Below are 44,152 nucleotides of genomic sequence, written 5' to 3' on the forward strand. Positions count from 1 at the left end.
CGAACCCCCTCCCCCTACCCCCCTCCCGCAAGGGGAGGGGGGACAAGAAAGGGCGCAGCAAGCCGGATTTACGCCTGCCTGATTCTCCTGCTCACCCTCCTCGCCCCGCAGGCAGCGCTGGCGCATGCGTCGCTGGTGCAGGCCGAGCCGGCGGAGAATGCGGTGCTGGGAACGGCGCCGGACCGCTTCCGCCTGGGCTTCAACGAGCCGGTGTCGCCCCTGGTGCTGCGGCTGGTCCGCCCGGACGGGACGGCCGTGACGCTGACCGACGTCCGGCTCGAGGATGCGACGCTCGTGATCGCGGCGCCGCCCGGCCTCGGAAATGGCACCCATGTGCTGAGCTGGCGGGTGGTGTCGGAGGATGGGCACCCGGTCGGCGGCTCCGTCGTGTTCTCGATCGGCGCGCCCGGCGCGGCGCCGCCCCAGGCGGCCGACACCGCGGACCGGCCGGTGCAGGCCGCGATCTGGCTGGTGCGGATCGCCCTCTATGCCGCGCTGTTCCTCGGCGTCGGCGCGGTGGCGTTCCAGGCCCTGGTCGCGCCCCTGCCGCGCGGCGCCGCCCGCACCGCCGCCATGCTGATGCTGCTGGGGCTGGCGGCGGCGCCGCTGTCGGTCGGGCTGCAGGGGCTGGACGCGCTGGAGATGCCGCTGGCGGGGCTGGCCCGCCGCATCGCCTGGGCCGCCGGCTGCAGCACCAGCTACGGCGCCACCGCCGCCCTGGCGGCCCTGGCCATGGCGCTCGGCCTCGCGGCGCTGGCGCTGCGGCGTGGCCCGTTCTCGGCGGCGACCGCGCTGCTGGCCCTGGCCGCGACCGGGACGGCGCTGGCCGCCAGCGGCCATGCCGGCGCCGCCGCACCGCAGGCCCTGACCCGGCCGGCCGTGTTCCTGCACGCCGTCGGCATCGCGGTCTGGGCCGGGGCGCTGCTGCCGCTGGGGCTGCATCTGCGCGCCGGCGGGCCGGACGCCGCGGCGGCGCTGCGCCGCTTCTCCGCCCTGATCCCCTTCGCCGTCCTGCCGCTGGCGGCGGCGGGCATCCTGCTGGCCGTGGTCCAGCTCGGCCATGTCTCCGCCCTGTGGACCACCGCCTATGGCTGCGTCTTCCTGGTCAAGCTGGCGCTGCTGGCGGTGCTGTTCGGCCTGGCGGCGCTGAACCGCTGGCGCCTGACCGCCCCGGCCGAGGCCGGCGACGGGCGGGCTGCCCGGCACCTGGCCCGCTCGGTTGCGGTCGAGACGGCGCTGGTGCTGGCGATCTTCGCCGCGGCCGCGACCTGGCGCTTCACCCCGCCGCCGCGCGCCCTGGCGGAGGCCGAGGCCCGGCCGGCCGCGATCCACATCCACACCGCCCCGGCGATGGCCGACCTGACCGTCACCCCCGGCCGGGCGGGGCCCGTGACGGCCTCGATCGTGGTGATGACCGGCGATTTCGGGCCGCTGGACGCCAAGGAGGTGACGCTGGTGCTGTCCAACCCGAGCGCCGGAATCGAGCCGATCCGGCGCAAGGCGGCCAGGGCCGGCGACGGCAGCTGGCGGGTCGACGGGCTGATCATCCCGGTGCCGGGCCGCTGGACCGCGCGGATCGACGTGCTGATCTCGGATTTCGAGATCGCCAAGCTTGAGGACGCGATCGACATCCGGCCCTAGAGGCCATTCGGAAATGCTACTGGCGTGGCCGCCTAGCGGCGGTTTCTCCGCTTCCGGTGCTCACGCACCAATGTGCGCTGCGCTCCGGTTCTCGAAACCACCGCTATTCGACTCACGCCAGCGCATTTCCAAACGGCCTCTTAAGCCGGTCCGATCAGCCGCATCAGCCAGATGCCGAGAGCCAGCCAGGGGCCGAAGGCGATGGCCGTGTGCCGCGACAGCTGCCCGCGGGTGGAGACGAGCACGGCCGCCAGCGCCGCGCCGGCGCCGACCAGGACCACCCAGGGCAGCGCCTGCCAGCCGAGCCAGGCGCCGCCGGCCGCCAGCAGCTTGGCGTCGCCGAGGCCGAGCCCGTCGCGGCCGCGCAGCCGGCGATAGGCAAGGGCGAGGCCGGCGAAGAGGAGATAGCCGACGGCCGCCCCGACCGCCCGGTCCGGCAGCGGCGGCCCGCCCGGCTCGAACAGCGCCGCCAGGAGGCCGGCCAGGGCCAGCGGCAGGGTCAGCATGTCCGGCAGGAGCCCGGTGCGGCGGTCGATGGCGCCGAGCAGCAGCAGCCCCCAGCCGAGCAGGCAGGTGCCGGGCATCGATGCGGCATCGCCGGCCAGCGCCGCGAGCGCGATGCCGATCGCCGCCAGCTCGATCATCGTATGCGTGGGGTCGATCCTTCCCCCGCACATGCGGCAGCGGCCGCGCAGGGCGACCCAGCTGAGCACCGGCACCAGGTCGCGCAGCGCCAGCGGCTGCCGGCAATGGTCGCAGCGCGACCGGCCGACCAGCAGGCCGCGGACGTCGTCCGGCAGGCGGTGCGCCGCGGCGGCGAGGAAGCTGCCGATAATCGGCGAGACGGCGACGAGCCCGATCTGGGTCGCGGTCACGTCACAGCGGGCGCGGCCGCCCGCCCGTCGTCCGCGGCCGCAGCGCCTCCATGCGCGAGCGCAGCTCCTCCGCGATGGCCTGGGCGTCGGCGGCGTTGCGGATCACCCGCGGGGTGATGAAGACGACCAGCTCGGTCCGGTCGCGGCTGTTGCTGGTGGAGGAGAACAGGTTGCCGAGCAGCGGGATGTCCTGCAGCACCGGCACGCCGCCGCGGCCGTTCTGCTGGTTCTCCTGGATCAGCCCGCCCAGCACCACGGTCTGGCCGTTGGCGACCGAGACGATCGAGCCGATGCGGCGGGTCGAGATCGTCGGCGCCAGCGCGTCGGCCGTGGTGGAGGCGGCGTCCGCGACGATGCTCGAGACCTCCTGCTGCACGTCCATGCTGACGTCGCTGTTGGAGTTGATCCGCGGCGTCACCTTCAGGATCACGCCGGTGTCCTTGTATTCGATGTTGCTGATCACCGGAGAATTGGCGTCGTCGGTCGACTGGCTCTGCTGCGTCCGCACCGGCACCTGGTTGCCGACCTGCAGCCGCGCGGTCTGGTTGTTCAGCACCGACAGGGTCGGGGCCGAGACCACCTTGACGTTGGTGATCGACGACAGCGCGTTGAGCACGACCCGCGAGCCGGCGCCGGAGATCACCACGTTCAGGCCGCTGCCCACGGTCGGCTGCGGCGCGACCGTCGCCCCGCTCGCCGGGGTGCCGGTGGTGAAGCCGCCGGAGAAGTTGCCGGATTCGAGATAATACTGGACGCCGTATTGCAGCCGGTCGTTCAGCGTCACCTCGGCGATCGTCGCCTCGATCACCACCTGCAGCGGGCTGGCGTCGATCGCCCGCAGCGCCGATTCGATCAGCCGGAACGCCGCCGGCCGGGCGCGGATCAGGAGCGCGTTCTTGTCCCGGTCCGGCACCACTCGCACCTCGCCCAGCTTGTCGAGCCTGAACACCGCCGCCTTGCCGGCCTGGGCGCCGGCGAGGCCGAGGATCGAGGCGTCGCCTTCCTTCTGCTGGGCGTTGAAGTCGATCGGCGCGAATTGCGACGCGCTGCCCGTGCCCTGCTGCCCCGGCGTGGTCTGGCCGGTGTTGCCCTGGGCGCCGGTGCCGGCGGCGTTGGCCTGGTCGGTGCCGCTGCTGCTGCTGGTGGTCAGGCCGAGCCCGCGGGCGACGTCCGAGCCGAGCTCGTCGTCGAAGGGCGAGGCGCCGGCCTCGTCGACCTTGCCGAAGGCCTGGCCCAGCACCCGCGCCATGTTCGCCGCGGTGCCGTTCTGCACCATGTAGACATAGACCCGCTCCTCGTCGGAATCGCCCTGGTCGAGTCGCCGGATCCAGCGCCCGGCCTCGTTCAGCTTGTCGACGCGGGAGGACACCACCAGCACGGCGTTGAGCCGCTCCACCGGCATGAAGGTGATCAGGCCCTTCAGCGGGCCGCGATCCGGCGCGCCGCCGAACACGGCGCTGAGCTCCTTGATCACCGCCTCGGGCTGGGCCTGCTGCAGCGGGAAGACCCCCGACGACATGCCGCGCAGCCAATCGACGTCGAAGGACTGGACGGTGGCCCCCAGCGCCGCCCGGTCGGCGCTGGTGCCGGAGATCAGCACCAGGTTGCGGGTCGGATCGACCCGCACCAGCTCCGGATTGGTGGCCGGGGCGATCAGCGGGCCGATGGTCTCGGCCGAGACGTTGCGCAGCGGGATGATGGTGATGCCGTAGCCGGCCGGCAGCGGCTTCGGGTCGCTGCCGAGCTGCAGCACGGTGCGGCCGGACACCGCCTCGCCCAGCGGCACGATGCGGTAGCCGGCCCGGCCGTCCTGCACCAGCGCGGCGCCGGTGGCGCGCAGCACCGTCTCCAGCATCGCGATCAGGTCGTCGGGCTTGATCGGCCCCTGGGTCGACAGCGTCACCGTGCCGGTGACCCGCGGGTCGATGGTGTAGGGCTGGTGCAGCAGGTCGCCCAGCACCGCCTGCACCACCTGGGCCAGGTCGGCGTTGTTGAAGTTGACCTGATAGCCGCCGGGCTGCGCCTGGATCGGCGCGCCCATCGGCGCCGGCTCGCCCGGCACCGCGTCGATGCCGGGATAGACCTGGGCCTGGCGCACCGGCTGGGTGCGGCCGGTCGAGGAGACGACATTCGAGCGCGAGCGGGCGTCGGCCGGCGCCGCCAGGGACCGGTTGGCCAGGTCGTCGAACATCGAGGGCTGCTGGTCCGGCTGCTGCTGGCCGCAGGACACCAGCGCGAGCAGCAGCGGAACCCCAAGGATTCTGAAGGAAAACGCCCTGAAAGCCACTGAAGCCATCCCCCGCTGCAACGCCGAGCCATAACCGACCGGCCCCGGCTCCACAAGAGCCAAGAGCAATCGGCCTCGATTCGAGCCGAAATTGTTGCATTCGTGTTAAGTTTTATTGAAATCGGGATACCAACCCCTTGATAAGACAAAAACATTTCGTTTGACCGCAGTCCCAGCACGGCCGAGATTGCCGCTCGCCCGCCACCCGGCGATGATGGGATGCGCGGCGGGCCGCGTTGGGGGGACCGGCACCGGAAGGGCAATGTGAAACCGCTCCTGGATATTCTCGTCGAGCTCGGGAAGCTGGGCCCTGAGGACCGGGCGCGGGTGTCGCGCCTGCAGGAGAATTCGGGCGACGCCGTGCCGGCGCTGCTGTCGAAGCTGGGGCTGGTATCCGGCCGCGACCAGGCGCTGGCCCTGTCGCTGCAGCACGGCGTGCCGCTGGTCGGCCGCGACGCGTTCCCGCCGGCGCCGCTGTTCGACGGCCGGCTGTCGCCCCGCTTCCTGCGCGAGAGCCGGGTGCTGCCGCTGGCCGAGGCCGAGGGCGGGGTGGTCCTGGCCATGGCCGACCCCGGCGACGCCTATGCCCGCCAGGCGGTGGAGCTGGCGACGCGCCGGCCGGTCCGCCCCTGCGTCGCCGCCACCGAGGACCTGGACGACGCCTTCGCCCGCTACTTCGACAGCGGCCGCAGCGCGGTCGAGCGGATCGTCGACGACATCGGCGGCGACACCGAGGAGGCGGCGGGCGACCCGGACGTGCAGCATCTGCGCGACCTGGCGCAGGAGGCGCCGGTCATCCGCCTGGTCAACCAGATCTTCAGCGACGCGATCCGGATGCACGCCTCGGACATCCATGTCGAGTGCTACCGCGACGAGGTGAAGGTCCGCTACCGCATCCACGGCCTGCTGCGCGAGATGAAGGCGCCGCCGGTCAGGCTGGCCCCGGCCCTGATCAGCCGGATCAAGATCCTGTCCAAGCTGGACATCGCCGAACGCCGGCTGCCGCAGGACGGGCGCGCCCGCTTCACCGTCGGCGGCCGCAGCATGGACATGCGCGTCGCCACCGTGCCGACCCTGCATGGCGAGAACGTCGTCATCCGCCTCCTGGACACCGCGGGCATGGACATCGAGCTGTCCGCGATCGGCTTCGCGCCGGAGGTCGAGGCGCTGCTGATGAAGCAGCTGGCCCGGCCGCACGGCATCCTGCTGGTCACCGGCCCGACCGGCAGCGGCAAGACCACGACCCTCTACGGCGCGCTGCGCATCCTCAACCAGCCGAGCCGCAAGATCCTGACCGTCGAGGACCCGGTCGAATACCAGATCAAGGGCGTCAACCAGATCAACGTCCGCCCCCAGATCGGCCTCGACTTCGCCCGGGTGCTGCGGTCCTGCATGCGGCACGACCCGGACGTGATCATGGTCGGCGAGATCCGCGACGGCGAGACCGCGAACATCGCCGTGCACGCGGCCCTGACCGGCCATCTGGTGCTGTCGACGCTGCACACCAACAGCGCCACCGGGTCGATCAACCGGCTGCTCGACATGCATGTCGACGGCTATCTGCTGACCTCGACCATCGCCGGGGTGATCGGCCAGCGCCTGGTGCGGCGGCTGTGTCCGGAATGCCGCCGCCCGGTCGAGACCCCGGCGGGGCTGGTGGAGCGCGCCGCCGCCGTCCGGCCGCTGGCCGCGGGGACGCCGCAGCTGTACGAGGCGGTCGGCTGCCCGGCCTGCGACGACCTGGGCTACACCAGCCGGATCGGCATCTTCGAGTATTTCGTGCCGGACGACGAGATCCGCGACCTGCTGCGCGACCGCATCTCCACCGCCGCCCTGACCCAGGCGGCGCGGCGGGCTGGCATGGTCACGATGTACGAGGACGGGCTGCACAAATGCCTGGCCGGGCTGACCACGCTGGACGAGGTCCACCGCGTCACCGAGGAGTGGTGAGGCGATGCCGGTCTTCGCATACAAGGCGATCGACGGCAGCGGCGCGGTGGTCGAGGGCCGGGCCGAGGCGGCGGACGAGGCCAGCCTGACGGCGAAGCTCGAGGCCACCGGCATCCTGCCGCTGAGCATGGCGCCGGTGCGGGCCCAGGCCGGCCGCAGCGGCGGCGCCGCGGTCGGCACACTGGGCCGCCGGCGAGGGCCGAAGCCCGGCGAGATCACGCAGATGACGCGCGAGCTGGCGATCCTGGTGGCCGCCGGCCAGCCGCTGGAGCAGGCGCTGGTGACGCTGTCGCAAGGCACCGGCGCAGTGGCGGGCATGGCCGCCCAGGTGCTGGCGCGGGTGCGGGCCGGGGCCAGCCTGAGCACGGCGCTGGAGGAGCAGGGGCCGGTGTTCCCGCGGCTCTACGTCAACATGGTCCGCGCCGGCGAGAGCTCCGGCACGCTGGACGTGGTGCTGGAGCGGCTGGCCGAGCTGCGCGAGCGCGGCGAGAAGACCCGCGAGATGGTGGTCTCGGCCATGCTGTACCCGGCCATCCTGATCGTCGTCTCGCTGGCCTCGGTGTTCCTGCTGCTGACCTTCGTGGTGCCGCAGTTCGAGACCATCTTCAAGGATGCCGGGGCGGCGCTGCCGACGCCCACCGCCATCGTCATCGCCATCGGCCGCTTCTGCCAGGACTATGGCTGGATGGTCGGGCTCGGCACCGTCGCCGCAGTGATCGCCGTCCGCCGCGTCCTGACCTTGCCCGGGCCGCGCCTGGCCTGGGACCGCGCAATGCTGCGCCTGCCGCTGATCGGCCCGCTGGTGCGCACCCTGGCGACCGCCCGCTTCTGCCGCACCCTGTCGACCCTGGTCGGCAACGGCGTCGACCTGCCGTCGGCCATCGCCCTGTCGCGCGACGTGGTCTCGAACACCGCGGTCGGCGCCGCGATGGAGACTGTCATCACCGGCGTGCGACAAGGGCGGGGGCTGGCCGACCCGCTGGCCGAGATCGGCCTGTTCCCGCCGCTGGCCGTGCAGATGCTGCGGGTCGGCGAGGAGACGGGGCGGATCGACATGACCTCGGCGCATATCGCCGAGGCCTATGAGCGCAAGCTGGAGGCCGCGATCAAGCGGCTGGTCACGCTGGTCGAGCCGGCCCTGATCATCGTCCTCGGCCTGGCGGTGGGCGGCATCGTCATGTCGATCCTGCTGGCCGTCATCAGCATCAACGACCTCGCTTTCTGAGAGACCATGCCCGAGATTCCGAACCACACGCCCGCCGCCATCCGCCGCAGCCGCCAGGCCGGCTTCACCCTGATCGAGCTCCTGGTCGTGCTCGTCATCCTCGGCCTCCTGGCCGGGCTGGTGGGGCCGCGGGTGCTGGCCTATCTCGGCGGTGCCCGGGCGGATTCGGCGCGGCTGCAGATCGAGAACTTCAAATCCGCCCTCGACCTCTACGCCATCGATGTCGGCGGCTATCCGACCACCGCCCAGGGGCTGAAGGCGCTGATGGCCAACCCCGGCGGGGTGCGCGGCTGGAACGGCCCCTATCTGCGCAGCAGCGCGCTGCCGGAGGACCCGTGGGGCAGCGCCTACAACTACCGGGCGCCGGGGCAGCACGGGGCCTTCGACCTGTACTCCCTGGGCGCCGACAAGCGGGAGGGCGGCAGCGGCGATGACGCCGACATCACCAGCTGGTGATCGGGCCGGGATCCGGACCGACCGCGGCTTCACCCTGCTGGAGCTGCTGGTGGTCCTGGTCATCCTCGGTGTCGTGGCGGCGCTGGTGCCGCCGATGCTGGCGCGCGGGTCGGCCCAGGCCCAGCTGAAGCGCACCGTGGCGACGCTGGCGTCGGAGCTGCGCCAGGCCCGCAGCGACGCCATCCTGCGCGACGGGCCGCAGGGCGTGGTGATCGACCCCGTCGGCCGCAGCTTCGGCCCGGTGGCGGCGCCGCTGCGCCACCGCATCGCCGACGGCATCGCGGTCGACGTCAGCAGCGCCGGGATCGCCGCCGACCGCGACGGCCGCCCCGGCATCCGCTTCCTGCCGGACGGCCGGTCGACCGGCGGCACCATCCGCCTGGCCGGCCAGGGCCGCGCCTACCGGGTCGAGGTCAACTGGCTGACCGGCCGGGTGCGCATCGCGGAGGCCGGCGATGAAACATGAGCGCGGCTTCACCCTGATCGAGGTGGTGGTCGCCCTGACCGTGCTGGGGCTGATCCTGACCGTGATCTTCCGGATCTTCGGCACCGGGCTGACCGGCCTGGCCCGCGCCGACGGGCTGCAGCGCGCCGCCATCGTCGCCGAAGGGCTGGCGGCGCAGCTGGATACGATGCCGACGCCGCTGCGGATGGGCGGCACCCTGTCCGGCGAGACCGATGACGGCTATCGCTGGCGGATCGTCGCCGACGGCTGGGACGAGGCGCCGCGCCAGACCGTGACGCTGGGCAGCCGCCAGGCGCGGCTGGCCCGGCTGCGCATCGCCGTCGAGGCCGCCGGGACGGGCCCGCGCTTCGAGATGACCACCCTGGCGCTGGTGGCCGTGCAATGAGCGCCCACGACCAGCGCGGCTTCACCCTGCTCGAGACCATCATCGCCATGGTGGTGCTGGCGCTGATCATGGTGCTGCTGACCGGCGGGCTGCGCTTCGTCACCGCCGGCTGGGACCGCGGCGCCCGGGCGGCCGAGGCGTCGGAGACGATCGCCCTGGTGCAGTCGACGCTGCGGCGCGAGGCGGCGGCGGCCCGGCGCCTGACCTGGCAGGCCCCGCCCGGCACCAAGCCCACCGTGGCGTTCCGCGGCGAGGCCGACCGGGTCGGGCTGGTCGTGGCCGATCCGGGTTTCCCGAGCGAGCCCGGCCTGGCCATCGCCCTCTTCTACGTCGATGTGCAGCCCGGCCAGTCGACCCTGCGCTATTCCCGCGCCCGCTTCGACCCGCGGCTCGACGGCTTCGCCGAGGCCAAGCCGACCGACGACCTGGTCCTGAGCCGCGGACCGGTCGCATACCGCTTCGACTATTTCGGCACCGTGCCCGGCGAGCCGCGGCCGCGCTGGGTCTCGCCCTGGCCGGACCGGGAGGCGCCGCCGCGGCTGGTCCGCCTGCGCAGCCGCGACGCCGAGGGGCTGGCGGTGTGGCCCGACATCGTGGTGCCGCTGCCGGTCGATCTCGAGCCCGCCTGCGTCCGCACCCTCACGGCGACCAACGGCCCCGCCCCCGACGCGGAGGCCGGGCAGCAGCAGGGCGAGCAACAGCAGGCCGGACAGCAGCAACAGCAACCCCCGCCCCAGCCGCCGGAGGGCACGCAGGCCGCGGCCGACTCCTCCGGCGGCCCTCCCGCCGCCCCGCCCGCCGCGGGCGCGGACGATTTCTGCAGCCTGTCGGTGCAGCGCGATGCCAAGCCCGGCTGACCCCGCCGCGCCCCGCGGCCCGCGCCACGGCGAGCGCGGCATCGCCCTCGTCATCGTGCTGTGGACGCTGGTGATGCTGGCGATGCTGACCATCGGCTTCAGCCTGAGCAGCCGGACCGAGGCCCGGGTCGCCGCCAACGGCGCCGAGGAGATCCGGCTGCGGGCGCTGCTGCGCGGCGGGGTCGAGCTGGCGGTGCTGGGGCTGGGCACGGCCGACGACAACCGCGGCTGGCGCGCCGACGGCACCCCCTACCCCGCCGAGATCGGCGACGACCGGATCGTGGTGCGCATCCGCGACGAGGCCGGCCGGGTCGACCTGAACCGGGCCGATGAGGAGACGTTGACGCGGCTGATCGCGGTGGTGCTGGGCACGCCGGACGCGGCGCCGCGGCTGACCCAGGCGATCCTGCGCCGGCGCGGCGGCGCCCAGGCCGCCCCCGGCCAGCCGGCCGGCGCGGACGCGAACGGCCGGAACGGCAACCGGCCCCCGCCGGCCGCCCGCGCCGCCCCGGCCACGGATCCGGACGATCCGTCCGAGCCGGCGCGCCCGTTCCAGTCGGCCGAGGAGCTGCGCACCGTCCCCGGCGTCAGCCGGACCCTGGCCGACACGCTGATGCCGCTGGTCACCGTGCTGTCGCCCGCCGGCACGATCAATCCGTTCTCCGCCGACCCGCTGGTGCTGCAGGCCTTGCCCGGCGTCACCCGCGCCCAGGCCGAGGCGGTGGTGCGGGCCCGGCAGCAGCGGCCGGCGCCGACGCCGGAGCGGCTGGCCGCGCTGCTGCCGCAGGATGTCGGCCAGCGGCTGCGCGCCGCGCCCGGGCCGGTCTACAGCATCAGCGTCGAGGCCGCGACGGCCCGCGGCGCGCGCGGACGGGTCGAGGCGGTGATCTGGGTCGCCGCCGACGCCGATAGCTTCTATCGTATCCTGGACTGGCGGGAGGCCGGCTTCGGCCGGCGCGTGGGGGAGGACCCGGCATGATCGCCGGCATGGTCCGCCGAGCGGCGGTGTTTCTGCGCTGGTGGGGGCGCGAGCTGGCCGGGCTGGTGCCCGACCGCTGGCTGTTCCGCCCGGCCCTGCGGCGGCGCCGGCTGATCCTGCTGTGGCGCGAGGACGGCGCCCGGCTGATCGAGGCCCGCGGCCGCCGGGCGCTGCGCGAGGTGCCGCTGGGCCATGTCCCGGCCGGCGGCCCGCAGCGGCGCGGCGCCGAGGTGGTGCTGCGCTTCCCGGCCGAGGCCGGGCTGCGCCGCCGCATCGTGCTGCCGCGCGAGGCCGAGGCGGCGCTGGGCCGGGTGCTGCGCTTCGAGATCGACCGGCTGACCCCCTGGCCCCCCGGCACCGTCGCCTTCGGCGCCCGGCGCCTGCCGCCGACCGGCGATGCCGCCACCATCGCGGTCGAGCTGACGGCGATGCCGCGGGAGCAGGTGGACGCGGCGGTGCAGGCGGCCCGCGCCGCCGGCTGGACCCCGGACGTGGTCGACCTGGCCGGCGAGGACCCGCTGGCGCCGCCGGGCCCGGACCTGCGCCTCGACATCGATGCCGAGCGCCGCCGGGCGCTGCGGCGCCTGGCCTGGATCGGCGGGCTCGGCCTCGGCGCCCCGGCGGCGATCGCGGCGGCCTGGCTGATCTGGACCGTCGCGGCGCATTGGGCCGTGGTGTCGGACCTGCGCGACCAGGTGGCGACGGCCCGCGCCGCGACCGCGCCGGCCAGCGCCCTGCAGGCGGAGATCCGGGCGCTGGAGGAGGCGGGCTCCTACCTCGGCACCCAGCGCCGCGCCACGCCCTATGTCTCGACCCTGATCGAGACCGTCAGCCGGACCCTGCCCGACGGTGCCTGGCTGACCGAGCTGTCGCTGGACCAGGGCACCCTGCGGCTGGGCGGCTTCGCCGACGATGCCGCCGGGCTGATCCCGGTGCTGTCGGCGCTGCCGCAGGTCCAGTCCGCCGCCTTCGCCGCGCCCAGCGTGCGCGACCCGCAGCGCGGCCAGGACCGCTTCGCCATCGGCGCCGTGCTGGTCCCGGGGGCGCAGCCATGACCATCGACCTCAGCCCTGCGGCCCGCCGCCTGATCGCCGTCGGCCTGCTGCTGCTGGTGCTGGTCGGCATCGGCGCCGGCTTCGCCGCCGGGGCGGTCGCCATCCGCGACGCCGACGACACCGCCGCCGGGCTGCGGCAGGAGCTGGCGCTGCTGGCCCGGCTGTCGCTGACCCGCGACCGGCTGGAGGAGCGCAAGGCCGCCCTGGTCGCGGCGGCGGGCGGCGAGACCCCGGCGCTGCAGGGCGCCAGCCCGGCGATCGCCGGCGCGTCGCTGCAGCAGCTGGTCTCCGGCGTCGTCGCCGCCCAGGGCGGCCGGGTCGACAGCATGACGGTGCTGCCGGCGGTGGAGGACCCCGGCGGCTACAGCCGGGTCGGGCTGCGCGCCAGCTTCGGGGCCCGGATCGAGGCGCTGCGCGCCATTCTGCAGGCCTTCGAGGCCGGGGCGCCGCCGCTGTTCATCCCCGCCTTCACCATCCGCACCGAATCGACCGAGGGCGAGGAGGACCCGGAGCTGACGGTCTCGGTCGACGTCTATGGCGTGATGCGCCGGCCGGAGGGCAGCTGACATGGCGTGGCATCCCCTGACCCGGCTCCTGGTCGTGCTCGGTCCCCTCGCCATCGGCGTGTCGTATCTGCTGGAGCCGGACGACCCGGCCGCGGTGCCGGCCGTCGTGCGCTCCGGCAACGCCCAGGCGGCGCTGCCGCCGGAGGCGCCGGCCGCCGGGCCGCCGCCGGCCCTGCTGGCGCCGGAGCTGTCGGAGCTGACCGCGACGGTGGAGCGGCCGCTGTTCAACCCGAGCCGTCGCGGCCCGCAGCCCCCGCCGCCGGAAGCGGAGGCGCCGCCGCCCCCGCCGCCCGCCGCCGAGCCGCCGCCCGCGGTCACGGTGCAGGGCGTGATCCTGGCCGGCGACCAGGGCGTGGCGCTGCTGCGCCGCGACGACACCGGCGAGATCCTGACCGCCCGGCCGGGCGACGACCTGTCCGGCTGGCATGTCGACCGGATCGACCCCGGCTCGGTGACGCTGACCGGCCCCGACGGCGCGGTCGAGCTGCCGCTGTTCCCGCCCCCGCCGCCCTGATGCGCCGGCCGGCCTGTCTCACGCCGCTGCTGGCGGCGCTGCTGCTGCTGTGCCTGGTGCCGGGGCTGTGCGCCCAGGGGCTGGCCCCCCAGGAGCTGGGAGACGGCTGGATCATGCCGCCCGGCGACCCTGTCGGCAGCGTGATCCCGAGCCGCCCCGACGCCCCGGCCGCGGCAGAGCCGGCCCCCGCCGTCCAGCCCTCCGTCCAAGGCCGCGCCGGCCCGGGGCAGATCCGCCGCCTGATCGTCAGCCGGCTGCGGCTGGCCGATGCGCGGCTGCGGCCGCAGGTGCTGCGCCAGGCCCGCTGCCTGGCCTATGCCGTGTATTTCGAGGCCCAGGGCGAGACCCGGCTGGGCCAGCTGGCGGTGGCGCAGGTGGTGCTGAACCGGCTGCGCAGCCCGGCCTATCCCAAGACCATCTGCCGCGTGATCGCCGACCGCGGCCAGTTCCCCTGGACCACCGGCGACCTGACCATCCGCGACGCGGCCCGGTTCCGCATCGCCTGGTCGGTGGCGCTGCACATGATGGCCGGCATCTTCACCGACCCGACCCGCGGCGCTACCCATTTCTATGCGCCCGCCCGGGTCGGCGCCCCGGCCTGGGCCACGCCCGAGGCCTATATCGTCACCATCGGCGGCCACCGCTTCTTCCGGCCCTGATTGGCAGGATCTGCCCGGTCGCTGTCATCCGCGCCAATGGTCCGGCCCGCCCGGTTTGGGCAGAGTGCCGCCCGCGTCACACGGAGACCGACCATGAGCAACGCCGTCACCGCCGTTCCCGCCGCCCCCGCCGCCGAGGCGCTGGCCCATTTCCGCGTCCGGCTGGCCTTCGAGACCGACTGCGCCGACGTGCACGAGGCCCTGGCCTCCGGCGCCCCCGGCTTCGTGCTGGCCGAGGCGCGCGGGCCGAAGGCCTACGCCGCCGGCCACGTCCCCGGCGCGATCAACCTGCCGCACCGGACGATCACCGCCGAGCGCATGGCCGAATGGCCGCAGGACACGCTGTTCGTGGTCTATTGCGCCGGGCCGCACTGCAACGGCGCCGACCGCGCCGCGATCCGGCTGGCCGAGCTGGGCCGGCCGGTGAAGATCATGATCGGCGGCATCACCGGCTGGCTGGACGAGGGGTTTGAGTTGGAGCGGTCGTGATCGAGGGAACTCTCGACACATTTTTACACGGTCATGCCCGGGCTCGACCCGGGCATCCAGGACTCTCGATGCCGCACCGGGCGGCCCCTGGATCGCCGGGTCAAGCCCGGCGATGACAGGTGGGGCGACGGTCCCTCTTCAACCGTCCCGGCTCTCGGCGCCCGGCCCTTGGAACGGCCGGCCCCACCCTGTATGGTCGGGCCGACACCGCCGCGCCCGAGGCCCGATGAAGACGCAGCCCGAATTCCCGAACCTCTTCATCCTCGACCACCCGCTGATCCAGCACAAGCTGTCGCACATGCGGGACAAGGGGCGGTCGACCAACGGGTTCCGGCGCCTGCTGCGCGAGATCTCGCTGCTGATGGGCTACGAGATCACCCGCGACCTGCCGCTGACCACCGAGCGGATCGAGACGCCGCTCGAGGCCATGGACGCGCCGGTGCTGCTGGGCAAGAAGGTGGCGCTGGTGTCGATCCTGCGCGCCGGCCTGGGCATGACCGAGGGTCTGATCGAGCTGATCCCCTCCGCCCGCCAGGGGCACATCGGCCTGTACCGCGACCACGACACCAAGATGCCGGTCGAATACCTGGTGAAGCTGCCGGAGGCGCAGGGCCGCATCTTCATCGCGGTCGACCCGATGCTGGCCACCGGCAACTCCGCCGTCCACGCCGTCGACGTGCTGAACCGCCACGGCGTGCCGGACGAGATGATCCGCTTCATGGCGCTGGTGGCGGTGCCGGAGGGCGTGCGAACGCTGCACGCCAAGCACCCCGACGTGCGCATCTACACCGCGGCGCTGGACCGCTGCCTGGACCACAACGCCTATATCCTCCCAGGCCTCGGCGACGCCGGGGACCGCATGTTCGGCACGAAGTGAATGAAATGACCGACCAGCCCAAGCAGCTTCTGCACCTCGTCCTCGGCGGCGACCTCAAGGACACCCAGAGCGTCGAATTCGCCGACCTGTCCAAGGTCGACATCGTCGGCGTGTTCCCGAACTACGCCGAGGCCTATGCCGCCTGGCGGGCCAAGGCGGCGGCGACGGTGGACGACGCCCAGAAGCGTTATTTCGTGGTGCATCTGCACCGGCTGCTGGACCCGTCGACCGACACCAGCCGCAAGGGCTGAGGCCGTCCGATACTGCTACTGGCGCGGCCGTCTGATGGCGGACTCGAAGCTTCCGGTGCTCACGGACTCAAACGTCCGCTGCGCGCCGGTTCTCGAAACCACCACCAGCCGACTCACGCCAGCGCAGTCTCAAACGGCCTCTGACGCCAGATATTAGGCAGCAGCGGCGGCGCTGGCCTGCAACTGGTCGCGCACCGCCCGCAGCGCTTCCTTGAGCTTGCCCGCCGTCTCCGCCGTCAGGCCGGAGGCGCAGCCGATGCCTTCGGACACCGTCGCCACCTCGACCCGCATCGCCCGGCCGGCCGGGGTCAGGTGGATGTGCACCACCCGCTCGTCGTCGCGGCTGCGGCGGCGCTCGACCAGCCCCGCGGATTCGAGCCGCTTCAGGAGCGGAGTCAGCGTGCCGGAATCGAGGAACAGCCGGTCGCCGATCGCCTTCACGGCCAGTCCGTCCCGCTCCCACAGCACCAGCATCGCCAGATACTGCGGATAGGTCAGGCCGATCCGGTCCAAGAGCGGCTTGTACACGCGGTTGAAGGCATGCGCCGTCGAATAGACGGCGAAACAGACCTGGTCGGACAGGCGGTACGGGGCTTCCAGGGTGTCGGGCATCGCGGGTCTCCCCGGCCGGATGGGAACAAGGCAATCCGACCGGATAGCCCAAGCAATTGAATTGCGCACCATTCAATTTTGCATGGCCGCCCCAGCGGCCACCTCATAGCGAGCGATTCAATTGTGCACTATCTAATTTCTCGCAAGCGGCGTCGTGCCGCTCCCCAGCAAGCGAGACCGATCATGAGCATCCTCTACCGCACCAAGGCCACCGCGACCGGCGGCCGCGACGGCCGCGCCGCCAGCGAGGACGGCAGGCTGTCCGTCGCCCTGACCACGCCGAAGGAGCTGGGTGGCCAGGGCGGCGACGCCACCAACCCTGAGCAGCTGTTCGCCGCCGGCTATTCCGCCTGCTTCCTGAGCGCGCTGAAATACGTCGCCGCCCAGGCCAAGGTGAGGATCGCGCCGGAGAGCACGGTGACCGCCGATGTCGGGGTCGGCCCGCGCGACGACGGCCAGGGCTTCGGCCTGGATGTCGGCCTGACCATCGCCCTGCCGGGCGTGGAGCGCGCCGTCGCCGAGGACCTGGTGGCCCGCGCCCATGTGGTCTGCCCCTACTCGCACGCCACAAGCGGCAACCTGAACGTCCGCCTGACCGTCGCCTGATCTCGGTCGAAAGCCCGCCCGTGGCATTGCGCCGCGGGCGGGCTTTCCGTTACCAGGGACGGATGACCGTCGCCCTGATCGTCCCGTCACTCGACCGCCTGCCCGGATTTGCCGACGCGCTGCGCCGCGGCTGGTCGCCGGACACGGTGCGCAAGGAGGCGGCGGCGCGGGAGCAGCTGGAGCGGATCGCGCAGGACCCGGCCGGCTTCGTCGCCGGCCTGGACGACCCCGAGGCGCGCGGCGGGCCGATCAAGATGCCGGACGGCAGCACCGTGCCGCGACTGCCCGGCTTCCACCGCTGGCTGTGGGACGGGGAATTCTGCGGCAGCTTCGGCTTCCGCTGGCAGCCCGGCACCGCCGCCCTGCCGCTGCATGTGCTGGGCCATATCGGCTACAGCGTCGTGCCCTGGAAGCAGGGCCGCGGCTACGCCACGCGCGGCCTGGCGCTGCTGCTGCCCGAGGCGCGGTCGCGGGGCCTGCCGCATGTCGATCTGACCGCCGATCCCGACAACCTCGCCTCGCAGCGCGTGATCCTGGCCAATGGCGGCCGGCTGGTCGAACGCTTCCGCAAGGCGGAGGCCTATGGCGGCACCGAATCGCTGCGCTTCCGCATCGACCTCTGACCGCGCCGGCCTTCCGGTGAGGGCCCGTTTGCCGTAGACCGGGCGCATCTCGTCCGGCGATTCGGAAAGGAACCGGCATGGCGGTTCGCGGCGACAGACCTTCCCCGATTCTGCCCTCCGCCCTGCTGGTGCGGCCGGTGCTGGGCCTCGCGCTCGGCGCCAGCACCCTGCCGCTGCTGCATGCCGGGGTGTTCCCGGCGATGCTGCCGGCGCTGCAGGTGCAGGCCGGCGCGATCGGGCTGGTGACGGCCGAGTCGCTGCTGGCGCTGCTGCCGTTCCTCGGCTGGGCCGCGCTCGCCCGGCGCGGCGGCGAGCGCCCGCCGATCATCGCCGGCGGCGTGCTGGTGGCCCTGGCGCTGGCCGGCTTCCTGGCCGTGCTGCGCCAGCCGCTGGCGCCCGAGGATTCGATCGTGATCCCCGGCCTGCTGTGGATCGTCGCGGTGGTCGGCGCCGCCGGGCTGGTGGTCGGCAACCATCTGCATCTGATCCGGCTGGGCGGCGGGTCGGGCGGCCGCATCACCGTGATCGCGGTCGCCGCGGCGACGCTGTTCGGGCCGATCCTGGGCAACGCCGTCGCCCTGGTGCTGCAGCCGGCCGCCGGATCGCTGGCGATCCCGCTGGGGCCGTATCTGTTCTGGGCAGCGATGGCGGCGGCCCTGGCCTTCATCACCTGGCGCAGCCCGACCGCCGCGGCGCCCGCGGCCTCCACCCGCGCCGCACCGGCGGCTGTCGCGGCGGCGGCGCTGGGGCTGGTCCTGCTGCTGACGCCGATCGTCTGGCTGAACGCCGTCCGCCTGCCCCTGCTGATCCACGCTGCCACGGTCGCCGGCGGGTCGATCCCCGACCTGCTGAGCCAGGTCTCGCTGATCGGCTACCTCGCCGTCGCCGTGGTGCTGCTGGCGGCGGCGCTGCATCCGGGGATCGGCCTGCCGGTCGCCGGCCCGCTGGCCGCGGCCGTCGTCGTGTGGGCCCTCGCCGGGCTGAGCATCGAGGTGCCGGTATCGCTGGCCTGGGGCGTCAGCAGCGACCCGGCCTATGCCCTGGCGATGCTGGCCGGATTCGCCGCCATCCTGGGGCGCGGCGCCGGGCCGCTGCGGGTCGGCGTGGCCTGGACCGCGCTGCAGGTGGCGGCCGTGCTGGGCAACCGCGGCGGCCAGGTCTGGTGGCAGTACAACCAGCTCGCCGTCACCGAGGGCATGCAATGGACCGGCATCGCCCTGGCGGTGCTGGGCGCGCTGGCCCTGGCGGGCGTCATCCTGGCCCGCCGCACCCGATGAAAAAAGCCTCCGGAGCGAGGCCCCGGAGGCTTCGAGTGTAGATCGGGCCGGAGGAACGCCAGCCAGGGACCGGCCCGATCGTCGACGGATCGACGGCTTTCACGATGGCGTCGGCTAGGTCGTCCAGCCCGCCCGATCCGTGATCTCGTGAACGACTGCCGTCGCGTCAGAAGCGATTGCAAATCATTCGCAATCTCAAGATAGAGCTTTGCCGGCCGAATGCAAGCGGGAAACGGCATGGGCGGCAAGAAGCCGGCCGCGGCACGAGGCCACGGCCGGCTGAACGAACCCGGAGCTTCAGTCGAAGCGCAGCGGGATGTTGATGGTGATGCCCGGCGACGGCGCGACATAGACCGGGGGCGGTGGCTCGACATAGACCGGCCGCGGGCGCCGCACATAGTAGGCCGGCCGGTCGTCATAGACGATCACCCGGTCGCGGTGCGGCCGGTAGTAGCGCGGCCCGTCGTGCCAATGCCGGTGGCGGTGGTGGCGGCGCCAGCGGTCGTCGTCATCGTCGTCGTCATCGTCCGCGACCGCCGTCGCCGGCTGCAGCAGCAGGGTCGGGACGGCGGCGGTGAGGGCGAGCAACGCCAGGAGTGACAGGCGCGCCAGGGGCTGCTGCATGCCGGGCCTCAGTCGAAGCGCAGCGGGATGTTGACCGAGATGCCCGGGGTCGGCGCCACGTAGACGGGCGGCGGCGGCGCGTAGTAGGCCGGCGGCCGTTCGACATAGACCGGCGGGCGCTCGTAATAGACCGGCGGGCGCTCATAGTAGACCCGCGGACGCTCGTAGTAGTACCGCGGGCGCGGCTGCACCACCACCACGTCCGGACGCCGGTCGTAGTAGTAGCCGTGGTCGCGCCAGGGCGGGCCCCAGCGATGCTTCCAGCTGTCGGCGAGAGCCGGGGTCGACACCGCCAGCGTGACCGCGGCGGCGGCCAAGGCACCGGCCAGAATGCGGCGAGTCGAGATCATACGGTCCTGTCCTTCTGCTGCCGGGCGGCCCGTCGGGCCGGACCCACCAACGCACGACCGACATAACGTCCGGCCGACGGCTTCGATCCGGCCACAATCAAGGTATTTTCGTGGCATTGCCCGGAACAGGCGGCGGCTCCCAGCCGAAGACGCTGCGGCCGCCATACTCGTGCGACCGGTGCCGTTCGGCCGCGATGTGCTCGGGCAGGGTCGGGCCGGTGGCCTGGCGCTCGACCCGCCGGGCCTGGTCGTCCAGGCGGCGGATCGCGTCCAGCCGCTCGTCATTGCCCAGCTTCGCCTGGGCGACGGCGGATTTCAGCACGGCGATGGTCTGGTCGTAGACCAGGGTCGGCACCGGATAGGGGTGCCGGTCCTTGCCGCCATGGGCCAGCGAGAAGCGGCCGGGATCGGCGAAGCGGCAGGGCGCGCCGTGCACCACCTCCGCCACCATGGCCAGCGAATGCACGGTGCGGGCGCCGACGCCCGGCACCAGCAGCAGCTCGGCGAAATCCTCCGGCGCCCGATCCGCCGCCGCGGCCAGGGCGCCGTGCAGCCGGCGCAGGATCACGTCCCTGGGCCGGACGTCGTGATGCGCCGGCATCACCAGATGCGGCAGCGACGGCTGCTCCGGCGGCGCGACCCGGCCCTCGATCGCCGCGACCTCGCCGACCAGCCGGTCGGGGCCGAGGTCGCGCAGCAGGTCCAGCTGCCGGTTCCGCGAGGCCGCGGCCCGCCGGTCGGTCAGGTTGACGATCACGCCCCGGCCGGGGCCCTCGATCGCCGTGTGCGGCGCCTCGACGAAGCTCTTCAGATCCTCGGAGCACCAGTGGTAGCGGCGGGCCAGGCGGCTGTCGCCGTTCATGCCCTGCTGCACCACCACCCAGCGCCCGTCATCGGCGACGATGAAGCCGTGCAGATAGAGGTCGAAGCCATCCTGCACCGCGGCGCTGTCGACCTTGGCGACCAGCCGGCTGGCCTTGGCCAGCGCCGCGCCGTCGAAGCCGACGCGCTGGCCGATGTCGACAAGCTCCGCCGGGGTCTGGCGCGAATGGGCGCCGCGGCCGCCGCAGACATGCAGGCCGAGCTCGCCCGCCATCGGCTGCAGGCCGCGCTTCAGCGCGCCGATCACGCTAGTGGTGATGCCGGAGGAATGCCAGTCCATGCCCATCACGGCGCCGAAGGACTGGAACCAGAAGGGGTGGGCCAAGCGGCGCAGGAACTCGTCGCGGCCGTAATGGTGGATGATAGCCTCGGCGATCACCGCGCCCAGCCGGGCCATGCGCCGGCCGAGCCAGGCGGGCACCCGGCCGTGATGCAGGGGCAGATCGGCGCTGCCGGCCCGTTTCGCCACGGATCCTCCGGAACAAAGGCGGAACGATCCTAGCGCAGGACCAAGGGATTTGCCACATCGACGGCGAGGCTGATCGGCCGGCGCTTAGTAGCCACCTCCGCGGCCCATGCCGCCCTCATTGCCGCCGGAGCTGGAGCCGCCTGTGCTGGTCGCGGACGGCATCCGGTTGGGGCCGTGGCACTCGCCGGCGGCGAGGCCCAGGAGCAGAACGACGAGAAGACCAATGCGAAGGCTGGGCCGGAGACGAGACGAAGCCGGAGGAGCATGCGCCATGACAGCGACTCCCATTCGGTCGGAAACCGGAGTTTGGATGGCTGACTGTTCGCCTGACCGAGGCGTAAGGTTACGCTGGCGCGGGCCGCCAAGTGAGCGAATTGCGGAGCCGGACCCCGCTGACCTGCAGGCTGCTGTTCCACAGGGCGGTCAGCGGGGCCAGGGAGTCGACGATGCGGAGGTCGACGCCGTGCCGGGCCAGCTCGCCGTCGAGCCCGGCCAAGGTGACGCGGCCGAGCGGGAGAACCGGCGCCTCGGATACCCACATCCCGGCATCCTCGAGGCTGCGGAAGGTCGCGGCCGGCAGCTCGTAGCGATGGATCACGGCCGAACGCAGCCGGTCGATCCAGGCGGTCTCGACGAAGGCGACGGCGCGGGGCTCGCCGGGTCCCAGCCAGCGCGTCCGATCCGCCACCGAGCTTCGCGGCGTCGCCCAGGCTAGGATTCGGGGACAGTCCCGCGGGAACAAGTACAGCATCTGATGGGCGTCATCGATCGCCCAGACCAGCGGGCCATTCAACCATTCCCGGCCGGCAGGGCGGTTCGACGGCACACGCACCGGGCGCGGCTCGAACCGATCGATCGTCGGATCGTCGCTGAAATGGAACAGCCGCACGATCGCCCCCCGCCGGAGACCTACGCCGCCGCCGCCCGCGCCTTGCCGATCAGGGCCAGGATCTCGCCGGCGGCCTGCGGGATGTTGGTGCCGGGGCCGTAGACGGCGCTGACGCCGGCGGCCAGCAGCTTTTCGTAGTCCTGCGGCGGGATGACGCCGCCGCACACCACCAGGATGTCGCCGGCGCCCTCGGCCTTCAGGGCGGCCAGGAGCTGCGGCACCAGAGTCAGATGGCCGGCCGCCTGGGACGAGACGCCGACGACATGGACGTCGTTCTCGATCGCCTGGCGCGCCGCCTCCTCCGGCGTCTGGAACAGGGGGCCGATGTCGACGTCGAAGCCGATATCGGCGAAGGCGGTCGCGATCACCTTGGCGCCGCGGTCGTGGCCGTCCTGGCCCAGCTTGACCACCAGCATGCGCGGCCGGCGCCCCTCGGCCTCGGCGAAGCGCGCCACCTCCTGCTGGATCCGGGCATAGCCCTCGTCGCCGGCGAAGGCGCCGCCATAGACGCCGGAGACCGAGCGGATCACGGCGCGGTGGCGGGTGAACACCTGCTCCAGCGCATCGGAGATCTCGCCGACCGTGGCCCGCGCCCGCGTCGCCTTGACCGCCAGGTCCAGCAGGTTGCCCTCACCGGATTTTGCCGCTTCGGTCAGCGCCGCCAGCGCCGCGCGGCAGGCGGCATCGTCACGCCCGGCGCGGATCTTCTTCAGCCGCGCCACCTGGGATTCGCGCACCGCCGAATTGTCGATCGCCAGCACCTCGACATGGTCCGGCTTGTCCGGCGCGTATTTGTTGACGCCGACGATCACCTGCTCGCCGCGGTCGATCCGGGCCTGGCGGCGGGTCGCGCTCTCCTCGATCCTGAGCTTCGGCAGGCCGGCCTCGACCGCCTTGGTCATGCCGCCCATGGCCTCGACCTCGCCGATCAGCACCCGGGCCTTGGCCACGAGCTCGGCGGTCAGCGCCTCGATGTAGTAACTGCCGCCGAGCGGGTCGACGGTACGGGTCACCCCCGTCTCCTCGGCAATGATCAGCTGGGTGTTGCGGGCGATGCGGGCCGAGAAGGGGGTGGGCAGGCCCAGCGCCTCGTCGAAGCTGTTGGTGTGCAGGCTCTGGGCCCCGCCCAGCACCGCGGCCAGCGCCTCGACCGTCGTCCGTACCACGTTGTTGTAGGGGTCCTGCTCGGTCAGCGACACACCGGAGGTCTGGCAATGGGTGCGCAGCATCAGGCTCTCGGCCTTCTTCGGCGCGAACTCGGCCTGGATCAGCTCGGCCCAGAGCCGGCGGGCGGCGCGCAGCTTCGCCACCTCGGTGAAGAAGTCCATGCCGATGGCGAAGAAGAAGGACAGGCGGCCGGCGAAGGCGTCGACGTCGAGCCCGCGCGAGATCGCGGCGCGGACATATTCCAGCCCGTCGGCCAGGGTGTAGGCCAGCTCCTGCACCGCCGTCGCCCCGGCCTCCTGCATGTGGTAGCCGGAGATCGAGATCGAGTTGAACCTCGGCATCCGCTCCGCCGTGTAGGCGATGATGTCGGCGACGATCCGCATCGAGGGCCCGGGCGGGTAGATGTAGGTGTTCCGGACCATGAACTCCTTGAGGATGTCGTTCTGGATGGTGCCGGACAGCTTTGCCTCCGGCACCCCCTGCTCCTCCGCCGCCACGATGTAGCCGGCCAGCACCGGCAGCACGGCGCCGTTCATGGTCATGGAGACCGACATGCGGTCGAGCGGGATGCCGTCGAACAGGATCTTCATGTCCTCGACGGAATCGATCGCCACCCCGGCCTTGCCGACATCGCCGACCACGCGCGGATGGTCGCTGTCGTAGCCGCGGTGGGTGGCGAGGTCGAAGGCGATCGAGACGCCCTGCTGCCCCGCCGCGAGATTGGCACGGTAGAAGGCGTTCGACGCCTCCGCGGTGGAGAAGCCGGCATACTGCCGCACGGTCCAGGGCCGGCCGGCATACATCGTCGCCCGCACGCCGCGGGTGAAGGGGGCGAAGCCCGGCAGCTGCCCCGCCGCGCCCTCCGGCACGTCCGCCGCGGTGTAAAGCGGCCTGACCGACACGCCCTCCGGCGTCTCGACCGACAGCTCCTCCAGCGGGCGGTCACGCAGCTCCTTCCGGGCCAGCGCCTCCCAATCGGCGAGAGTCCGCTTGTCGAAGGCGGTCATGGCGGCATTCCTCCTGTCACGGAGGGAGTATAGGAGCGGTCCCGGCCGCGGTCACGCGGCGCGCATGATTCTTTCGCCTGCCGGTCAGTTCCGGCTGAGCGCCATATGCGCGCCGAGCCCGACCAGGGCCGAGCCGCTGGCGAGGCGCAGCCAGCGCGCCACCCTTTCGCTGCGGCGCAGCCGGGACATCGCCCGGTCGATGCACAAGAGGGTGACCACGTCAGCGGCGAAGAACACGGCGTTGACGATCATGCCCAGCACCAGGAACTGGGCCCAGACCGGCAGGCCGGCGGCGGGGTCGACGAACTGCGGCAGGAAGGCGATGAAGAACAGCGCCGTCTTCGGGTTCAGGAGCTCGACCGTCACGCTTTCGGCGAAGGCGCGCCGCGCGGTCTTCTGCGCCAGCTGCGGCAGGGCGTCGCCGGCTTGGCGGCTGCGCACCATGCGGATGCCGAGCCAGACGAGGTAGGCGGCGCCGAAGATCTTCACCACCAGGAACAGGGTCGGCGACCAGCGGAACACCGCCGACAGCCCGGCCGCGGCCGCGGCGACATGCACCAGGTCGCCGACCGCGATGCCGGTGGCCGCCCGGAACCCCGCCGCCCGGCCGCGCGCCAGGGTCTGGGCCACGGTGTAGAGGATCGCCGGCCCCGGGATGATCGCGATCAGCACCGTGGCGACGAAGAAGGGCAGCAGATGCGCGAGCGACGGCATGGCGGGGCTCCGGCGGATTTTACAGGCCACCATAGCGCGACCTCGTTCCGGCGTCAGGCATGCAGAAAACGGATATCGTCGATTTGAAAGCGGTCACCATCGCCTTATGCTGATCGGGCTTAGTGAGGCCCAGCTGCCATGAGTGCCGTTACTATCTCCAAGGCCAGATCCAGCCTCTCTCGCCTGGTTGCCGCGATCGAGACAGGCCGAGAGACCGAAGTCGTCATCACTCGCAACGGCCGCCCCGTCGCCCGCCTTGTCCCAATAGCCGCCGTTCCCGATGCAAGCCATCGCCTCGGGTTGCTGGCCGGTCAGTATCCGCCGATGACACTCGAAGCGTTCGATGCCGAGAACGGTCGGATCGCGGCACTCTTTTCCGGCGAGGCGACTTGACACTGCGGATGGTCACGCCGCGATCCGCGGCACCGTACCGCCCCCGCACTGTCTTGACGTTGTCACAAATCCCGCTAGGAATGATTCGCAGATGGAGCGATAGCAACCACCCTGCCATTGGTGTAGGGGAAGAAACCCGCGGCGGACCAACATCCCAACCGCCGGTTTCTGCGATATAATCCTGCGTCGCGGCGGCGAGCCAAGCCGCTGCGACCGTTCGGAAGCGAGAGCACAGTCGGAGTGTGACACCGTGAACGCAAGCGTCGGAAACCAAGGCACCGCGACGCATCCGGGCCCAGTCAACCCGAAGCAGGTGTTCGCCACGGAAGGCATCGACCCCACCCTGGAGCGGCCGAGCCTCGTGACCCGCTTCTTCATGCGGCTGGTCACCTGGGCCGAGCGGCTCAACCTGAAATACACCAAGGTCGGCAACCCGCCGGTCTACGACACCGCCGTCTTCCCCTGGGTCGCCGAGATCGAGCGCGAATGGCCGCTGATCCGGGCCGAGCTGGACCGCGTGCTGCTGCGCCAGCACGAGCTGCCGAGCTTCCAGGACATCTCGTCCGACGTGAAGACCATCAGCAAGGACAACCACTGGAAGACGTTCTTCCTGTCCGGCTACGGCGTCAGCTCGGAGAAGAACATCGCCCAGTGCCCGGAGACCTGGCGCATCGTCCAGAAGATCCCGGGGCTGAAGACGGCGATGTTCTCGATCTTCGAGCCGGGCAAGCACCTAGCCGCCCATCGCGGCCCCTATAACGGCGTGCTGCGGCTGCACCTGCCGCTCTTGGTGCCGGAGCCGCGCGAGAAGCTGGCGATCCGCGTCGACAAGCAGATCTGCCACTGGACCGAGGGCAAGGCCCTGGTGTTCGACGACGCCTATGAGCACGAGGCCTGGAACCACACCGACAAGACCCGGGTGGTGCTGTTCATCGACTTCGTCAAGCCGCTGCGCTTCCCGGCCCGGCTGGTGAACTGGCTGCTCCTGAACCTGGCCGTCTTCACCCCCTTCATCCGCGAGGGCCAGGACGCGCACAAGGAGTGGGAGAAGAAGTTCTACGCCCAGGCCGAGGCCCTCCGGAACAAGAAGGCCTGAGGCCACCCTACGCCTCGAACTGCTCCACCACGGCACTCGTCGTCGTGACCGTGGCGAACTCCGCCGCCAGGGTCGCCAGATGGGCGCGGTGCAGCTCCTCCGCCGCGACCGTGCCGCCGGCGCCGTCCGGCAGGTCGAAGCAGGCGCAGGCGTCGCCGACCATCACCGTCCGGTAGCCCAGATTCGCCGCCACGCGGGCGGTGGTCGAGACGCACATGTCGGTGCTGAAGCCGAACAGCACCACCGTGCCGATGCCGAGCCGCCGCAGCCGCAGGTCGAGATCGGTGCCGATGAAGGCGCAGTTCACCGACTTCGCCACCACCGGCTCGCCCTCCCGCGGCTCGAAGCCAGGGCGAAAGGCATGGCCGGGATGGCTCGGCGCCAGGGTCGAGCCGGGCTCGACCGAATCGTGCCGGATGTGCAGCAGCGGCAGCCCGGCCCGCCGCCACGCCGACAGCAGGCGCTGGCCGTTGGCGTCGAGATCCGGATTGTTGCGCCGGCCCCAGGACGGCAGGTCGAAGCCGCGCTGCAGGTCGACCGGCAGCAGCGCCGCCCGGCTGAGGTTGGGTGTCTCGTTCATCTCAGGCCCTTCAGGTGTGGATCATGCGGCGCGGGGAAGTCGGGTCGGACATGCCGCGAGTGTGGCCGGATCACCCGACGGCAGCAATGACAGGATGCCGTCGGACAGGATCCTCAGCCCGTCCGGCGCAGCCCCTGCCAGCCCGCCAAGGCGAGAGCCAGCAGGGCCGCGGCCGGGGCCACCCAGGCCTCCGGCGCCGACATCGCCCACAGCGTCGCCCCGGTGGCCGCGCACCACAGCGCCGGCAGGACCATCAGCACCCAGCGCGCCGGCCCGGCCAGGGCCAGCAGCAGGCCGAGCGTGCCGATCGCGGTCGGGTCGGGCGCGACGCCGAAGATCTCGGCCAGGCGCCAGGACCGGCCGAGCAGCAGGCCGATCGCCGGCTGGGCCAGCAGCGCGAACAGGAAGATCCCGATCCCCGCCCGCCCGGCGATATCGAGCCGCGGCGGGGCGGAGAGCCGGCCGCCGACGGCCCCGGCCCAGACCAGCAGCGCCGCCTGCGCCAGGAAGGCCGTCGCGGCCCAGGGCGCGGCCCAGTTGATGGTGGCATAGCGGTCAAGATGGAAGGCGATCGCCACCCAGGCCCAGCAGGCGGCCAGGATGGCGGCGACGGCCGGTCCGGCGACCGGTCCGCCGCGCCGCAGCAGGACCAGCATCAGCAGCCCGAGCAGCACGGCCGCGATCTGCGCCGGCCAGATCGCCGCGTTGTACAGCCCGAACAGCCGGTGATAGGTGCGGGGCGAGAACAACAGGAAGTCGGAGAGGCGGTAGCTCCACCACTCCGACATCACAGAGCCTCGACATCGGCGGCGATGCGCCGGCGCATCGCCGCATCCGGCATCGGGCCGCGGGCGACGCCGAGATTCTCGCGCACATGGTCGACCCGGGTGGTGGCCGGGATGGCGCAGGTGACGGCCGGGTGCGAGACCACGAATTTCAGCAGGATCTGGGCCCAGCTGGCGCAGCCGATCTCGCCGGCCCAGCCGGGCAGCGCCTCGCCCTCGAAATCGTCGATCAGCCCGCCCTGGCGGAACGGCCGGTTGCAGATGACGGCGATGCCGCGGTCCTGCGCCAGCGGCAGGATGCGGTCCTCCACCTCGCGGTCGAGAACATTGTAGGTGACCTGGACGAAGTCGACCGGCCGGCTGCGCATCACCTGCTCGACCTCGCCGTGCCGCCGCCCTTCCGAGGTGGTGATGCCGACATGGCGCAGCCGGCCCTCCGCCTTCATGCCGAACAGCGTGTCGAGATGCGTCTCCCAGGCCAGCAGGTTGTGGACCTGCAGCAGGTCGAAGCGCGGCACGCCCCAGAGCCGGCGCGATTCCTCGATCTGTGCCGGCCCGTCGCCGGAGGTCCAGACCTTGTCGGCCGCGAACAGGCCGGGCGGGCGGCCGAGCTTGGCCAGGCCGTAGCCGATCACCGGCTGGGAGGAGCCGTACATCGGCGAGGAATCGATCATCCTTCCACCCTCGGCGAAGAAGGCGCGCATCACCTCGGCGCAGTCGTCGCGCGCTTGCGCGTCGTCGCCGACATTGAAGGTGATCCAGCTGCCGAGCCCGACCACGGGCATCGCCTCGCCGGTCGACGGGATCGGCCGGGTCAGCGGGGCCGCCTGTGCCGCCGCGTCCGGCAGCAGCGGGGCCGCGCCGGCGGCGGCCAGGGCGCCCAGCAGGCTGCGGCGGGAGAGGATCGGGGAACGCGGCATCGCTGCCTCCGTCTGCGCTGTCGCCCCCATGAAGATGGGATCGCAGGGCGGCGACGCCATAGCCGCGTTATTGCGGGCCCTTCCAAGCCCAAGGATTGATCACGTCGAGGCCAGCCGCCTCGAAGGGGCCACGATCGCGCGTCGCCACGGCGAATCCCTTGGCAGCGGCAGTGGCGGCGATGAATCCATCCACCGTCCCGATCGCCCTGCCGGCGGCCCGGGCACGCGCCCGGAGCGCGGCATAAGCCGCCGATGCGGCCGCGTCGAAGGGGAGGACGCGCTCGCCGAACAACGACACGATGATCTGCTCCAGGCCGGCGTGCAGCGAATCCTTCCGTTTGCCATCTGGCAGGGCGGCGATGCCGAAGCGCAGCTCCGCCAAGCTGATGGCCGAAAGGTAGAGCGTCTCGACGGTCTGAGCGTCCAGCCAGGCCAGCACAGTCGGGTCGCCGTCCGGCCGCAGCGGCTCGGAAACGACGTTGGTGTCGAGCAGGATCATTCGAAGCTGATCGGCTCGGATGAGGTCTTGTCGCGCTCGATCTCAAGTTCGACGCCGCCGGCCTGCCGGCCGATCTCGGCCAGAAGTGAGCCCAGCCTGACGCGCTGCGCCGGCCGGACAGCGGCTTCCAGGATGTCGCGGATCTCCGCCTCGGTGCTGCGCCCATGCCGGGCCGCCCGCACCTTCAGGGCGCGGTGGGCCTCCTCCGACAGGTTGCGGATGGTGACGGCGGGCATTGATATCACTCCGACCTGCTTGCTTCTAACGATATCATTTTATTCTTCTTGATATCGCATTTCAAGATCGCTGCGTGCCCCGGTCATCCGCAGCGCCACGATTGTCGCCTTCCGGTTCCGCCGCCCCTGGGACAGTATTCCCGTTCATGCCGGCAGTCGGCAGAGCACGGACAGGGGGATGGGATGCGGAATCGACGGAACAGCCCGGGATTGATCGGCGGGGTGCTGGCAACAGGCCTGCTCACCATGCTGCTGGCAGCGCTGCCGGCCGCAGCCGAGGACGCGCCGGCCCCGGTGCTGAACGCCGGCGACAAGGTGCTAAAATTCGACTGGCCGGCGGTGCAGGTCGGCACCGGCGAATACGAGGAGGGGCCGACCGGCGTCACCGTGTTCCATTTCGACCGACGCTCGCTGGCCGCGGTCGATGTCCGCGGCGGCGGGCCCGGCACGGTCAACACCGACTATCTGCGCCTGGGCTACGACGCGCCGGAGCTGGACGCCGTGGTGTTCGCCGGCGGCTCCTGGTACGGGCTGGAGGCCACCACCGCCGTCGCCTCGGCGCTGAAGGAGGACGGTGTTCGCGGCGGCCATTGGGACAACATCGCGCTGTCGGTCGGCGCCATCATCTACGATCTCGGCGGCCGCCGGCTGAATGAGCTGGTGCCCGACAAGCGGCTGGCCCAGGCCGCCTTCCGCGCCACCAGGCCGGGCGTGTTCCCGCTGGGCGCCCAGGGCGCCGGCCGGCTGGCCGTCACCGGGTCGCTGTTCGGCTGCAACGCCTTCTCCGGCCAGGGCGGCGCCTTCCGCCAGATCGGCCAGGTCAAGGTGGCCGCCTTCGTCGTGGTCAACGCGCTGGGCGTGGTGACGACGCGCGACGGCAAGGTGGCCGCCTGCTACGGCGATGAGGGCTGGCCGAAGGACCTGACCACCGCGGCGCTGCTGGCGGGCTATCCGGCCAGCCGCAAGCCGGGCTGGACCGGCGCGCCGAACGCCGACGCCCCGGCCCGCAACACCACGGTCAGCCTGGTCGTCACCAACCAGAAGCTGAAGCCGGCGGAGCTGCAGCGCCTGGCGATCCAGGTGCACAGCTCGATGGGCCGGGCGCTGCAGCCCTTCGCCACCGAATTCGACGGCGACGTGCTCTACGCCGTCTCGACCGGCGAGCTGGAGGACGAGGCGGCGATGCTGCCGACGGTCGATCTCGGCGTGATCGGCGGCGAGGTGATGTGGGACGCGATCCTGGCCTCCGTGCCCGACCAGCCGAAGCCGGCGACGCCCGCCGACAAGCCTGTGCTGCCGGCGGACAGGCTGGCGGCGCTGGCCGGCGACTACGTCTTCAGCCCCTTCGTGACGGTGAAGGTCACGGCCGAGGGCGATCGCTTGTTCGCCCAGGCGACCGGCGCGCGCGTCGCCTTCGCCATCGGCAAGGAGGAGCGAACCGAGCTGAAGCCGGTCTCGGCCACCGATTTCATGGTGCCGGCGCGCTATCCCCTGACCCTGCGCTTCGACGAGGCCGGCCGGCTGGTGCTCAACCCCGGGCACTGGCAGCAGGTGGGGACGCGGCAGGGCGGCTGAGGGCTGTCCCTACTCCTCCCGCCACTCCCGGAAGGCCGCCGCCTGGCCGTGCAGCGTGCCGGTCTCGTCGATCAGCTGCCAGACGGTGGCGTTCTCGATCCAGAAGCGGCGGCCGGACCTGGCGATGCGCAGGCCGCGATAGTCGCCGATGAAGCCGTCGCGGGTGACGGTGTCCAGCAGGCGCTGCCGCTCGGCCCGGTCCGGCGCCTCGGCCGAGAGGCGGGAGGGTAGAGTCGTGAACTCGTCCCAGCCGTATTCGAAACGGGCCTGCGCCGCCTTGTTGGCGTAGACGAAGCGCGGATCGGCGTCGGTGTCGTGCGCCAGCACGCAGAACGGCGCCGCCTCGTACAGCCAGCGCGCCTGCTCCGCGGCATCGGCGCCGGCCTCTTCCGGCAGCAGCGGCGCGCCGACCAGCCGGGCATGGCTGCCGGCCAGGAGGCGCAGGAAGTCGGGATCGTGGGCGAGACTCATCAGGGATCTCCGGACGCGCCGCGACGGCCGCGCGCATGGAAGCTACGTCGGACATCGGCCCCGGCCGGACAAGCCGTTGCGGCACGGTGTCCAGGCATGGCTGGGCTGCCGCACCGGCAGGCTACGGGCCGCGGCGTTTTCGGTGACCATAGGACCCTGATCCGATTCAGCCGAGGATTTCCCATGACGCTGCCGTCGATCGTCTCCCGCGCCGCCGCCCTTGCCGTCGCCGGCCTGATGCTGCTGGCCCAGCCCGTGGCCGCGGCCGAGCTGCAGGTCGTCAGCTCCGGCGGTTTCGCCGCCGCCTATCGCGCCCTGGCGCCGGAATACGAACGCGCCAGCCGCGACACGCTGAAGATCCACTGGGGCCCGTCGATGGGCGACACGCCGAACGCGGTGCCGGCCCGGCTGGCCCGCGGCGAGAAACTGGATGTCGTGATCATGGTCGGCACTGCCCTGGACGACCTGATCAAGCAGGGCAAGATACTGCCCGACAGCAAGGTCGTGCTCGCCCGCTCCAGCATCGGCGTCGCGGTCAAGGCCGGCGCGCCGAGGCCGGATATCGGCTCGGCCGAGGCGGTGAAGCAGGCGCTGCTGGCCGCCAGGTCGGTCGCCTATTCCGACAGCGCCAGCGGCGTCTACATCTCCACGCAGATGTTCCAGCGCCTGGGCATCGCCGCGCAGATGGAGGGCAAGGCCCGCAAGATCCCGGCCACGCCGGTCGGCGAGATCGTGGCCAAGGGCGAGGCGGAACTAGGCTTCCAGCAGATCGCCGAGCTGAAGGCGGTCGAGGGCATCGACCTGGTCGGGCCGCTGCCGCCGGAGCTGCAGCTGGTGACGCCGTATTCCGCCGGCATCGTCGCCGGCTCGCACGACCCCGCGGCGGCGAAGAAGCTGCTGGATTTCCTGGCCTCCCCCGCCGCCGCCCCGGCCATCGCCGCCACGGGGCTGGAGCCGACTGCGACGGCCAAGTAAGCCCCCTCCCTGTCGTTGCCGGGCTTGACCCGGCAATCCAGGAGCCACCCAGAGCCGAATCGACATTCCCTGGATGCCCGGGTCAAGCCCGGGCATGACAGAAAAGGGGGTTGGGAAGGGGGAGCAAAGGGGGGTTGGGAAGGGGGAGCGGTCGCTCTCCCGGCGACCTTTGCCGCTCTCTTCGCGACATCGGATGTTGATATAAAGATATCTTTATGTCATTACGTACGGCCCGACCCGGAACCACCGGCCGTTCGCCATGACCACACGCGTCGATACCATGGACATCCCCCTGGAGCCGGTCGACGGCACCGAGGTTCTGGCCGCGCTGACCGCGGCGGCGCGCGAGCGCGTGCTGATCCTGGACGGCGCCATGGGCACCCAGATCCAGGGGCTTGGCTTTGGCGAGGAGCATTTCCGCGGCACCCATTTCGCCGGCTGCGACTGCCACCTGCAGGGCAACAACGACCTGCTGATCCTGACCCAGCCGGACGCGATCGAGGCGATCCATTTCGGCTATGCGATCGCCGGCGCGGACATCCTCGAGACCAACACCTTCTCGTCCACCTCGATCGCCCAGGCCGATTACGGCATGGAGGCGGTGGTCTACGACCTGAACCGCGAGGGCGCACGGCTGGCCCGCCGGGCCGCGGCGAAGGCGCGGGCGATGGACGGCCGCCGCCGCTTCGTCGCCGGCGCGCTGGGGCCGACCAACCGCACCGCCTCGATCTCGCCGGACGTCAACAACCCGGGCTACCGCGCGGTCACCTTCGACCAGCTGCGCGACGCCTATGCCGAGCAGGTGCGCGGGCTGGTCGACGGCGGCGCCGAGATCATCCTGATCGAGACCATCTTCGACACGCTGAACGCCAAGGCGGCGATCTTCGGCACCGAGCTGGTCTTCGCCGAGAAGGGCGTGCGGCTGCCGGTCATGATCTCCGGCACCATCACCGACCTGTCGGGCCGCACCCTGTCGGGCCAGACGCCGACCGCCTTCTGGCATTCGGTGCGGCACGCCCGGCCTTTCACCATCGGCCTGAACTGCGCGCTGGGCGCCAACGCCATGCGCGCGCATCTGGCCGAGATCGCCGAGGCCGCCGACACCTTCGTCTGCGCCTATCCCAATGCCGGGCTGCCGAACGAGTTCGGCCAGTACGACGAATCGCCCGAGGCGATGGCCGCCCAGATCCGCGGCTTCGCCGAGGAAGGGCTGGTCAACATCGTCGGCGGCTGCTGCGGCTCCACCCCCGACCATATCCGCGCCATCGCCGACGCCGTGGCGGACCTGCCGCCGCGCCAGGTGCCGACGGTCGCGCCGCTGATGCGGCTGTCGGGCCTCGAGCCGTTCACGCTGACCACCGACATCCCCTTCGTCAATGTCGGCGAGCGCACCAACGTCACCGGCTCGGCCCGCTTCCGCAAGCTGATCACCGCCGGCGACTACGCCGCGGCGCTGGAGGTGGCGCGCGACCAGGTGGCCAACGGCGCCCAGATCATCGACATCAACATGGATGAGGGCCTGATCGATTCCGAGCGGGCCATGGTCGAGTTCCTGAACCTGATCGCGGCCGAGCCCGACATCGCCCGCGTGCCGGTGATGATCGACAGCTCGAAATTCTCGATCATCGAGGCCGGGCTGAAATGCGTCCAGGGCAAGCCCCTGGTCAATTCGATCTCGATGAAGGAGGGCGAGGAGGCCTTCCTGCATCACGCCCGGCTGGTGCGATCCTACGGCGCCGCGGTCGTGGTCATGGCCTTCGACGAGGCCGGCCAGGCCGACACGCTGGAGCGCAAGGTCGCGATCTGCACCCGCGCCTACAAGCTTTTGACCGAAGAGGCCGGCTTCCCGCCCGAGGACATCGTCTTCGACCCGAACGTCTTCGCGGTCGCGACCGGGATCGAGGAGCACAACGGCTACGGCGTCGCCTTCATCGAGGCGACCCGACAGATCCGGCAGACCCTGCCGCACGCCCATATCTCCGGCGGCGTCTCCAACCTGTCCTTCTCGTTCCGCGGCAACGAGCCGGTGCGCGAGGCGATGCACGCGGTGTTCCTGTACCACGCCATCCAGGCCGGCATGGACATGGGCATCGTCAATGCCGGGCAGCTCGCCGTCTATGAATCGATCGAGCCGGAGCTGCGCGAGGCCTGCGAGGACGTGGTCCTCAACCGCCGCGACGACGCCACCGAGCGGCTGCTGGCCCTGGCCGAACGGTTCAAGGGCGCCGCCGGGCGCGAGGCCAAGGAACGCGACCTGACCTGGCGCGAGCGGCCGGTCGGCAAGCGGCTGGAGCATGCGCTGGTCAACGGCATCACCGAGTTCATCGACGCCGATGTCGAGGAGGCGCGGCTGGAGGCCGAGCGGCCGCTGCACGTCATCGAAGGGCCGCTGATGGCCGGCATGAACGTGGTCGGCGACCTGTTCGGCGCCGGCAAGATGTTCCTGCCCCAGGTGGTGAAGTCGGCCCGCGTGATGAAGCAGGCGGTGGCTCATCTGCTGCCCTACATGGAGGCCGAGAAGGCGGCCAATGGCGGCAGCGGCGAGCGGCGGAGCGCCGGCAAGATCCTGATGGCGACGGTCAAGGGCGACGTGCACGACATCGGCAAGAACATCGTCGGCGTCGTCCTGGCCTGCAACAACTACGAGATCATCGATCTCGGCGTCATGGTGCCGGCGACCAAGATCCTGGAGACGGCGAAGGCCGAGAAGGTCGACATCATCGGCCTGTCCGGGCTGATCACCCCGTCGCTGGACGAGATGGTGCATGTGGCGGCGGAGATGGAGCGCGACGGCTTCGACATCCCGCTGCTGATCGGCGGCGCCACCACCAGCCGGGTGCACACCGCGGTGAAGATCCATCCGCGCTACGCCCGCGGCCAGACCGTCTATGTCAACGACGCCAGCCGCGCCGTCGGCGTGGTCTCGAGCCTGCTGTCGCCGGAGGCGAAGCGCGGCTATGTCGAGGGCGTGCGCGAGGAGTACCGCAAGGTCGCCGACAGCCACGCCCGGGCCGAGGCGGAGAAGCAGCGCCTGCCGCTGGCTGCCGCCCGCGCCACGCCCTTTGCGATCGACTGGGCCGGCTACCAGCCGCCGAAGCCGTCCTTCCTGGGCACCCGCGTGTTCGAGGATTGGGATCTGGCGGAGCTGGCGCGCTACATCGACTGGACGCCGTTCTTCCAGACCTGGGAGCTGAAGGGCCGCTACCCCGCGATCCTGCAGGACGAGAAGCAGGGCGAGGCTGCCCGGCAGCTGTTCCAGGACGCCCAGGCGATGCTGGCCCGCATCGTCGAGGAGCGCTGGTTCAAGCCGAAGGCGGTGATCGGCTTCTGGCCGGCCGGCACGGTCGGCGACGACATCCGCCTGTTCACCGACGAGGCACGGCGGCAGGAGCTGGCGACCTTCTTCACCCTGCGGCAGCAGCTGTCGAAGCGCGACGGCCGGCCGCGGGTGGCGCTGTCCGACTTCGTCGCGCCCGCCGACAGCGGCAAAGGCGACTATGTCGGCGGCTTCGTCGTCACCGCCGGGATCGAGGAGGAGGCGATCGCCAACCGCTTCGCCCGGGCCAATGACGACTATTCCTCGATCCTGGTGAAGGCCCTGGCCGACCGCTTCGCCGAAGCCTTCGCCGAGGCCATGCACCAGCGCGTGCGCCGCGAGTTCTGGGGCTATGCCCCGGACGAGGCCTTCGCGCCTGACGAGCTGATCGGCGAGCCCTATCGCGGCATCCGGCCCGCCCCCGGCTATCCGGCCCAGCCGGACCACACCGAGAAGGTCACCCTGTTCCGGCTGCTCGACGCCGAGCGCCGGATCGGCGTGCGCCTGACCGAGAGCTACGCCATGTGGCCGGGCTCATCGGTCTCGGGCCTCTACCTGGCGCATCCGGACTCGTATTATTTCGGCGTCGCCAAGGTCGAGCGCGACCAGGTCGAGGACTATGCCCGCCGCAAGGGCATGCCGATCGCCGAGGTCGAGCGCTGGCTGGGGCCGATCCTCAACTACGCCCCGGTGGCCGAGGCGGCGGAGTAGGGATCGGCCGCCGTCACACCAACGATCGACGCGCTCAGTCTCGTGCGGCCGCCTTGCCGCGCCCCTGGCGCCACAGGTCGCGGGCCCGCGTCACGATGCTCGCGAACAGACGCGGCGGCAGGAACCCATAGGCGATCCGATGCCGCGTCCCCGGGATGGGGCGCAGATCATATCCCGGCCAGACGAAGTCGTTGACCTCATCGACGACGACCCATGAGCGGCCCGCATCGAGGCCGAGATGCTGCTTCACCCGCTGGGGCAGTTCAATGGCGACGTCGGGATCGGCCGGCGGGCTGTGCGTCACGGGAACGACCCGCACCAGCGTTCCGCCGTCATCCTGCTGGTCGATCGCAAGCACGATCACGCACGGCCGGGACTTGAGACCTTCCTCGCGGCCCGCGCGATGCTCATGATACCAGAGATAAGAATAGGAGATGACCAAGCCGGGCTGCGGATCGGGGAGCGCCATACCTCAGCGGTCACTCGTCCTCGAGCAGCGCATCGAGAGGATCGTGCTCCGGTCCCATCCGGCTCGCGGAGACAGCTTCGATTTCCGCCTCGGTCAGGTCGGTGATGGCGCGCGGCCGGCGGGCGAGGGCCTTGAGGCGCTGCATCTCCTCATATTCGATCGCGGAAATGAAATACCCCGTCGGCCGGCCGTGGCTGGTGACGGCCACAGGCTCACGCTGCGCAACCTCACGGTAAAGACCGAAATTGCGGGTGAACTCCGTGGCTGGAACTTCGCGCATAGCATCCTCGGTGTATTTTGAGGAAAATACGCAAAATCCGCAATTTCAGCAAGAGGCACGTCCAAGGCTGCAGGGCGACGACAAGCAGTGAACCGAAAACGTCCCTGACCGTTTTCGCGGCGCCGGCTTTGCCGGTCTGTCCCGCGCCGCGATCAGTCACCAGGATCTGCCGCCTGATACTCCGCCAAGCGCTGCAGCAGGGCGCCGGCGGCGATCAGCCGGGCCCGCTCCTCCGCACTCAGACAACCGGCGACGGCCTCGGCCAGCCAGGCCTCGCGGCGGCTGCGGTTTTCCAGCACCGCCTGGGTGCCGGCGTCGGTGAGGACCACATGCAGCCGGCGCCGGTCGCCGGCATCGGCCTCGCGCCGGACCAGCCCGTCCTTCTCCAGCCCGCGCAGCAGCGCCGCGACATTGGACGAGCGCAGCCCCTCGGCCGTGGCGAGCTCGGTCGGGCTCGCCGTGCCGCCCAGGCGCAGCAGCGCGGCCAGCAGCATCAGCTGCGACAGCGGGATGTCCCCGCTGTCGGATTCGCGCCGCAGCCGCCGCAGCAGCGCCATCAGCTGCAGCCGGAAGGCGCCGAGCTGCTCGCGCTCGCTCGGAGAGATCTGGTCTGGGTCGATCATTTTGCTATTCTGTTATAGCTAAAACGCCATAGCCATTCGCGACGGCTGGTTCCAGGATCATGCCATGGACGGCGGCCCCAAGGGTGCCCGCCGCGAAAATGCGAGGTCTGCCCCGTGTCCCTGCCCGACGGCCTTCCTCTGCCCCGCCGCAGATGGGCCTTCGCCACCGTGGTGCTCGGCATCATGCTCGCCGTGCTCGACGGTTCCGTCGCCAATGTGGCGCTGCCGACGATCGCGGCCGAGTTCCAGGCCAGCCCGTCGATGTCGATCTGGATCGTCAACGCCTACCAGCTGGCGGTGGTGGTCTCGCTGCTGCCGCTGGCGGGCTTGGGCGAGATCGTCGGCTACCGCCGGATCTATCTCGGCGGCCTGGCCCTGTTCACAATCGCCTCGCTGGCCTGCGCCCTGTCGGATTCGCTGCTGGCGCTGACCCTGTCGCGCGTCGCCCAGGGCTTCGGCGCCGCCGGGATCATGAGCGTCAACACCGCCCTGATCCGCTACATCTTCCCGCGCGCCCGGCTGGGCTATGTGCTGGGCGTCAACGCCATGATCGCCGCCGGCGCCTCGACCATCGGCCCCAGCTTCGCCGGCGCCCTGCTGTCGATCGCCTCCTGGCCGTGGCTGTTCGCCATCAACCTGCCGCTCGGCGTTGCCGCCCTCATCATCGGCAGCCGCAACCTGCCGGAGAGCGACCTGGCCGACCGCCGCTTCGACCTGCTGAGCGCGCTCTTGTCCGCCGCCACCTTCGGCCTCCTGATCACCAGCATCGACAGCATCGCCCACGGGCTGGACTGGGGGCTGATCGCGCTGCAGTTCGGCGCCGGGCTCACTGCCGCGGTCTGGCTGGTGCGGCGGCAGCTGGCCCAGCCGACGCCGCTGCTGCCGCTGGACCTGCTGCGCATCCCGGTGGTCGGGCTGTCGGTCGCCACCTCGATCAGCTCCTTCGCGGCGCAGATGGCGGCTTTCGTGACGCTGCCCTTCCTGCTGCAGACCGGTTCCGGCTTCTCCCCGGCCCAGGTCGGCCTCCTGATGATCCCCTGGCCGCTGGCGGTGGCGGTCACCGCACCCATCGCCGGCCGCCTGGCCGACCGGCACCCGCCCGGCCTCCTGGGCGGCATCGGCCTCGCCCTCATGGCCATCGGGCTGGTGCTGATGGCGACCCTGCCGGCGGATCCCTCCCCCTTCGGCATCGTCTGGCGCATGGCGCTGTGCGGCGCCGGCTTCGGGCTGTTCCAGTCGCCCAACAACCGGGTGATGATCGGGTCGGCCCCGCGCAGCCGCAGCGGCGCCGCCAGCGGCATGCTGGGCACCGCCCGCCTCTTGGGCCAGGCCACCGGCGCGGCGCTGGTGGCGCTGCTGTTCGCCCATTTTCCCGACCATGGCAGCCAGGCGGCGCTGCTGACCGCGGCCGGGCTGGCGACCGCCGCCACGGTGGTCAGCTGCCTGCGCCTGGCCGCCCCGGCCTATGCCGCCGACGACCCGGCGCCCGGCCCGGAAGGGGCGCAGTCGACGCGATAGAGCCGATTGACAAGAACGGCGCCCGCTATTTCGCTGTTGCTGGCGCCCCAACAGCGATACCCGACTACCTTTAGGGCCTATCACTGGGCATGCTACAATATCTTGCTACTCGGTGACTGATGGAGAGCGAGATGGCAGTTCCTGACTCTGTGAAGCTGCGAGGCCCCAGTCGCTTGGCGCTGCAAGTGATGCTCAACCTGTATCACGGGTTTTTGCCTTCGGCCCACCTCTCGCACCGGCCATATCGCGCTATCGCCAGTCGAACTCAGAAAGAATTGATAGGCCGGGGCTTTTGCATGGGTGATGGAGAAGGCCTCGTCCTGACCGAGCTGGGGCGAAAGATTGTGGAAGACGTACTGTTCCGCTCATCAGCGCCGAGTGGAAAGGTCCGCAATGGCATCCCGTTGTTGCCGGTCGTCCACAATGACACACCGGTCACGCCGGAGCTGATAAAGCGATTGCAGAACGATCTATCGGTATAAGCCCTCTCTTATAGACCCGACGCGCGGGAGCGTTGCGTCAGCCGCCCTTGCGCCGCGGGCGGGAATGGCGTTCTTTCTGGATCGGACGTTTCCGACGGGCGCCGCGGTTCCTTTCTGATCGCCGCCGGCATCCGGACCGACCGAAAGTGACCCGAGCAGCACGGACCCGACCCATGCCAGCCTATCGTTCCCGCACCACCACCCACGGCCGCAACATGGCCGGAGCTCGCGGGCTCTGGCGCGCGACCGGCATGACGGATGCGGATTTCGGCAAGCCGATCATCGCCGTCGTCAACTCCTTCACCCAGTTCGTGCCCGGCCATGTCCACCTCAAGGACCTCGGCCAGCTGGTGGCGCGGGAGATCGAGGCCGCCGGCGGGGTCGCCAAGGAGTTCAACACCATCGCCGTCGACGACGGCATCGCCATGGGCCATGACGGCATGCTGTACAGCCTGCCGTCGCGCGAGATCATCGCCGACAGCGTCGAGTACATGGTCAACGCGCATTGCGCCGACGCCATGGTCTGCATCTCGAACTGCGACAAGATCACGCCCGGCATGCTGATGGCGGCGATGCGGCTGAACATCCCGGTGGTGTTCGTGTCCGGCGGGCCGATGGAAGCCGGCAAGGTCAAGCTGCAGGGCGAGACCAAGGCGCTGGACCTGGTCGACGCCATGGTGGCGGCGGCCGACAGCCGGATCAGCGACGAGGACGTGAAGGTGATCGAGCGGTCGGCCTGCCCGACCTGCGGCTCCTGCTCCGGCATGTTCACCGCCAATTCGATGAACTGCCTGACCGAGGCGCTGGGCCTGGCGCTGCCGGGCAACGGCTCGACCCTCGCCACCCATGCCGACCGCAAGCGCCTGTTCGTCGAGGCCGGGCACCTGATCGTCGACTTGGCGAAGCGCCATTACGAGCAGGACGACGACAGCGTCCTGCCGCGCAATATCGCCACCTTCGCCGCCTTCGAGAACGCCATGACCCTCGACATCGCCATGGGCGGGTCGACCAACACCGTGCTGCACCTGCTGGCGGCGGCGCAGGAGGGCGGGGTCGACTTCACCATGGCCGACATCGACCGGCTGTCGCGCCGCGTGCCGGTGCTGTGCAAGGTCGCACCGGCGGTGGCGAACGTGCATATGGAGGACGTCCACCGCGCCGGCGGCATCATGGCCATCCTGGGCGAGCTGGACCGCGCCGGCCTGCTGCACCGCGACACCCGCGTGGTCCATGCCGAGAGCCTGTCGGCGGCGCTGGACCAGTGGGACATCAAGCGAACCGACAGCGAGTCCGTGCACCGCTTCTACGCCGCGGCGCCGGGCGGCGTCCCGACCCAGGTCGCCTTCAGCCAGGATGCGCGCTACCCCAGCGTCGATGCCGACCGCAAGCGCGGCACCATCCGCGACCTGGAGCACGCCTTCAGCCCCGATGGCGGCCTGGCGGTGCTGTACGGCAACATCGCCGAGGACGGTTGCGTGGTGAAGACCGCGGGCGTCGATGCCAGCATCCTGACCTTCTCCGGCCCGGCCCGGATCTTCGAGAGCCAGGACGCGGCGGTCGAGGGCATCCTGGGCGACACCATCAAGCCCGGCGACGTGGTGCTGATCCGCTACGAGGGCCCGAAGGGCGGCCCCGGCATGCAGGAGATGCTGTATCCGACCAGCTACCTGAAGTCGAAGAGCCTGGGCAAGGTCTGCGCCCTGGTCACCGACGGCCGCTTCTCCGGCGGCTCCTCCGGCCTGTCGATCGGCCATGTCTCGCCCGAGGCGGCGGAGGGCGGCGCCATCGCCCTGGTCGAGGAGGGCGACACCATCGAGATCGACATCCCGGCCCGGAAGATCCATCTCGCAGTGTCCGACGAAGTGCTGGCGCACCGCCGGGCGGCGATGAACGCCCGCGCCGACGGCGGCTGGCAGCCTTCCGCGCCGCGTGCGCGAAAGGTCTCGATGGCGCTGCAGGCCTACGCGGCATTGACCACCAGCGCCGCCCGCGGCGCCGTGCGCGACGTCGGCCAGCTGAAGCCGCGCAAGTCGTAAGGTTGCGGCGGGCGAGTTTCCCCGCCCGCGGCCTTTACCTGACCGCCGATCCGTCCTACATCCCCGGTTCGCATCGCAGGCCGCCGCGCGGCCCGCGATCCCGTGACCGAACGGAATTCGAGAGGAGCGCACCGATGCGCGCCGAGACCGAAGCCAAGGCCCAAGAGATCAAGCAGTCGCTCGCGCTGCTGAGGAGGTCTCTTTGACTGGGACAACGCACTCAGACGACTGGACGAGCTGAACACCCTCGCCGAGGACCCGAAGCTCTGGGACAGCCCGGAGAAGGCGCAGACCCTGCTGCGCGAGCGAACCCATCTGGATGACGCCATCGGCGGCTACAAGGCGCTGGCCGGCGAGTTCGACGACACCGTCGGGCTGATCGAGCTGGCCGAGGCCGAGGGCGACGCCGAGGTGCTGGCCGACGCCGAGGCCCAGCTGGGCCAGCTGGCCGAGCGGGTGGCGAAGAAGCAGCTGGAGAGCCTGCTGGCCGGCGAGGCCGACGGCAACGACGCCTATCTCGAGGTCAATGCCGGCGCCGGCGGCACCGAGGCCCAGGATTGGGGCCAGATGCTGCTGCGCATGTATGTGCGCTGGGCCGAGCAGCACGGCTTCAAGGTCGAGTGGCTGGAAGAGAGCCCGGGCGAAGAGGCCGGGATCAAATCGGCCACGGTGCTGATCAAGGGCCACAACGCCTATGGCTGGCTGAAGACCGAATCGGGCGTGCACCGCCTGGTGCGGATCAGCCCGTTCGACAGCGCGGCCCGGCGGCACACCAGCTTCTCCTCGGTCGCGGTGGCGCCGGTGATCGATGATACGATCGAGATCACGATCCTGGACAAGGATCTGAAGGTCGACACCTACCGGGCCTCCGGCGCCGGCGGCCAGCACGTCAACAAGACGGATTCGGCGATCCGCATCACCCACATCCCGACCGGCGTCGTCGTCGCCTGCCAGAACGACCGGTCGCAGCACCGCAACCGGGCCATGGCCATGGACATGCTGCGCGCCCGCCTCTACGAGCGCGAGCTGAAGCTGCGCGAGGCCCAGGCCGACGCGCTGAACGCCGAGAAGACCGACATCGGCTGGGGCCACCAGATCCGCAGCTACGTGCTGCAGCCCTACCAGATGGTGAAGGACCTGCGCACCGGCGTGGAGACCAGCGCCTCCTCGGCGGTGCTGGACGGCGACATCGACCAGTTCCTGGAAGCCTCGCTGGCGGCGAAGCTGAAGGGACAGGGCGAGGACCTGCAGACGGCCTGAGTCTCGGGCGGCGCCGATGGCGCCGTCCGTGCGGCCGTGGCACAAGACCGGATTGGGACGAACAGGCCAGACTTGATGACCGACAGCATTCCGATCCTCGACGGCATCGCCGCGATCCGCGACCGCTATGACGCCTTCATCGTCGACCTGTGGGGCGTGGTGCATGACGGGGTCACGCCCTATCCCGGCGTGATCGACTGCCTGCAGCGGCTGCGCGCCGACGGCAAGCAGGTGTGCCTGCTGTCGAACGCGCCGCGGCGGGTCGGGTCGGTGACGCAGCGCCTGGCCCAGATCGGCGTGCCGGAGGAGTGCTGGGACGCCATCCTGTCCTCGGGCGAGGCGGCGCATCTGGCGCTGGCGGCGCGCGACGACGACTTCCATCAGGCGCTGGGAGAGCGCTTCCTGCATCTCGGCCCCGACCGCGACGCCGACGTCTATGAGGGGCTCGACGACGTCGTCCGGGTCGACGACGTGGCCGATGCCGAGTTCGTGCTGAACACCGGCATCGACGATCCGGAGGAGCGGGTCGAGGACCACGCCCCGCTGCTGGAGGCCGCGGCGGCACGAAACCTGCCAATGATCTGCGCCAACCCGGACATCGTCGTCATCGTCGGCGGCCGCATGCAGATCTGCGCCGGCGCCCTGGCCCAGCACTACGAGTCACTGGGCGGCCAGGTGTTCTACCACGGCAAGCCGCACCCGCCGGTCTACCGCCGCTGCTTCGAGCTGCTGGGCCGGCCCGACCCGGCCAGGGTGCTGGCGGTCGGCGACAGCTTCCACACCGACATGGCCGGCGCGACGGCGGCCGGGATCGACGGGCTGTTCGTGATCGGCGGCATCCACGGCGCCGAGCTGCGCGACGCCGCATCCGGCCGGCCGGATGCGCGCAAGCTCGCCGCCGCCGCCGAGCGGCACCGGCTGCGGCCGGTGGCGGCAGTCGAACGGCTGACCTGGGACGGCCTCGCGTAGGTCGGGTTCGCGGCACGCGAACCAGCACCCGCCAGAACTGCGCGTCCCCGAACAGCTCGGCATAGTTCCCGAACCCCCGGAAGGCGGTCGGCTCCCCACCGCTGACCTGCGCCTGCGTGTACTCCAGGAACGAGATGAGCCCGAGCTGGTAGACGGGGTAGACGAGCAACCCGCCGAGGACGACGAGAGCAGGGGCGAGGTAGATC

Annotated in this window: 46 protein-coding genes; 28 read left to right on the plus strand and 18 right to left on the minus strand. The window is 71.4% G+C overall.

Annotated features, from left to right (window positions below; translation table 11 throughout):
• The first annotated feature begins 135 nt into the window (after nucleotides 1-135).
• The gene (locus tag ACFW16_RS29795) at nucleotides 136-1,641 is read left to right on the plus strand and encodes a CopD family protein (protein ID WP_380312063.1); all 1,506 of its coding nucleotides are present in this window, start codon (nucleotides 136-138) and stop codon (nucleotides 1,639-1,641) included.
• Between the two features lie 140 nt (nucleotides 1,642-1,781).
• Here the strand turns inward: ACFW16_RS29795 and ACFW16_RS29800 are convergent, their stop codons facing one another.
• Nucleotides 1,782-2,516 carry a prepilin peptidase gene (locus tag ACFW16_RS29800; protein ID WP_380312065.1) on the minus strand — a complete coding sequence of 245 codons (735 nt, stop codon included), beginning with the start codon at nucleotides 2,514-2,516 and terminating at the stop codon, nucleotides 1,782-1,784.
• 1 nt (nucleotide 2,517) lies between these two features.
• Nucleotides 2,518-4,803, minus strand: coding sequence for a type II secretion system secretin GspD (gene gspD / locus ACFW16_RS29805; protein WP_380312067.1), 2,286 nt, complete (start codon nucleotides 4,801-4,803; stop codon nucleotides 2,518-2,520).
• Between the two features lie 264 nt (nucleotides 4,804-5,067).
• Here gspD and ACFW16_RS29810 point away from each other — a divergent pair, with 264 nt between their 5' ends.
• The 14 genes from ACFW16_RS29810 (at nucleotide 5,068) to ACFW16_RS29875 (ending at nucleotide 15,532) form a co-directional block, all read left to right on the plus strand.
• The gene (locus ACFW16_RS29810) at nucleotides 5,068-6,753 is read left to right on the plus strand and encodes a GspE/PulE family protein (RefSeq protein WP_380312069.1); all 1,686 of its coding nucleotides are present in this window, start codon (nucleotides 5,068-5,070) and stop codon (nucleotides 6,751-6,753) included.
• Nucleotides 6,754-6,757: 4 nt separating this feature from the next.
• Nucleotides 6,758-7,978 (plus strand): type II secretion system F family protein, encoded by a 1,221-nt coding sequence (locus ACFW16_RS29815; RefSeq protein ID WP_380312072.1) that lies wholly within the window; start codon nucleotides 6,758-6,760, stop codon nucleotides 7,976-7,978.
• A 6-nt stretch (nucleotides 7,979-7,984) separates the two neighbouring features.
• Nucleotides 7,985-8,434 carry a type II secretion system major pseudopilin GspG gene (gene gspG, locus ACFW16_RS29820; RefSeq protein ID WP_380312074.1) on the plus strand — a complete coding sequence of 150 codons (450 nt, stop codon included), beginning with the start codon at nucleotides 7,985-7,987 and terminating at the stop codon, nucleotides 8,432-8,434.
• The gene (locus tag ACFW16_RS29825; RefSeq protein ID WP_380312076.1) at nucleotides 8,409-8,900 is read left to right on the plus strand and encodes a GspH/FimT family pseudopilin; all 492 of its coding nucleotides are present in this window, start codon (nucleotides 8,409-8,411) and stop codon (nucleotides 8,898-8,900) included. Before gspG ends, ACFW16_RS29825 begins: the two co-directional genes overlap by 26 nt.
• Nucleotides 8,890-9,285, plus strand: a complete 396-nt coding sequence (locus ACFW16_RS29830) for a prepilin-type N-terminal cleavage/methylation domain-containing protein (protein WP_380312078.1) — start codon at nucleotides 8,890-8,892, stop codon at nucleotides 9,283-9,285. Before ACFW16_RS29825 ends, ACFW16_RS29830 begins: the two co-directional genes overlap by 11 nt.
• Nucleotides 9,282-10,142 (plus strand): type II secretion system protein J, encoded by an 861-nt coding sequence (locus tag ACFW16_RS29835; RefSeq protein WP_380312080.1) that lies wholly within the window; start codon nucleotides 9,282-9,284, stop codon nucleotides 10,140-10,142. The genes ACFW16_RS29830 and ACFW16_RS29835 overlap by 4 nt, the downstream gene beginning before the upstream one ends.
• Nucleotides 10,126-11,121 (plus strand): general secretion pathway protein GspK, encoded by a 996-nt coding sequence (locus ACFW16_RS29840; protein WP_380312082.1) that lies wholly within the window; start codon nucleotides 10,126-10,128, stop codon nucleotides 11,119-11,121. The genes ACFW16_RS29835 and ACFW16_RS29840 overlap by 17 nt, the downstream gene beginning before the upstream one ends.
• A complete protein-coding gene (locus ACFW16_RS29845) occupies nucleotides 11,118-12,176 on the plus strand; it encodes a PilN domain-containing protein (protein WP_380312083.1) in 1,059 nt (352 codons plus the stop codon). Before ACFW16_RS29840 ends, ACFW16_RS29845 begins: the two co-directional genes overlap by 4 nt.
• Nucleotides 12,173-12,742 carry a type II secretion system protein GspM gene (gene gspM, locus ACFW16_RS29850; RefSeq protein ID WP_380312085.1) on the plus strand — a complete coding sequence of 190 codons (570 nt, stop codon included), beginning with the start codon at nucleotides 12,173-12,175 and terminating at the stop codon, nucleotides 12,740-12,742. Before ACFW16_RS29845 ends, gspM begins: the two co-directional genes overlap by 4 nt.
• 1 nt (nucleotide 12,743) lies before the next feature.
• The gene (locus tag ACFW16_RS29855) at nucleotides 12,744-13,256 is read left to right on the plus strand and encodes a hypothetical protein (protein WP_380312087.1); all 513 of its coding nucleotides are present in this window, start codon (nucleotides 12,744-12,746) and stop codon (nucleotides 13,254-13,256) included.
• Nucleotides 13,256-13,915 carry a cell wall hydrolase gene (locus tag ACFW16_RS29860; protein WP_380312089.1) on the plus strand — a complete coding sequence of 220 codons (660 nt, stop codon included), beginning with the start codon at nucleotides 13,256-13,258 and terminating at the stop codon, nucleotides 13,913-13,915. The genes ACFW16_RS29855 and ACFW16_RS29860 overlap by 1 nt, the downstream gene beginning before the upstream one ends.
• 93 nt (nucleotides 13,916-14,008) lie before the next feature.
• On the plus strand, nucleotides 14,009-14,404 hold the full coding sequence (locus ACFW16_RS29865; protein WP_380312091.1) for a rhodanese-like domain-containing protein: 396 nt from the start codon (nucleotides 14,009-14,011) through the stop codon (nucleotides 14,402-14,404).
• A gap of 226 nt (nucleotides 14,405-14,630) precedes the next feature.
• Nucleotides 14,631-15,281, plus strand: a complete 651-nt coding sequence (gene upp / locus ACFW16_RS29870; RefSeq protein ID WP_380312093.1) for a uracil phosphoribosyltransferase — start codon at nucleotides 14,631-14,633, stop codon at nucleotides 15,279-15,281.
• A gap of 5 nt (nucleotides 15,282-15,286) precedes the next feature.
• Complete coding sequence (locus ACFW16_RS29875) at nucleotides 15,287-15,532, plus strand: DUF4170 domain-containing protein (RefSeq protein ID WP_380312096.1); 246 nt, start codon at nucleotides 15,287-15,289, stop codon at nucleotides 15,530-15,532.
• Between the two features lie 153 nt (nucleotides 15,533-15,685).
• On the opposite strand, the gene ACFW16_RS29880 is transcribed toward ACFW16_RS29875, so the two are convergent.
• Nucleotides 15,686-16,144, minus strand: coding sequence for a MarR family winged helix-turn-helix transcriptional regulator (locus tag ACFW16_RS29880; RefSeq protein ID WP_380312098.1), 459 nt, complete (start codon nucleotides 16,142-16,144; stop codon nucleotides 15,686-15,688).
• A 183-nt stretch (nucleotides 16,145-16,327) separates the two neighbouring features.
• Between ACFW16_RS29880 and ACFW16_RS29885 the strand changes: the two genes are divergently transcribed.
• From ACFW16_RS29885 to ACFW16_RS29895, 3 genes are all read left to right on the plus strand, one after another.
• A complete protein-coding gene (locus ACFW16_RS29885) occupies nucleotides 16,328-16,750 on the plus strand; it encodes an organic hydroperoxide resistance protein (protein WP_380312100.1) in 423 nt (140 codons plus the stop codon).
• A 62-nt stretch (nucleotides 16,751-16,812) separates the two neighbouring features.
• A complete protein-coding gene (locus tag ACFW16_RS29890) occupies nucleotides 16,813-17,373 on the plus strand; it encodes a GNAT family N-acetyltransferase (protein ID WP_380312101.1) in 561 nt (186 codons plus the stop codon).
• Between the two features lie 77 nt (nucleotides 17,374-17,450).
• Entirely contained in the window at nucleotides 17,451-18,650 is a 1,200-nt protein-coding gene (locus ACFW16_RS29895) for a hypothetical protein (RefSeq protein WP_380312103.1), read from the plus strand.
• Between the two features lie 297 nt (nucleotides 18,651-18,947).
• On the opposite strand, the gene ACFW16_RS29900 is transcribed toward ACFW16_RS29895, so the two are convergent.
• The 6 genes from ACFW16_RS29900 to ACFW16_RS29925 all read right to left on the minus strand — a co-directional run bounded on the left by ACFW16_RS29900 (nucleotide 18,948) and on the right by ACFW16_RS29925 (nucleotide 24,752).
• Nucleotides 18,948-19,274, minus strand: a complete 327-nt coding sequence (locus tag ACFW16_RS29900) for a hypothetical protein (protein ID WP_380312105.1) — start codon at nucleotides 19,272-19,274, stop codon at nucleotides 18,948-18,950.
• An 8-nt stretch (nucleotides 19,275-19,282) separates the two neighbouring features.
• The gene (locus ACFW16_RS29905) at nucleotides 19,283-19,624 is read right to left on the minus strand and encodes a hypothetical protein (RefSeq protein WP_380312108.1); all 342 of its coding nucleotides are present in this window, start codon (nucleotides 19,622-19,624) and stop codon (nucleotides 19,283-19,285) included.
• A gap of 97 nt (nucleotides 19,625-19,721) precedes the next feature.
• Nucleotides 19,722-20,975 (minus strand): DUF763 domain-containing protein, encoded by a 1,254-nt coding sequence (locus tag ACFW16_RS29910; protein WP_380312110.1) that lies wholly within the window; start codon nucleotides 20,973-20,975, stop codon nucleotides 19,722-19,724.
• 343 nt (nucleotides 20,976-21,318) lie between these two features.
• Entirely contained in the window at nucleotides 21,319-21,864 is a 546-nt protein-coding gene (locus ACFW16_RS29915) for a DUF6886 family protein (protein WP_380312111.1), read from the minus strand.
• 20 nt (nucleotides 21,865-21,884) lie between these two features.
• Entirely contained in the window at nucleotides 21,885-24,038 is a 2,154-nt protein-coding gene (gene scpA / locus ACFW16_RS29920; RefSeq protein ID WP_380312113.1) for a methylmalonyl-CoA mutase, read from the minus strand.
• A gap of 84 nt (nucleotides 24,039-24,122) precedes the next feature.
• A complete protein-coding gene (locus ACFW16_RS29925) occupies nucleotides 24,123-24,752 on the minus strand; it encodes a LysE family translocator (RefSeq protein WP_380312115.1) in 630 nt (209 codons plus the stop codon).
• A gap of 138 nt (nucleotides 24,753-24,890) precedes the next feature.
• Here ACFW16_RS29925 and ACFW16_RS29930 point away from each other — a divergent pair, with 138 nt between their 5' ends.
• Both ACFW16_RS29930 and ACFW16_RS29935 read left to right on the plus strand, forming a co-directional pair.
• Nucleotides 24,891-25,145 carry a type II toxin-antitoxin system Phd/YefM family antitoxin gene (locus tag ACFW16_RS29930; RefSeq protein WP_380312116.1) on the plus strand — a complete coding sequence of 85 codons (255 nt, stop codon included), beginning with the start codon at nucleotides 24,891-24,893 and terminating at the stop codon, nucleotides 25,143-25,145.
• Nucleotides 25,146-25,395: 250 nt separating this feature from the next.
• The gene (locus tag ACFW16_RS29935; protein WP_380312119.1) at nucleotides 25,396-26,241 is read left to right on the plus strand and encodes an aspartyl/asparaginyl beta-hydroxylase domain-containing protein; all 846 of its coding nucleotides are present in this window, start codon (nucleotides 25,396-25,398) and stop codon (nucleotides 26,239-26,241) included.
• A gap of 7 nt (nucleotides 26,242-26,248) precedes the next feature.
• On the opposite strand, the gene ACFW16_RS29940 is transcribed toward ACFW16_RS29935, so the two are convergent.
• The 5 genes from ACFW16_RS29940 to ACFW16_RS29960 form a co-directional block, all read right to left on the minus strand.
• Nucleotides 26,249-26,821, minus strand: coding sequence for a cysteine hydrolase family protein (locus tag ACFW16_RS29940; protein WP_380312121.1), 573 nt, complete (start codon nucleotides 26,819-26,821; stop codon nucleotides 26,249-26,251).
• 113 nt (nucleotides 26,822-26,934) lie between these two features.
• Complete coding sequence (locus ACFW16_RS29945) at nucleotides 26,935-27,609, minus strand: DUF6064 family protein (RefSeq protein ID WP_380312122.1); 675 nt, start codon at nucleotides 27,607-27,609, stop codon at nucleotides 26,935-26,937.
• On the minus strand, nucleotides 27,609-28,526 hold the full coding sequence (locus ACFW16_RS29950) for an aldo/keto reductase (protein ID WP_380312124.1): 918 nt from the start codon (nucleotides 28,524-28,526) through the stop codon (nucleotides 27,609-27,611). Before ACFW16_RS29950 ends, ACFW16_RS29945 begins: the two co-directional genes overlap by 1 nt.
• A 67-nt stretch (nucleotides 28,527-28,593) precedes the next feature.
• Nucleotides 28,594-29,025, minus strand: coding sequence for a type II toxin-antitoxin system VapC family toxin (locus tag ACFW16_RS29955; RefSeq protein WP_380312126.1), 432 nt, complete (start codon nucleotides 29,023-29,025; stop codon nucleotides 28,594-28,596).
• On the minus strand, nucleotides 29,022-29,261 hold the full coding sequence (locus tag ACFW16_RS29960) for a plasmid stabilization protein (RefSeq protein WP_380312128.1): 240 nt from the start codon (nucleotides 29,259-29,261) through the stop codon (nucleotides 29,022-29,024). The genes ACFW16_RS29955 and ACFW16_RS29960 overlap by 4 nt, the downstream gene beginning before the upstream one ends.
• Nucleotides 29,262-29,444: 183 nt before the next feature.
• Between ACFW16_RS29960 and ACFW16_RS29965 the strand changes: the two genes are divergently transcribed.
• A complete protein-coding gene (locus ACFW16_RS29965) occupies nucleotides 29,445-30,836 on the plus strand; it encodes a P1 family peptidase (RefSeq protein ID WP_380312130.1) in 1,392 nt (463 codons plus the stop codon).
• 9 nt (nucleotides 30,837-30,845) lie between these two features.
• On the opposite strand, the gene ACFW16_RS29970 is transcribed toward ACFW16_RS29965, so the two are convergent.
• Nucleotides 30,846-31,307 (minus strand): MEKHLA domain-containing protein, encoded by a 462-nt coding sequence (locus ACFW16_RS29970; RefSeq protein ID WP_380312133.1) that lies wholly within the window; start codon nucleotides 31,305-31,307, stop codon nucleotides 30,846-30,848.
• A gap of 183 nt (nucleotides 31,308-31,490) precedes the next feature.
• Between ACFW16_RS29970 and ACFW16_RS29975 the strand changes: the two genes are divergently transcribed.
• Both ACFW16_RS29975 and metH read left to right on the plus strand, forming a co-directional pair.
• Nucleotides 31,491-32,282, plus strand: coding sequence for a substrate-binding domain-containing protein (locus ACFW16_RS29975; protein ID WP_380312135.1), 792 nt, complete (start codon nucleotides 31,491-31,493; stop codon nucleotides 32,280-32,282).
• A gap of 259 nt (nucleotides 32,283-32,541) precedes the next feature.
• Nucleotides 32,542-36,309 carry a methionine synthase gene (gene metH / locus ACFW16_RS29980; RefSeq protein WP_380312137.1) on the plus strand — a complete coding sequence of 1,256 codons (3,768 nt, stop codon included), beginning with the start codon at nucleotides 32,542-32,544 and terminating at the stop codon, nucleotides 36,307-36,309.
• 34 nt (nucleotides 36,310-36,343) lie between these two features.
• Here the strand turns inward: metH and ACFW16_RS29985 are convergent, their stop codons facing one another.
• The 3 genes from ACFW16_RS29985 to ACFW16_RS29995 all read right to left on the minus strand — a co-directional run bounded on the left by ACFW16_RS29985 (nucleotide 36,344) and on the right by ACFW16_RS29995 (nucleotide 37,681).
• Complete coding sequence (locus ACFW16_RS29985; protein WP_380312139.1) at nucleotides 36,344-36,751, minus strand: hypothetical protein; 408 nt, start codon at nucleotides 36,749-36,751, stop codon at nucleotides 36,344-36,346.
• 37 nt (nucleotides 36,752-36,788) lie between these two features.
• Nucleotides 36,789-37,058 (minus strand): type II toxin-antitoxin system prevent-host-death family antitoxin, encoded by a 270-nt coding sequence (locus ACFW16_RS29990; protein ID WP_380312141.1) that lies wholly within the window; start codon nucleotides 37,056-37,058, stop codon nucleotides 36,789-36,791.
• 152 nt (nucleotides 37,059-37,210) lie between these two features.
• A complete protein-coding gene (locus tag ACFW16_RS29995; protein ID WP_380312143.1) occupies nucleotides 37,211-37,681 on the minus strand; it encodes a MarR family winged helix-turn-helix transcriptional regulator in 471 nt (156 codons plus the stop codon).
• 114 nt (nucleotides 37,682-37,795) lie between these two features.
• On the opposite strand from ACFW16_RS29995, the gene ACFW16_RS30000 reads away from it, so the two are divergent.
• The 5 genes from ACFW16_RS30000 (at nucleotide 37,796) to ACFW16_RS30020 (ending at nucleotide 43,946) form a co-directional block, all read left to right on the plus strand.
• Nucleotides 37,796-39,199: an MFS transporter gene (locus ACFW16_RS30000; protein ID WP_380312145.1), complete on the plus strand. Its 1,404-nt coding sequence runs from the start codon at nucleotides 37,796-37,798 to the stop codon at nucleotides 39,197-39,199.
• A gap of 131 nt (nucleotides 39,200-39,330) precedes the next feature.
• Complete coding sequence (locus ACFW16_RS30005; RefSeq protein WP_380312147.1) at nucleotides 39,331-39,681, plus strand: hypothetical protein; 351 nt, start codon at nucleotides 39,331-39,333, stop codon at nucleotides 39,679-39,681.
• Between the two features lie 173 nt (nucleotides 39,682-39,854).
• Entirely contained in the window at nucleotides 39,855-41,717 is a 1,863-nt protein-coding gene (gene ilvD / locus ACFW16_RS30010; RefSeq protein WP_380312149.1) for a dihydroxy-acid dehydratase, read from the plus strand.
• A gap of 134 nt (nucleotides 41,718-41,851) precedes the next feature.
• Nucleotides 41,852-42,977 (plus strand): peptide chain release factor 2 gene (prfB, locus tag ACFW16_RS30015; protein ID WP_380312151.1). Its coding sequence is split into 2 segments (ribosomal slippage): nucleotides 41,852-41,920 and nucleotides 41,922-42,977, totalling 1,125 coding nucleotides; the frame shifts between segments, so codons are not numbered across the junction.
• 75 nt (nucleotides 42,978-43,052) lie between these two features.
• The gene (locus ACFW16_RS30020) at nucleotides 43,053-43,946 is read left to right on the plus strand and encodes a TIGR01459 family HAD-type hydrolase (protein ID WP_380312154.1); all 894 of its coding nucleotides are present in this window, start codon (nucleotides 43,053-43,055) and stop codon (nucleotides 43,944-43,946) included.
• Nucleotides 43,947-44,152 lie beyond the last annotated feature (206 nt).

This window comes from Inquilinus sp. NPDC058860, from assembly GCF_042743185.1.
GTDB lineage: Bacteria > Pseudomonadota > Alphaproteobacteria > DSM-16000 > Inquilinaceae > Inquilinus.

Coding starts and splice junctions, on each gene's coding strand:
- scpA (WP_380312113.1), bottom strand. CDS start 24,038: ATGACCGCCTTCGACAAGCGGACTCTCGCCGATTGGGAGGCGCTGGCC.
- ACFW16_RS30020 (WP_380312154.1), top strand. CDS start 43,053: ATGACCGACAGCATTCCGATCCTCGACGGCATCGCCGCGATCCGCGAC.
- ACFW16_RS29855 (WP_380312087.1), top strand. CDS start 12,744: ATGGCGTGGCATCCCCTGACCCGGCTCCTGGTCGTGCTCGGTCCCCTC.
- ACFW16_RS29845 (WP_380312083.1), top strand. CDS start 11,118: ATGATCGCCGGCATGGTCCGCCGAGCGGCGGTGTTTCTGCGCTGGTGG.
- ACFW16_RS29955 (WP_380312126.1), bottom strand. CDS start 29,025: ATGATCCTGCTCGACACCAACGTCGTTTCCGAGCCGCTGCGGCCGGAC.
- ACFW16_RS29950 (WP_380312124.1), bottom strand. CDS start 28,526: ATGCCGCGTTCCCCGATCCTCTCCCGCCGCAGCCTGCTGGGCGCCCTG.
- ACFW16_RS29900 (WP_380312105.1), bottom strand. CDS start 19,274: ATGCAGCAGCCCCTGGCGCGCCTGTCACTCCTGGCGTTGCTCGCCCTC.
- ACFW16_RS29905 (WP_380312108.1), bottom strand. CDS start 19,624: ATGATCTCGACTCGCCGCATTCTGGCCGGTGCCTTGGCCGCCGCCGCG.
- ilvD (WP_380312149.1), top strand. CDS start 39,855: ATGCCAGCCTATCGTTCCCGCACCACCACCCACGGCCGCAACATGGCC.
- gspM (WP_380312085.1), top strand. CDS start 12,173: ATGACCATCGACCTCAGCCCTGCGGCCCGCCGCCTGATCGCCGTCGGC.
- ACFW16_RS29860 (WP_380312089.1), top strand. CDS start 13,256: ATGCGCCGGCCGGCCTGTCTCACGCCGCTGCTGGCGGCGCTGCTGCTG.
- metH (WP_380312137.1), top strand. CDS start 32,542: ATGACCACACGCGTCGATACCATGGACATCCCCCTGGAGCCGGTCGAC.
- ACFW16_RS30005 (WP_380312147.1), top strand. CDS start 39,331: ATGGCAGTTCCTGACTCTGTGAAGCTGCGAGGCCCCAGTCGCTTGGCG.
- ACFW16_RS29965 (WP_380312130.1), top strand. CDS start 29,445: ATGCGGAATCGACGGAACAGCCCGGGATTGATCGGCGGGGTGCTGGCA.
- ACFW16_RS29990 (WP_380312141.1), bottom strand. CDS start 37,058: ATGCGCGAAGTTCCAGCCACGGAGTTCACCCGCAATTTCGGTCTTTAC.
- ACFW16_RS29840 (WP_380312082.1), top strand. CDS start 10,126: ATGCCAAGCCCGGCTGACCCCGCCGCGCCCCGCGGCCCGCGCCACGGC.
- ACFW16_RS29940 (WP_380312121.1), bottom strand. CDS start 26,821: ATGAACGAGACACCCAACCTCAGCCGGGCGGCGCTGCTGCCGGTCGAC.
- gspG (WP_380312074.1), top strand. CDS start 7,985: ATGCCCGAGATTCCGAACCACACGCCCGCCGCCATCCGCCGCAGCCGC.
- ACFW16_RS29895 (WP_380312103.1), top strand. CDS start 17,451: ATGGCGGTTCGCGGCGACAGACCTTCCCCGATTCTGCCCTCCGCCCTG.
- ACFW16_RS29880 (WP_380312098.1), bottom strand. CDS start 16,144: ATGCCCGACACCCTGGAAGCCCCGTACCGCCTGTCCGACCAGGTCTGT.
- ACFW16_RS29835 (WP_380312080.1), top strand. CDS start 9,282: ATGAGCGCCCACGACCAGCGCGGCTTCACCCTGCTCGAGACCATCATC.
- ACFW16_RS29825 (WP_380312076.1), top strand. CDS start 8,409: ATGACGCCGACATCACCAGCTGGTGATCGGGCCGGGATCCGGACCGAC.
- ACFW16_RS29865 (WP_380312091.1), top strand. CDS start 14,009: ATGAGCAACGCCGTCACCGCCGTTCCCGCCGCCCCCGCCGCCGAGGCG.
- ACFW16_RS29830 (WP_380312078.1), top strand. CDS start 8,890: ATGAAACATGAGCGCGGCTTCACCCTGATCGAGGTGGTGGTCGCCCTG.
- ACFW16_RS29925 (WP_380312115.1), bottom strand. CDS start 24,752: ATGCCGTCGCTCGCGCATCTGCTGCCCTTCTTCGTCGCCACGGTGCTG.
- ACFW16_RS29875 (WP_380312096.1), top strand. CDS start 15,287: ATGACCGACCAGCCCAAGCAGCTTCTGCACCTCGTCCTCGGCGGCGAC.
- ACFW16_RS29975 (WP_380312135.1), top strand. CDS start 31,491: ATGACGCTGCCGTCGATCGTCTCCCGCGCCGCCGCCCTTGCCGTCGCC.
- ACFW16_RS29885 (WP_380312100.1), top strand. CDS start 16,328: ATGAGCATCCTCTACCGCACCAAGGCCACCGCGACCGGCGGCCGCGAC.
- ACFW16_RS29930 (WP_380312116.1), top strand. CDS start 24,891: ATGAGTGCCGTTACTATCTCCAAGGCCAGATCCAGCCTCTCTCGCCTG.
- ACFW16_RS29890 (WP_380312101.1), top strand. CDS start 16,813: ATGACCGTCGCCCTGATCGTCCCGTCACTCGACCGCCTGCCCGGATTT.
- ACFW16_RS29995 (WP_380312143.1), bottom strand. CDS start 37,681: ATGATCGACCCAGACCAGATCTCTCCGAGCGAGCGCGAGCAGCTCGGC.
- ACFW16_RS29815 (WP_380312072.1), top strand. CDS start 6,758: ATGCCGGTCTTCGCATACAAGGCGATCGACGGCAGCGGCGCGGTGGTC.
- ACFW16_RS29945 (WP_380312122.1), bottom strand. CDS start 27,609: ATGTCGGAGTGGTGGAGCTACCGCCTCTCCGACTTCCTGTTGTTCTCG.
- upp (WP_380312093.1), top strand. CDS start 14,631: ATGAAGACGCAGCCCGAATTCCCGAACCTCTTCATCCTCGACCACCCG.
- ACFW16_RS29960 (WP_380312128.1), bottom strand. CDS start 29,261: ATGCCCGCCGTCACCATCCGCAACCTGTCGGAGGAGGCCCACCGCGCC.
- ACFW16_RS29970 (WP_380312133.1), bottom strand. CDS start 31,307: ATGAGTCTCGCCCACGATCCCGACTTCCTGCGCCTCCTGGCCGGCAGC.